The sequence below is a fragment of the Cryobacterium sp. TMT2-10 genome (assembly GCF_004403075.1).
GTDB classification, from domain to species: Bacteria; Actinomycetota; Actinomycetes; order Actinomycetales; family Microbacteriaceae; genus Cryobacterium; species Cryobacterium shii.
On sequence record NZ_SOGW01000126.1, the window covers coordinates 1 to 53491 of the forward strand.

Below are 53491 nucleotides of genomic sequence, written 5' to 3' on the forward strand. Positions count from 1 at the left end.
CCGCAGACCCAACGAAGTCCACTATGGTTATCAACAGCCAGCCCTGGCAGCGTAGAAGAAAACACTAATTCCGCTGTCCGAAATCTCCGCGGCAGCTCAGATCGTTGAGAATGGGAACCACTCGGATCTGCGCGACTGTCCTCTCCGTGTTGGGAGCGTTGAACGTGCACCCCAGCACGACGGCCAAGCCGAGACCGAACACGAGCCTGGCTTCGCGAAACGACGCATGTTCTGACCTCTGTTCGAGTGAGGATTCATGGTGTGATCCCAGTTCCCGATGCTCTTTCGCAGGGCAACGATGCCGCCGAGAAAAAGCAGACCGGCGGATGCCCGAGCTGCGCGTTCGTTGACGACGGGAATGTCGATTCCATCGACCAGTTCGCCGATGACCGGCCGTTCCTCGCTGGTCATGAGGCTGTTCCCTGATGTTCGGTAAGCTCCTTCTGAGAACTGAGCTCCGTCAGGGCCTGGATTCCGCCCGCGCGGTAGGCTTCCCAGTCACGGTCCGGTCGGGTGACGGGTATCGGCTGGTTTGACCAGCGGATTTTCACGGCAGTGGCTGAGGCAACGATCCCGCCGGGATCGGTGTCGTCGGCAACCCGTCGCAACAGTTCGCCCAGAGCTGCCGCCTTTCCCTCAGCGAATTTTGCTGCGGGGTGCGAGCGGCCGTCCTTCGCAAGGGCACACGAAGACGTGTCGCCGAGCAGCGCCGACCACTCGTAGGCCGCCCGGATCCGGACGCGCACGATGGCCGCCCGGGACAGGGTTGTGGAACGGCCTGATGAATCAGGTCCGTCAGGAGCCATCTGCGCACGTGCAGCGATCGGACTGCGCAACTCCGTAGAGCGCGTCCTCGATGTGCTGGCCGCAGCCGTCCCACGTCGCCTTTTTGCAGTTTGAACACGTGATCTGGTAGCACATGGCAATTTCCTTTTCGTTTGATCTTGCTCGACGGAATCGAGAATAACATACCCCCTGGGGTATTTTGTTCGTCAGTTGCAGGGTATAACCGCGAGTCCGCGCCACGTGTTCCGCCTTCCCCTCCCGATCGAAGGCTCGATACGCCCGCCCCTAACGGACAAGGCGACTCTGGGCACGTTCTTCGATGCCCTCGGCTAGGAACGATCCGCCCTGATCGCGCATGTTTCCGCGGATGGGGCGGCCTGGACCGAGGCCCGCAAACAGCCCGTCAGAACGCAACCGCTCCGTCGATCGCCGACTGGATTCTGGCGAGGACCCGGCCCGGGCCGATGTCGCGATCGAAGACAGCGACAACGACACGCGACGACGCGGCGCGCTCATTCGGATCCGGGAAGAGCACAGGGCTGAACAGGCCGCACAGGCTGCGCAGCTGCGTGTCGAGTATTTCGGTCGCGGGGATCTCGGCGCGTTTGAGCCACGCCCGCAGCATGTCGTTGTGCACGGAAACGATTCCCGCCGCGAGCGCCGTGATCGCCCAGCCGCGTTCGGATGCGCCCGGGACGACCTCGCGGAGGTAGCTCGCGAAAGCCCGCTCATACCGATGGGAACTCACAAGCTCCCGGTCACGTAGAGTGGGATTGCGCTGCAGGAGCTCATGTCTGGTGAGCGACGCCTCCCGGCGGGAGAGGTGATGGTCCAGGACGATTCGTGCACCATGCCTCAGCGCCTCGAGTGGGTCGCCCGAGGCGGCGTCCAGATAGGCGGAGAGGCGCTCGAGCAGGTAGTCGTGATCGGCGAAGACCACGTCTTCCTTCGAACCGAAACGGCGGAAGAACGTGCTCCGGCTGATCTGGGCGGCGTCGGCGAGCTCTTCGACGGTCGTCGCCTCGTATCCCCTCGTCGAGAGAAGGGCGATCGCGACTGTGGTCGCATCGGACGGCCTCTGTCGTCTCATCGGGTCATCGACCATGACGTTGAAGCTATCACGCGTCCAGGCGGAGCCTGTCCGCGTACCGCGCGACGAGTTCTCCCTTCAGGACCTTGCCGCTGGAGTTCAGGGGGAACGCGTCGACGAACTCGACGAACCTCGGGAACTTGAAGGGCGCGATTCGTTCCTTGGCGTACTCGATGATTCCTTCGGGGGTCACGGTGCCACCGTGGACGCGGACGACGACCGCCGCGATCTCTTGGCCGCGAACCTCGTCGGGGACTCCGAAGACGGCGACTGCCGCGACCTCATGGTGCCGGGACAGCATCTCTTCGACCTCCCGCGGGTAGACGTTGTATCCGTTGCGGATGATCAGGTCCTTCTTTCGATCGAGGATCCGGATGTAGTCGTCCTGGTCCTTGACCCCGAGATCGCCGGTCCGGAACCAACCGTCGACGATTGCCGCTTCCGTCGCCTCCGGACGGTTGAGGTATCCCTTCATGAGGTTGTGGCCGCGGATGACGAGTTCCCCGAATTCGCCGCGCGGAAGCAGCTCGATCGTGTCTTCCACATCCGCGCGGGCGATCTCGACGTCGACGCCCCAGATCGGCGTTCCGATCGAGCCGGGCCGCGGCGCGACGCCAACGTGGTTGAAGGTCGCGACGGGGGACGTCTCGGTGAGTCCGTATCCTTCGTGGATCTCGACGCCGTAGACGTCGTTGAAGCGCTCCATGACGGCCAGCGGGATAGAGGCACCCCCTGAGACCGCATAGCGCAGCCGTCGTGGGCGCTCGTGGTTGCGAGTCGCCGCGTCGAGAAGGGCGATGTACATGGTCGGGACGCCGAAGAAGACGTCGACCTCGTGCTGATTGAGGAGGGTGAGTGCCGTGTCTCCGTCGAATTTCGGGACGAGGACGATGGTTGCGCCGATTCTCAGACCCGCATTCAGGACGCAGGTCTGCCCGAAAGTGTGGAAGAGGGGGAGGGTGCCGAGAATGGTGTCGCTGGATCGCAAATCGAAGGTTGAGATCAGAAGAGCGTTGACCTGTTCGATCAGCGAGAAGTGGCTGCCCTCCGCTCCCTTGGGGGTGCCGGTCGTCCCGCTCGTGTAGAGGATCGTCGCGGTGTCACCGGGGTCGGTCGGGGTGATGTCGTCGATGGGCGTCGCCTTCGCCGCGAGGTCTTCGAGCCGCGTCTGCGTCCCGTTGCCCTGAGCCTCTCCGACGGACAGCACGTGGACACCCGCCTGGACCGCGCCGCGAGAGCCCGCAGCGAGGAGCCCGGCATGGACGACGACGGTGTGAGTACCACTGTCCCTCAGCACATATTCGATCTCGTCGGCGCCGAGGAGCGCGTGGATCGGGATGACCGTCGCCCCGAGGGCGAGAATGGCGTAATAGGCGCGGGGGAAGTCGGCGACGTTAGGAATCAGGATGGCGACCCGGTCGCCCCTGCCGACACCGTGATCCCGGAGTCCTCCCGCATAGGCGCGAACCTGATCCCACAGTTGGGCGTAGCTCACCGTCTCGTCGCCGACGATCAGCGCCGTCTTGCCGCCCTGGCGGCGTGCGGACTCCGAGACGATCGTGGCGACGGACATTGTCGTGGGACGTGATGCGGTCGAGGACATGGCTGCAACTCCTTTGTTGTGTGTCATGGGGTTGAACTGGGCGCTGTGTGACACGGAGTGTCAACTCCGAGCACTAAGTTTCGGAGTCTTTGTGCCCCGTGTCAAGCCGGTCACTGGACCATTGCTCACGTCGGCGCGTCCGTTTGGGACGGAGTGTCTTGACATGGCACGCCATTTCATAGCAGGCTTGCACAATTCCTCGTGACTCTGCGCGGGGCGTGCCGATCGAGCACTGGAGCACGTAGCGCGGCACTTCTCCGACATCGAGGCACTGCACACCTACGAAGGCACCGAGACGGTCCAGGCTCTCATCATCGGTCGCGACATCACCGGGTTTTCCGCCTTCGCCTAGCCAGCGTCTCCCGCCACCTTCTCACCCCTTCTTCGCAAAGGAACAACCATGAGCGACCCCGCAACCACGCCCGTCCTGATCGGAGGCGCCCGAACCCCGTTCGCGCGTTTCAATGGCGCCTTCGCTTCCCTTCAATCCGCCGAGCTCGGCGCACATGCCATCCGGGCCGCGCTCGATCGAACGGGCGTCCCCGCTGCGGCGATCGACGCCGTCATCGTGGGCCAGGTGATCCAGGCCGGGGCGGGCCAGGGGCCCGCACGCCAGGCGAGTATCGGGGCGGGCCTCGGCTGGGACGTCCCGACCGTGACAGTCAACAAGCTGTGTCTGTCGGGCCTAACCGCGATCATCGACGCGGCCAGACTCATCCGCACCGGTGAGGCCCAGGTCGTCGTCGCCGGTGGCCAGGAATCCATGAGCAACGCGCCGCACCTGCTTCTCGGCTCCCGCCGGGCGGCTCCGCTCGGCGACCGCGCCCTCGTCGACTCCCTCAATCACGACGGCCTGGTCGACCCGTTCGATCGGTTGCTCATGGGGACGGCGACGGACCGGGGCAACGTGACGCGGGGGATCCCGAGGGAGCGCCAGGATGCTTTCGCGGCGCTTTCGCACTCGCGCGCTGCCGCGGCGCAGGACGCGGAGATCCTCGCCGAGGAGATAGTTCCCCTCTCGGTCCCGCAGCGTCGTGGTGGCCCTGTCCTCGTCGCGGCGGATGATGGGATCCGCCGCGACACGACGATCGAGACGCTCGCACGCCTGCGGCCCGCGTTCGCGGAGGGCGGCAACGTCACAGCGGGCAGTTCGTCGCAGCTCACCGACGGCGCCGCGATGGTCGTGGTCGCGAGCAAGGCGTGGGCCCTGGCCGCGGGGATTCCCTGGCTCGCCGAGATCGGCGCCGCCGGTCAGGTGGCGGGGCCGGACGGCTCGCTGCATTCCCAGCCCTCCCGAGCCATCGCCCAGGCCCTTCGGCGCCAATCCCTGGCCGTCGGTGACCTCGACGTCATCGAGATCAACGAGGCGTTCGCCTCCGTTGTGCTTCAATCGGCCGACGACCTCGGGGTGTCCCCGGAGGCGATCAACACGGAGGGCGGGGCGATCGCTCTCGGCCACCCCGTCGGCGCATCAGGCGCGCGCCTCGCGCTGCACACCGCACTCGCGCTGCGGCGCCGCGGCGGAGGACGCAGCGTTGCCGCGCTCTGCGGTGGCGGCGGGCAGGGCGAGGCGCTGATCCTGTTCTGCTGAGCCGCCAGAGCCGTCCGTGTGAACACCTTCTTTTGCGTGTCACGAACACCCCGAACAACATCTGGAGAAGCGCACGCCAGAGCTCTGGAAGGCCGTACACGCGATTCTCGCCGTAATGGGGGAGACTGTGGCCATGACGAGTGGAGAGTGACATGGGGACCGTGCAGCGGGGAATGCCGGAGGTCGACGCGATCGTGGTCGGCTCCGGTCCCAACGGCCTCGCCGCCGCGGTTACCCTTGCCCGGGCCGGACTCTCGGTGCGCGTCTACGAGAAGTCCGACAGCGTCGGTGGGGGCGCCGCCACCGCGGAGCTGACCCTGCCGGGCTTCCACCATGACGTCTGTTCGGCCGTGCACCCGCTTGCGCTGGCTTCGGAGTTCTTTCAGCGGTTCGGGCTCGCGGACCGGATCGAACTGGCCGTCCCGGAGGTCTCCTACGGGCATCCTCTGCCGGGCGGCAGCGCCGGCCTCGCCTACCGCAGCCTGTCCCGTACCGTCGCCGAGCTGGGCCGGGACGGCGCGGCCTGGAACCGGCTCTTCGCGCCTCTCGTAGCGCATTCCGGGCAGGTGGCGGAGTTCACCGGGGGGCAGCTTCTGCGTCTGCCGAAGCATCCGGCCACCGCACTGCGCTTCGGCGTGCGCTCCCTCGAGCAGGGCAGCCCGCTCTGGGACCTGCGCTTCTCGGGCGAAACCGCGCCCGCCCTCCTGACCGGCGTCAGTGCACACACGATGAGGGCACTGCCCAGTATCGCCACCGCCGGTGCCGGCCTCACTCTCGCCACGTATGCGCACGCCGGCGGCTGGCCGATCCCGGTCGGCGGCAGTGGGGCGATCGTGACCGCGCTGGTCGACGACCTGCTCGCTCACGGTGGCGAGATCGTCACGTCCACCGAGGTGCGTCGGCTGAGCGACCTGCCGCCAGCCCGCTTGGTGATGCTCGACCTCACACCTCGGGCGCTACTGCGGCTCGCCGAGGGCGAGCTGCCGGACGCTTACGCGCGACGGCTGCGCGCCTTCCGGTACGGCAACGGCGTCGCCAAGGTCGACTTCGCCCTGTCGGATCCGGTGCCCTGGCAGGCGGCCGGATTGCGGGCGGCGGCCACCGTACACGTGGGCGGCACTCGGGCGCAGATCCGGCGAGCCGAGAACACCGTCGCCCGCGGTCGGCACGCCGAGGATCCGTATGTGCTCGTGTCCCAGCCCAGCGTCATCGACCCCAGCCGCGCACCGGCCGGTCGGCACACCCTGTGGGCGTACACCCATGTTCCGCGCGGCTCCACCATCGACCAAACCGAAGCGACCGTGCGCCAGATCGAGCGATACGCCCCGGGTTTCCGGGACACCATCCTGGCCAGCGCCGGCCGCACCGCCACGCAGATGGAACAGCACAATCCCAACTACATCGGCGGTGATATCTCGGCCGGCGAGGTGAGTCTGACCCAACTCGTGCGCCGCCCGGTCCTCTCCCCGGACCCGTGGCGCACGCCCCTGAACGGCGTGTACCTCTGCTCGTCGTCCACGCCGCCTGGCCCCGGCGTGCACGGCCTGGCCGGCTGGCACGCGGCCCTGAGCGCCCTGCGACATGACCTCGGGGTGCGCACCGCCCCCGATCTCTCCCCATCCAACCGAAAAAGGTGACACCGTGGCCGTGAACTACCGCACCATGAGCTGCCCGCCCGAGAACGTCTTCGCCGTTCTGGCAGACGGATGGCTGTACCCGAGCTGGGTCGTCGGAGCCTCCCGCATGCGGGACGTCGACGCCACGTGGCCCAAAGAGGGAAGCGCCATCCATCACTCCGTCGGAGTCTGGCCCGCCCTGATTGACGACACCACATCTGCTCTGGAGTGGGACCCGCCCCGGCACGCGCTCTTCAAGGCCCGGGGCTGGCCGATCGGCGAGGCCCACGTGGCTCTGGACGTGAAGGCCCGAGGCGACGGATGCGTCGTGCGCCTCACCGAGGATGCCACCGCCGGCCCCGGCCGGTTTGTGCCCCTGTTCCTGCGCGACTCGGTCATCGGGGTGCGAAACGTGGAGACGCTGCGCCGACTCTCGTTCCTCGCAGAGGGCGGCGCCGGGCTCTCCTAGCCCGACGAATTCGACGTGCTCGCCGCGCTTTGTGGGCAACCTCTCAGCGCGGAACCGGCCGGATCGGTAGCGCAGCGGCGTAGCATCGAGGCATGATTCGTCTCGGAACAGGTCGTTGATCATGTCGCACAAATCCATCAAGTGGCTTCCCGCCGTCGTCGTTCCGGCCGTGATCGCCGTGGGCGTGATCGCTGTGCCGCTCCAGGCCGGCGCCGCCGTAGACCTGCCCGACAAGACGGCCCAGCAGGTGCTCCTGATGGTCAGCGACAGCACCGTTACGGCGTTCTCCGGAACCGTGGAGAAGACGGCGAACCTCAGTCTGCCCGCGATCGACCTCGGGGCCGAGATGTCCGGACAGGCGGGAAAGCAGGGCGCGTCCGGTTCCGGAGACGCGGCGAGCGGCGCCCTCTCCTCCGTGCTGGAGCTGCTCAGCGGCTCGCACACGGCCCGGGTCTACGTGGACGGAAGCGCCGCTGACGGAAGCGTTACTGACGGAAGCACTGACGGGCCCGCCAAGGTTCGCGTCCAGATCCAGGACCGCATGGCGGAGCGCAATATCGTCAGCAACGGCAGCGACGCCTGGCTCTACGACTCCGAGACCGACACCGCCGCTCACCTGGCCATTCCCGCCGGCGCCGCAGCGAGCATGAAAGACAAAATGGCCGCCCTCGACGCAGAGGCCCCGGCCGACGTGTCGACGCCGTCGCAGCTGGCGGACCGCTTTTTGAGTGAGATCGACCCGAGCACCGTGGTCACGGTCGGAACCGACGGCCGGGTCGCCGGTCGCACCGTCTACGAACTCGTACTCACGCCCAAGGCCACGGACACCCTGGTGGAGTCCGTCTCGATCTCGGTCGACTCCGAGACCGGAATGCCGCTTCAGGTCAGCGTGCGGGCCGCCGGCCAGAAGGACCCGGCCTTCCAGGTCGGTTTCAGCAGCGTGGACTACGGCGCTCCCTCCGCGGACCTGTTCGACTTCACCCCGCCGGCTGGCGCCACCGTCAAGGAACTGGCGCTGCCGCAGACGCCCGCCAACCACGCCGCGCCCGATGTTGCCGCGCCCGACACGGCCAGGCCCGAGGTCCCGACCGAGGGACTGCCCGTCGTGACCGGCACCGGCTGGGACGCCATCGTCGAGATTCCCGCGGCATCCGTTCCCCCCGAACTCGGCGACAACCCGCTGATGTCCGAAGTCGCCACCAAGGTTGACGGCGGGCGGCTGTTGTCCACCTCGCTGGTCAACGTGTTCCTGGCCGACGACGGCCGGTTCTTCGCCGGATCGGTCCCCGTGGACCAGCTCCAGGCCGCCGCAAGCGCCCAGTGAACAGCGCCCAGTGAACAGCGCACAGTGACCAGCGCACAGTGACGCCCGTCACCCCGGCCCTCGACCTTGCCATCGAGAGCCGGGGCCTCACCAAGCGCTTCGGCGAGCAGATCGCCGTCAACGCCATCGACCTGGCGGTGCCGCGGGGGTCCGTCTTCGGATTCCTCGGTCCCAATGGGTCAGGGAAGACCACCAGCATCCGGATGCTGCTGGGCCTGACCCAGGCCACCAGCGGGCAGATCAGCGTGCTGGGCCAGGACATGCCGTCCCGGCTGCACGAGGTGCTGCCCCGGGTGGGCGCGCTCGTCGAGGGCCCCGCGTTCTACCCGTTCCTGTCCGGGGCGGCCAACCTGCGCCGGTTCGACACCGCGGACCGCCACGCCCCCTCGCGCACCCGGCGAGTCCGGGTGGACGAGGCCCTGCACCGGGTGGGGCTGACCCACGCGGCGGGCAAAAAGGTGCACGCCTATTCGCTGGGCATGAAGCAGCGCCTCGGCATCGCCAACGCCCTGCTGCAGCCGCGGGAGCTGCTCATGCTCGACGAGCCGACCAACGGACTCGACCCGCAGGGCACCCGTGAGGTGCGCAGTCTCGTGCGGTCGCTCGCGGCCGAGGGCACCACGGTGTTCGTGTCCAGCCACCTGCTGGCGGAGGTCGAGCAGATGTGCACCCACGCCGCCGTGATGAGCGCCGGCACCCTCGTCGCCCAGGGCACGCTGGCCGACCTCCGCCACGTCGGCGAGACCCTGGTGCGGCTGCGCACCCCGGATGCCGCGGCGGCGCAGGGCGTGCTGTCGCGCCTCGGACTCGTACCCCGGCGCACGGACGTGCCGGACGAGGACCCCTGGGTTATGGCCCCGCTCGAGCGTGACACGGTGGAGAACCTGATCAACGAGCCGGAATCCCTGGTCTCGGCCCTCGTGGCCGCGGGGGTGCGCATCCGTGCCTTCTCGATCGAGGAACCGAGCCTGGAAGAACGATTCGTCGCACTGACCGGGGAGGGTTTCGATGTCGTCCAGTAGTGCGCCGCGTTCCGCCGGCTGGGACCTGCTCGGCTCCGAGCTGACGGTGCTGTTCCGGCGCCGCCGAACCTGGGCCATGCTGGTCGCCATCGCCCTCATCCCGATCCTGCTCGCCGTGGCAGTCCGGCTGTCGTCGGAGACGCTGGCGCCGGGGGAGGGGCCGCCGTTCCTGGACCGGGTCACCCAGAACGGCCTGTTCGTCGCGTTCACCGCCATGATCGTGGCGATCCCGCTGTTCCTGCCGCTGACCATCGGGGTCGTCGCCGGGGACACCATCGCGGGCGAAGCCGGGTTGGGCACCCTGCGGTACCTGCTCGTCGCCCCGGCCGGCCGGGTGCGGCTGCTGCTCGTTAAATACGCCGGTGTCGCGATGTTCTGCCTGGTCGCGACCCTGACCCTGGCGGTGGCCGGCACGCTCATCGGTGCCGCCCTGTTCCCCGTGGGCCCCGTGACCCTCCTGTCGGGAGACACCATCGGTGTGGCCGATTCGCTGCTGCGCTCGGCGCTGATCGCCCTGTACGTGACCGTGTCGCTGCTCGGGTTCGCCGCGATCGGGCTGTTCATCTCGACCCTGACCGACGTGCCCGTGGGCGCCATGGCCGCCACCGTCGTGGTGTCGGTTCTCGCCCAGATCTTGGACGTGCTGCCGCAGCTGGCGTGGCTGCATCCGTGGCTTTTCAGTCACTACTGGCTGGGCTTCGCCGACCTGTTGCGGCAGCCGATGGACCTGTCATCGTTCGGCGACAACGCGCTGCTCCAGGCCGGGTACATCGCCGTGTTCGGGGCGCTCGCCTACAGCCGATTCGCCACCAAGGACATCCTCTCGTAGGGACTCGTCCGGCACACGAAGTGCACCGGAGGTGCCCCGAAAGGCCCTAGTGTTGCTCCACATGACCGAACGCACCGCCGCGCCAGGCGCAACCACACGTACCGACAACGAAGCCCCTGACTCCCACGGCGTTCCCCACCTCGCCCGCTCCCTGAGCCGGCGGCACATCCAGATGCTCGCCATCGGCGGCACGATCGGCACGGGCCTGTTCATGGGGGCGGGCAAGACGATCTCCCTCGCCGGGCCATCCGTGATCTTCGTCTACATGACCATCGGTTTCATGCTGTTCTTCGTGATGCGGGCGATGGGCGAGATCCTGTTGTCCAACCTCGACTACAAGTCCTTCAGCGACTTCGCCGGCGACCTGCTCGGGCCGTGGGCGAGCTTCTTCACCGGCTGGTCGTACTGGGCGTTCTGGGTCGTCACCGGCGTCGCCGACATCGTGGCCATCTCCGGGTACGTCGACGTGCTCGCGCCGGGCACTCCGCTGTGGATCCCGGCGCTGCTCACACCGGTCGTGCTGATCCTGCTCAACCTCCCGAGCGTCAAGGCCTTCGGCGAGGCCGAGTTCTGGTTCGCCCTGGTCAAGGTGCTCGCCATCCTGGCCCTGATCGGCACCGGGGTGGTCATGATCGCGACCCACTTCACCTCGCCCTCCGGCGCGGTCGCCGGCCTCGACAACATCTGGAACGACGGCGGCATGTTCCCGCACGGCGTGGCCGGCTTCGTGCTCGGCTTCCAGATCGCCATCTTCGCGTTCGCCGGCATCGAGCTCGTGGGCACGGCGGCGGCGGAGACGAAGGACCCGGAGCAGAACCTGCCCCGGGCCATCAATACCATCCCCGTGCGCCTGCTGCTGTTCTACGTGGGCGCCCTGGTCATCATCATGGCGGTCAACCCGTGGCGCACGATCGACCCCGGCAGCAGTCCCTTCATCGGGATGTTCGCCCTGGCCGGGCTGGGAGTCGCGGCCATCGTCGTCAACCTGGTCGTGCTCACCTCTGCCGCCTCCAGCGCCAACTCGGGCATCTACTCGACCTCCCGGATGGTCTACGGCCTCGCGCAGGACGGCAACGCCCCGAAGGCGTTCGGCACGCTGAGCAGCCGCCAGGTTCCCCGGAACGCGCTGCTGTTCTCGTGCATCTTCCTGCTCGCCGGGCTGGTGCTGCTCTACACCGGTGATTCGTTCATGGGCGCCTTCACTCTCGTCACCTCGGTGGCCTCGGTGCTGACCATGTTCGTCTGGTCCATCATCATGGTCAGCTACCTCGCCTTCCTCCGCCGCCGTCCCCAGTTGCACGCCGCCTCGACGTACCGGATGCCCGGCGCCCGGTTCATGCCCTGGGTCGTGCTGGCGTTCTTCGCCTTCATGCTCTGGGCGCTCGGTCAGGCGGATGACACGCGCCTCGCCCTGGTCGTGGCCCCGCTCTGGTTCCTCGGGCTCGGCGGCGCCTGGTACGTGAACCGCAAGGCTCCGCTGCAGCAGGCCCGGATCGAGGAGTGGCGGGCGGAGGCCCGCGCCGAGAAGGCGGCGCTCGTCGGCTAGATCCGGGGCCGGCGCGACCAGCGGGCGGCCTTCATGGCCAGGTGCAGTTCGAGCCGCACCTGGCCGCCCAGCGGGTCGACCCCGATCAGGGTGCGGATCTTCGCAAGCCGGTTGTAGATGCTGCTGCGGTGCAGGTGCAGCGTTGCCGCGACATCCTGCACGGAACCGTCGGTGTCGTAGAGCAGCTCAAGCATCGGCAGGAGCTCATGGTTGGCGTCGAAGTCCCGCAGCTCCGCGAAGTAGACCGATTCCACCGGGGAGAGGTTGCGGCTGCTGGCCGCGAGGAACTGGTACACGCCGATCTGCCGGAAGTCGGCGATCGTGCCCAGTCGGGCGTCAACGGCGGCGGCCTGCACCGCCTTGCGGGACTGGACGTAGGCATCCGGAAAGCGTCGGAGGTCGTGGAACGCTTCGCTGAACCCCAGCAGGTCGGGGCGCTGGGCCCGGCCGCCGCGCCGGGCCAGTTCGGCCCGGTACCGGTGCAGGATCTCGGTGTGCACCACCCTTCCCGGGGAATCCCGCAGCAGCACCACGGTATGCGTCTCGGTGCCGGCGCTGAACCGGGCCGCGTCGATGCCCACGGTGGCCTGGAGGGCCGAGATGCGCTGCAGCAGGACCGCGGCGGCGGGGTCGACCGCCGTGCCGTCCCGTGCTGTCGCCGGCTCGTCGGGTCGCGGCAACAGGGTGGCGAGGTGCCAGGGCCCGGCGGCATGCACCTGCGGCCAGCCGGCGAGCTCCTCGATGGCGGCCGTGTCGGCGTCGCAGGCCGCCAGGAACAGCGCCTCGCGCTGCCGGCGGTGCTCGGATTCGGCGGTCTTCGTGTCCAGCAGCGTCTCGGCCAGCCGGTCGAGCTGGCCGCGCACGGCAGGCAACGCCCCGAGGATCTCGGCCGGGGACTCGTCGTGCGAGCCCTGCATCGCCCACAGGTAGCCGACGCGGAACCCGCGCACCATCAGGGGCACGCAGACCCGCCCCAGCATGCCCAATGAGACGTTGGCCGGGACCACGACCGGGCGCACCGCGGTCGCGATGCCGTGGTGCAGCTGCCAGGCGCTGACGTCCGCCGGGACCTTCTTGCTGAGCAGGAAGTTGACGCGCACACTGTCGGCGAGCGGCTGGTCCCGGCTGTAGGCCAGCAGGCCGCCGTCGAGGTCTTCCAGCGAGAGGGCGCGGTCGAGCGCGGCCGCGAGGGCCTCCACCAGGTCTTCGATCTCCGCGCTGTTCATGTGGGTCAATGCTAGATGCCCGACGGGGCGTGGAACGGACATCAGGCGACGTTTGCCGTCCCGACGTTCGACATTTGTCGAGTGACAATCCGGGCGGTCGTTCGGTTTGCGCCGGAACGGCCGTTCCCTTCCAGCGGAGATGACAGAAAAACCCCTGAACAAAAAGGCAAATTCGCTGTTTTCCGCGCGGATCGGGCCGGTTGGGACGGGCTCCGCACTCGGTCCGGGCCGGACGCCGGCCGGCCGGGGGAGTGAACGTGGTTCTAGTCTTGACCCCGCCGCTGGTCCGACGTCGAAACCGGGCCCGGCGGCCTCAGCCACAGCGTTCCCCGAGCAACGGAGTCGATCATGATCATCGGTGTACCCAAGGAAATCAAGAACAACGAATTCCGCGTAGCCATCACCGCCTCCGGCGTGCAGGAGTTCCTGGCAAACGGCCACACCGTGCTGATCGAGATGGGTGCCGGTCTCGGCTCGCGTATCAACGACGACGAGTACCACGTCGCCGGCGCCGAGCTGGTCGCGTCCGCCGACGAGGTCTGGGCCCGCGCCGACATGGTGATGAAGGTCAAGGAGCCCGTCGAGGCCGAGTACCACCGCTTCCGCGAGGGCCTGATCCTCTTCACGTACCTGCACCTGGCCGCTGAGCCGGAACTGACCCGCGCCCTGACCGAGGCCGGCGTCACCGCCATCGCCTACGAAACCGTACAGACCGCCAACCGGGCCCTGCCGCTGCTCGCACCGATGAGCGAGGTCGCCGGCCGGCTGGCCGTGCAGGTCGGCGCGCAGTCCCTGATGGCACCCGCCGGCGGTAAGGGGGTGCTGCTGGGCGGCGTTCCCGGGGTGCGTCCCGCCAAGGTCGTCGTGCTCGGCGCCGGCGTGGCCGGCACGAACGCCGCAGCGATGGCCATGGGCCTCGGCGCCGACGTCACCATCCTCGACATCAACATCGACCGCCTGCGCCAGCTCGACGCGCAGTACCAGGGCCGGCTGAAGACCGTCGCGTCCAACAGCTACGAGATCGAGATCGCGGTGACGGATGCCGATCTGGTCATCGGTTCCGTGCTGATCCCCGGCGCCAAGGCCCCGAAACTGGTCACCAACGCGCTCGTGGCGCGGATGAAGTCCGGCTCCGTGCTGGTGGACATCGCCGTCGATCAGGGTGGCTGTTTCGAGGACACCCACGCGACCACCCACGAGGACCCGACCTACCGCGTGCACAACTCGATCTTCTACTGCGTGGCCAACATGCCCGGCGCGGTGCCGAACACCTCGACCTACGCGCTGACCAACGTCACCCTGCGCTACGCGCTGGCGCTGGCCAACCTGGGCGTCAAGGCGGCCCTCGAGCGCGATCCGGCCCTGGCCCTCGGCCTCAACATCGCCGCCGGGCGGGTCACGAACCGTTCCGTCTCCGAAGCGCACGGCCTGCCCCTGGCCGACTGGCGCGAGCTGGTCACCGCGTAGCCTCGCCACCCCGGGGCTCGGCCGTGGTGCCGGCATCCGTCGCGGCGCACCCTGGTGACGCGGGCGCAGGTTCTACCCTGCGCCCGCGTCCACAGGGTGCGCCACGAACCTTCCACGCCGGGAGTCCGGTGGGGAGGTGGCGTCAACGGGCGGCGGGAGCGATCGATCCGGCGACGCGCCGCACCAGGGCGAGGGAGTGGTGCAGCAGCTCGACGGGGGTGCCGGTGAAACCGCCGGAGAACCACTTCTGCATCGAGTAGCGCATCACGCTGCCGGCGAGGGAGACGACCATCCGCGCCTCGTCGGCCAGGTCGGGGGTGCGGGCCTCGGTGCGCCCCTGCACCGCGAAGCGTTCCAACACCAGCTTCACCAGGTGCTCCTCCAGCTCCGCGATGCGGGACGTCTCGCCGGTGAGGAGTTCCGGGGTGCGCTCGATCAGCATCCTCCGCCGGCGGAGCAGGTCCGTGTCGGGGGAGTGGTCGGCCATCGCGTCGGCGATCATTCCGACGAGGTCTCCCAGCACATCACGGCTGGTGCCGTGCACGAACGCCTGGTGTTCGGCATCCGTCGGCGCGGGCGGAGTGCCGCCGAGGAACGCGCCTTCCTTGGTGCCGAAATAGTTGAAGAACGTGCGCGGCGAGACCATGGCGGCCTCGCAGATCATGTCGACGGTGACGTTGTCGTAGCCGTGCTCCAGAGCGAGCGAGACCGCCGCCCGTTCCAGGGCCGACTGGGTGGCTGCGCGCTTGCGGGCGCGCAGCCCCTCGTCGGCCCCGGCCGGGCCATCGGGCACGGGACTACTCATACCGCAGAGCGTCGATCGGGTTCTGCCGGGCCGCGGCCCTGGCCGGCAGCGTGCCGGCGAGGAAGGCGATCAGCATGACCACGCCGATGATGATCGCGATCGAACTGGGCGCGAACTGCACGACCTGTAGGCCCGGGAGATTCGAGAAGACGGTGTCCGCGAGGATGTTGCTGACCAGCGAACCGACGCCCACCGCCACGAGTGCGCCCAGTGCGCTGCCGAGGAACCCGATGAACACCGCTTCGGTGCTGAAGAGGGTGTAGACGCGGCCGCCGTTCATGCCCATGGCTTTCATCAGGCCGATCTCGCGGGTGCGCTCCTGAACGCTCATCAGCAGCGTGTTGATGATGCCGAAGCCGGCCGCGATCAGGGCGATCACGGCGAAGGCGTTGAGCACGCCGATGATGACGTTGATCACGGTCTCGAATGACCCGATCTGGTCGGCCACGGTCTGCGACGCATAGCCTTGGTCGGCGAGGTCCGCCTTGATCGCGGTGATCTTCGCCTCGGACGCCTTCGGGTCGAACCGGGCGGTCGCGGTCGCGTAGCTCTGGGAGGAAGCCTCCGGTGCGCCGTCGACCTCGATGGCGTGCAGCCGGTCGGTCAGCGGCTGGTTGAGGCCGGCGCCGGCGCCGAGAAGGGTTTCGTTCTGCACGCCGACGACGGTCGCCGGGACTTCCTGCACGGTCCCCGCGAAGTCCCGGATGCCGATGGTCACGGTCTGGCCGATGGCGGCCTTCGCGGAAGAGAAGTCGAGCGTGTCGAGGTAGGTCGTGGGCACCAGGATCTGGTCAGTGCTGCTGTCGTTGTCCAGCTGCGCGCCGGCGGCGAGATCGGCCGTGGTGAGCGTGGCGGTCGGATTGACGGTCAACTCGAACTTGCCGCCGCCGTCGTGCTGGATGTAGTCGGGCGTCACCTGCACGGACGGGTCGACGCCGAGGATTCCCTTGGTGTCTTTGATGGCCTCGAGGTCCTTGGTGGTGAGGGCCTGGATGGTGCTGCCCGGGCGTGATCCGTTGCCCAGGCTGACCGTGGTGGCCTTCTCCGGGTCGTAGGGGGCGGGACCCGTGCCCGACGCCGCGGCGTCGTTGGTCTTCGAGACGGTCAGCACGTCCGCGGCCCCGATCGAGGAGACCTGGGTGTTGATGTAGCTCGTGACCCCGGTTCCGATCCCGCTGGTGATGGTGAGGGTGAACGCGCCGATGAAGATCGCGATCACGGTCAGGCCGGTGCGGAGCTTGCTGCGGAAGCTGTTGGCGATCGCGGTCTTGACGATGTCGATGAACTTCATGCGTGTGCTCCTGCTGATCTGCGGCCGGTCGGTCGGGCGGCGGTGTCTTCGAGTCCGTCGCGGATGAAGATTCGGCGGTCGCAGCGCGCCGCGAGTTCGATGTCGTGGGTGACGATGACGAGGGTGATGCCCTTGTCCTGGTTCAGCGAGAAGAGGATGTCCTCGACGACCGCTCCGGTGGCCGTGTCCAGGTTGCCGGTCGGTTCGTCTGCGAAGATCACTTTCGGGTTGTTGACCAGGGCGCGGGCGATGACGGCACGCTGCTTCTGTCCGCCGGACAGGTTCATCGCCTTGTTCTTCGCCTTGTCGGCCAGCTCCAGCTGCTCGAGCGCGGCCATTCCGCGAGCCTTGCGTTCCCGGGGGCTGACGCCGGCGATCTTGAGCGGCAGCACCACGTTCTCGAGCACGGTGGCATTGGCGGTGAGGAAGAACTGCTGGAACACGAAGCCGAAGTCCTGATTGCGCAGCCGGTTCACCTCCTTGCCCTTGAGCTTTCTGGCGTCGGTGCCCTCGACCAGGAGTGCGCCGCTGTCGGGGTTGTCCAGCAGTGCGAGGAGGTGCATCAACGTGGACTTGCCCGACCCGCTCTTACCCACGATGGCGATCGATTCGCCCGCGTGGATGTCCAGGGAGACGCCCTTGAGCGCGTCGAACCGGTTGGACCCGCTCCCATAGGACTTGCCTATGTTCTGGGCGGAGAGAACGGGAACTGTCATGGGAGTCGGGATCCTTTTGGGGGAGAGGTGGGCATTCCGTGGGTACACAGACAAAAATACAGTAACTGCATCGAAATCGTGGCGGAACGAACAGAGCGGGGCCCGGATCGACTGATCCGGGCCCCGCCGCCTGCCTGTCGTCGGTCAGCGCGCCATTCCGAGGCGAGCCATTCTCAGGCGGCGGAGCAGCCAGACGGCTGCTCCCGCCAGGGCCAGTCCGACCACGATGATGATCCAGGGTGCCGCACGATTGAAGCTCACCGTCTCGGCACCATCGGCCAGCCGGCCGGAACCCGCGGCCACCTTCTCATTGCCGTCACTCAGCTCGGCGGTGCCCGCAGCGAGCGTGTTCGCGCCCTCGAGGAGCGTCCCGGATCCGGCCGATACCTTCTCGGTGCCCGTGGCCAGGGCGGTGGACCCGGTTTCGAGTGCGGTGGTTCCGAGGACCAGCGTGGATGCCCCCGCCGCGAGGGTCTGCGTGCCCTCGGCCAGTGATCCGGCGCCGACCGAGATGCGGGTTGCGCCGTCGGCGAGGCTCACGGCGCCCGTTGCCAGGGTCGTCGCTCCCTCGGACAACGATGAGGCGCCGGCGGCCACTCGGCCGACGCCGCCCTGAAGGGAACTCGCACCGGTGGAAACCGCGCTGGTGCCTGCCGCGACCCGTTCGGATCCGACGGTGAGCGCCTGCGTGCCGACCTGGAGTTCGGAGGCTCCCGTGGCGAGGGCGCCGGCGCCCGTGGCCAGTCGGGCGGCTCCGCCGGACACCTGGGCCATGCCGCTGGCGAGGGCGGTGAGTCCGTCCCGCAGTTCCGCGGATTTCGTCTGCAGAACCGCTGTGCCCGCGCTCAGCGGCGTCAATCCGTCGCGGAGGGCGGCGGAACCGTCCCGAAGGGCCACGGCCCCGGACTCGAGTCCCGTGGTGCCCGTGCGCAGGGTGGAGGCAGCAGAGCTCAGTCCCTTGAGGGTGGCCAGCAGGGCGTCCCGGCTGATCGTGTCCGCCTCAACCTGGCCGGCGAGGGTGGCGAGGGCGGCATCCAGCTTCGTGGCGCCCGCGGCCACGCTGCCGGCCCCGGTAGAGAGCCCGGTTGCTCCCTGTGCGAGTGCCTCGGCCCCGCGCCGGGCCTGGTCCGCGCCCTGGGCAGCGGATGCCGTGCCGGCGGCGAGCAGGATCGAACCGTCACGAGCCGTCGTTGCGCCGGCGGCAGCCTGGCCGGCGCCGCCGGCCAGGCTTGCCGCACCCGCGGAGACTGTCGTCGCGCCGGCGGAGACCTTCGTGGCGCCGGTACCGGCCGCGGTGACGCCGGCGGCGAGAGTCGCCGCACCGGTCGCAGCCGCCCCGGCACCGGTGGCGAGAGTGCTCGCTCCGGTGGCGACGCTGGCGGCGCCGGTGGACAGGCTCTCCGCGCCCCGTGCGGCGGACTCGGCGCCGAGCATGAGCCTGGTGCTGCCGCTGACGCTCGTGAGCGCTCCCTCCAGGAGCGTGCCTGCCCCGGCCGAGGCGCTCTCCGCGCCCGTCGCCAGGCTGCCGGCACCCGTGTTGGCCCGGCTCACCCCGGCCTGGAGGTCGGTCGCTCCGGATGCCGCGGAGGCCGCGCCCACCGACAGGGCCTCGGCGCCCTCGGCGAGCTTCGCCGCGCCACCGGCGACCTTCACGGAGCCGTTCTGCACCTGGACAGCACCGGCGGAGAGCTCTCCGGCGCCGCTGGCGAGCCGCCCCGTGGTGAGGAAGAAGAAGGTCAGCAGCAAGACCAGCAGCAGGGTGAGCCCGGTCAGGGTGGAACGGATGCCCAGAGTGCTTCGGCGGGACAGGGCACGGTCAGATCTCATCATTGAGGCTCCTCGAAAGACGTGAGCGGGCATGCGGGCATACCGGAACTCGCGTGGTGTGTGTGCGGTGCGCGGACTGACTCCGGCGTGGCGGCCGCTGGTCGAAGGCCGCACGGCACGGTGGCGCGCCGGAGTGTCACGAACGTAGCAGTGGGCCGGACGCAGAATCGAAGGCGCGAAAAAGTTCAGGACTGAGGCCAACACATTCCGGGCTGGCCCCGTGAACATTGTGGGATTCCTACAGAGCTACCCCCGAAAGGAGTGCGATGTATTACAGGTCGAGGGACTCGTTGGGCTCGAGCGGGAAGTACTCGCCGCCGTTCTGCTCGGTGGCCCAGCGGATGCGCGCGTTCGACAGCTCCTTGCCGGCTCGGGAGAGCAGCATCTCGTGCGTCGGGAAGGCGCGTCGCGGCTTGACCTCGAGCACGTAGTCCATCACCTCGCTGATCTTCAGCCAGGGGGCCCCGGCCGGAACGGCGAGGGTGTCCACGGCCACTCCGTCGGGGACCGTGAACGAGTCTCCGGCGTAGTAGAGCTCATCGTCGACGAGCACCCCGATGTTGTCGACCACCGGGATCGATTCGTGGATGACCGCGTGCTTCTCGCCGAAGAACCTCAGGGTGAACGGCCCGACCTCGACCGTGTCACCGGCCGACACGACGGTCACCTGATACCCGGCTGCAGCGTGGGCCACCCCGGCCGGAGCGAAGATCGGAACCTCCGGGTTCAGCGCCAGGATGCGGTCGAGCTGCTCGGGAGTCCAGTGATCCGGGTGCTCGTGGGTGATCACGACGGCCACGGCGCCCGCCGTCTCGGTCAGCGGGCTCGTGTACGAGCCGGGATCGATGAACAACTTGTGACCGGCTTTGTCCACGATGAGTGCCGCATGCTCCAGCTTCGTCAGTTTCATGGGTCGAGCTAATACCCAATTACGGCGCGCTGCAACTTGGCGAGGCGCGATACTGGAGCGGTGAATTCTGTTCCTCCCCGGGCCGCACCCCCCAGCCCGACTCTCCGCCTCGTCGTCGCGATCAACGCCTACGCCTCTTTCGGCCGCCGGAGCGACGTCGGTCCGCGGGTCGTCGTCGCCCTTCGAGCGGCAGGCCACGACGTGACCGTCCGGAGCGAGGTCAGCTTCGAGCTGCTGCGCCTCGAGGTCCTGGCGCTGCTGGTCCCCGGGGTCGACGTGCTCGTCGTCGTGGGCGGAGACGGGATGGTGAGCCTGGGCACGAACCTCCTGGCCGGACGGACGATACCGCTGGCCATCGTGCCCTGCGGCACGGGAAACGACCTCGCCCGCGGGCTGGGCATCCCCGTCGACGACACGGATGCCGCCATCCGTCACCTCCTCGCCGCCCTCGCCCGGGCGCCGCGCGCCATCGACTGCGGCCGGGCAACGTGCGGGGACGTCACGACCTGGTTCGCCGGAGTGCTCTCGGCCGGGTTCGACGCCGTCGTCAACGAACGGGCCAACCGGATGCGCCGCCCCCGCGGCAAGAGCCGGTACACCCTGGCCATGCTGCTGGTGCTCGCCACGTTCAAGCCCCTCACCTACCGCCTCACGGTCGACGGCGTGGAGCGCACCCAACGCGCGATGCTGATCTCCGTCGCCAACAACGTCTCGATCGGCGGCGGCATGCGGATCGCCCCGGACGCGGTCATCGACGACGGTCTGCTCGACCTGTTCGTCGTCACCCCGCTGTCCCGGATCGGTTTCCTGCGCGTGTTCCCGAAGGTATTCTCCGGAACGCATACAGGCCTGCCGCAGGTCGAGATCACCCGCTGCCGCAGCGTGCGCATGGACGCCGAGGGCGTGTTCGCGTATGCCGACGGGGAGCGGATCGGGGCCCTTCCCGTGCAGGTCGACGTGGTGCCCGGAGCCCTCTTCGTCTGCGCCTGAGGCGCTCAGTTTGGTTTCCCGCTCATCCGTGTGGCATACTCGACGAGTTGCAAACGGCCCCATCGTTTAGCGGCCTAGGACATCGCCCTCTCACGGCGGTAACGCGGGTTCGAATCCCGCTGGGGTCACAACCTGAAACTCTCCCGGCAACCCCGGGGGAGTTTTTGCTTTAACGGCCCCGGCACCCGGCACCCGGCACCCGTCGGCCGGTGACCGGTGGCAGACGGCGTGCAACGGGACGAGAAAGCCGCCGCGGCCCGGTAGACTCCTCCAAGTGAAGGGGAGTATCCCTGTGGGCCCGATTCGGGTCCTGTGCCGTGAACGTCAACACGGGCCGCGGTGCCGGGGCCCCGGCGCGGCAGCATCGAGTGATCGATGCGGGAGAGACTTTCGGGTTTCGTGCTGCACTCCGTCAGCATCCCGCTAGTGAAAGGCCCCCCGCCCCCATGGAACTTGCTCTCCCGCTCTGGTTCGAAGTCGGATCCCTCGTCATCCTGACGGTGATCCTGCTCGCCGACCTCTTGATCGTCTTCAAACGCCCTCACGTGCCATCCATGAAGGAAGCCACCCTGTGGGTGGTGTTCTACGTCGCCCTGGCCCTGGTCTTTGCCCTGCTCATGCTCCTCCTGGCCGACGCCGAGCACGCGGGCCAGTTCCTGGCCGGCTGGCTGACCGAATACAGCCTGAGCATCGACAACCTGTTCGTCTTCGTCATCATCATGGCGAGGTTCTCGGTGCCCCGTAAATACCAGCAGGAAGTACTGATCGTCGGCATCATCATCGCGCTCGTGCTGCGCGGCATCTTCATCCTGCTGGGCGCCCAGCTGATCGAGAACTTCAGCTGGATCTTCTACATCTTCGGTGCGTTCCTGCTCTACACCGCCGTGCATCAGGCGCTGGCCAAGGAACCGGAAGAGGACGAGGCGGACAACGCCTTCATCCGTTTCCTGCGCACCCACCTGAACGTCTCCTCGACCTTCGACGGCTCGAAGCTGCGCACCCTGATCGATGGCAAGAAGGTCTTCACCCCGATGCTGATCGTGCTCCTCGCGATCGGCACGACCGACCTGGTCTTCGCCCTCGACTCGATTCCGGCGATCTTCGGCATCACCCAGAGCCCGTTCATCGTCTTCACCGCCAACGTCTTCGCCCTGATGGGGCTGCGCCAGCTCTACTTCCTGCTCGGCGGCCTGCTCGAACGCCTCGAATACCTCAAGTACGGGATCGCGTTCATCCTCTTCTTCATCGGCGTGAAGCTCGTCCTGCACGCCCTGCACACCAACGAGGTGCCGTTCATCAACGGCGGCCAGGGCGTGGAGTGGGCGCCGGAAATCGACACCTGGACCTCCCTCGGCGTGATCGTGGTCTCCATGGCTGTCGCTACTATTGCCAGCGTGATCAAGGCGTCACGGGACGCCCGCCGGCGCGGACACACCCTCGCCGAAGAGATCCCCCACCTCGCCGAGGAGTGACCCCGTCGACGTGCGGCAATCGGAACTGAACACTGGAGCAGACGTGGCCATGCAGAGTGAGATCGAGATCGTGCTCCCGGCAAGTCGCGCGCGCTTCGTGTTCAGCGCCCGAACCGACGTCGGCCGTGAGCGCAAGATCAACGAGGACAGCTTTCTGGCGCAGTCGCCGATTTTCCTGGTGGCCGACGGCATGGGCGGCCACGCCCACGGTGACGTGGCCAGCCAAACGGTCGTCCGGGTATTCGACGAACACATCGCCCGTGACACGCCGTCGACGCCGGAACGCATCCTGGACGCCATCCATTCCTCGAACGACGCGGTGCGGGATCTCAGCGCCGTGGACGACTACGGCACAGCCGTCTCCGGGACCACCCTCGCGGGCGTCGCGTTCGTGGACGCGGGCGACGATGTGGGCTTCCACTGGATGGCATTCAACATCGGCGACTCCCGCGTCTACACCTGGGACGGGCGCACGCTCACCCAGCTGAGCGTCGACCACTCGGCGGTGCAGGAAATGGTGGATGCCGGACTCATTTCCGCAGTGGAAGCCGAACACCACCCGGAACGCAACGTGATCACCCGGGCGATCGGCGCCGACGAGTCAGTCGACGCGGACGTCTGGCTGCTGCCGGCCCGGGGCCGGCACTCCTTCCTGATCTGCTCCGACGGGCTGACCAAGGAACTGGGCACCTCCGAGATCGCCCGGTTGCTGGCCGCCTACGACGGGACCGCCGAGACCGAGAGGTCCCTGGCGGACGTGCTCGTCGACGCGGCGCTGGCACGGGGCGGACACGATAACGTTACGGTCGTATACATCGAGTCGGTCCTGGATGATCCGGGGCAGGATGCGGACGACGACAGCACACGGGACCGTGCGACGGGGATGCACGAGCACCTCGAGGACACGAGGCCGAGAAGCCAGGGGTAGATGACACATGCTCTCGTATCAACACGATGAGTCGGGGGACTGGCTGGCGGCGACGCAGGCCGGGCGGCTGGTTGTGGTGCGCACGGAGGATTCCGAGCGGACGGTGGACCGGCTGTGGTCCGGCCTCGACGGCGGCGTGCAGGGCGTTCTCGATGCCCTGACGTCCGAAGGGGTGTTCACGGCGCCTCCGTTCGTGCTGCTGACGTGGGAGGGTGACCTCGGCGACGGGGCGACCGTGCACGCCATCGTGCGCGGCGACGTGGCACTGCGGCTGTCGACCGGTGCCGGCGAGGTGCTGCTGTCGGGCGCCGGCGTGGCCACCTGGCGGGAACAGTCCGTCGCCTCGGTGACGGCCTTCCTGCTCGAGTGCGGACCCGCCACAGACGAGTTCAACGGGCGTCTCGAGCGCGCCGCGCTTCCCCTTTCCTGCGGGATGGTGAGGTCCCGCTGGATCGTCCTGAACCCGCGCGGAGCCGCATCGCGGCCCGGCGCACCGGTCGTGGCGGTTGTCCCGGTTGCGCCGGTAGCGCCCATCGCGCCCACCGCTCCGGTCGTCCCGGTCGCACCGGTCGCACCGGTCGTGCCGGTCGCACCGGTCGTGCCGGTCGTGCCCGTGGCGGCAACGGTCGCGGCCCCGCCGGTCAGCGTTCCGCAGGTCAGCGTTCCGCAGATCAGCGATCCGCAGATCATCGTCCCGCCGGTCAGTGCTCCGGTGATCCCCGTCCCGGACGAGGCCATCAGCGATGAGACGGTCGTGAATCTCCGTCGATCCGTGGGTCGGCCGCCGGGCGGGGCGCCCGAATCCTCCGTGGACACCGACCACCATGACGGGCTGACGGTGATGAGCGGCGACCTCCACAAGCTGAGGAGCGCCTCGGGCGTGGCCCGGCCCGAGCCGGGGCCGCCCGCGCCGGTCCTGTCAGCGCCGGTCGTGCCCGCGCCGGCCCTTCCCGCACTGTTCCTGCTTCTGCCCGGCGGAGGCCGCGAACCGCTCGGACCGCAGCCGGTCCTGATCGGACGCGCCCCCAGCGTGAGCCAGGTGCCCGGCGGCCGGCTGCCGCGCCTGGTCAGCCTCGGCGGACGCGACCAGGACATCTCCCGCAACCACGTGCGGGTCACGGTGGAGGGTGACACCGTCGTCGTCACCGACCTCCAGTCCCGCAACGGCACCGTGATCGTGCTTCCCGGCCGGCCGCCGCAGAAACTGCGCAGGGGCGAATCGGCGTCGGTCCTGGTGGGGACCGTCATCGATCTGGGCAGTGGCCTGACCCTCACCGTGAGCGAGGAATGATGGGCCGCGCCGTATCCCTCCCACCCGAACTGCCCGGCTACGACTACGTGCAGACCCTGGGCTCCGGCGGCTTCTCTGACGTCTTCCTCTACGACCAGCAGCTGCCGCGCCGCCGCGTGGCCGTCAAGGTGCTGCTGACCGAGCAGTTGAACGAGTCCACCCGGGCCCGGTTCGTCGACGAGGCGAACCTGATGGCCCGGCTGTCCACGCATCCGTCGATCGTCACGATCTACCACGCCGGCGTCGCGGGGGACGGGCGCCCCTACTTCGTGATGGAGTACTGCTCGGGCCCGAGCCTGTCGGAGCGGTACAAGCGCGACCCGTTCACGGTCGAGGACTCCCTGCACATCGGAGTGCGCCTGGCCGGCGCGGTCGCCACGGCACACGCCGCCGGCATCCTGCACCGCGACATCAAACCGGGCAACGTCCTGACGAACGACTTCGGCGGGCCCGCGCTGACCGACTTCGGCATCTCCTCCACGCTCGAGAGCGACCTCCCCGTGCAGGCGCAGGCCGGCGGCCCGGCAGCCGTGCTCGCTGCCGGCGCCGCCGCCGAAACCCAGTCGGTGGGGATGAGCGTGCCGTGGTCGCCGCCCGAGATGTTCGAAGACGACCCGGTGCCGGATGTCCGCAGCGACGTGTTCTCACTGGCCGCCACCATCCACACGCTTCTCGCCGGCCGCACGCCCTTCGAAATCCGCGGCCGGTCCAACGGCACGCTCGACCTGATCGGCCGGATCGAACGCGGCGCGATCACGCCGATCGGGCGGGGGGACGTGCCCCGGTCGCTGGAAGCCGTGCTGGCGAAGGGGATGGCGCAGAACCCGGCGGCCCGCTACGCGAGCGCCGTGGACTTCGCCAGGGCCCTGCAGCGAATCGAGCTCGAGCTGGGCTACTCGGCGACCGCGATCGAGGTCCCGCGCCTGGCCCCGTCCGGGACGGACCCCTCCGGCCGTCCGGCGCGCGCGTCGGCGGATTCACCGGCCGGTGCCGATGAGACCCGGGCGCGCTCCGTCGTCAGCATCGCCGCCCAGCCGGCCGGCGTAGCACCCGTCCCCTCTGCTCCCTCCCCGGACGGCGGGGAAACGCGGGTCAGGGGGGCCGTCGTCATCCGCCCCCAGTCCCCGCGCAACCCGGCAACGCCCGAGTCCGGCGACGCCACCGTGATGCGCGGGCGGGCGTCCGACACCGTCCTGCGGCCGCGGAAACCGGTCGTGCCGACGGGGGAGAGCCTGCCGCACCAGACGGACCCGCTGAACGCGGACGCGTCGAACGCGGACCCGGCCGAGCCCGCCGCTCGCTGCCGGCGCGGCCTGGTCCTGCTGATTTCGGCAGCAGCCGGCGTGGCACTGATCGGCGCTGTCGTTGCCGCGGTCGTCGTCACGGGAAGCCAGACCACCCCCGGAGTGGCCCCGGTCAAGACGCCGTCCAGCGACAGCGGAGACGCCGCGATGGAGTCGGGCGTGCCCGTTCTCACGCTCACCGGCACGGCCACCTCCGTCGACGGCACCGTCGTGACGTTCACCGTGGCCAGCCCCGACCCCGAGGAAGGCGACGTGTACCGGTGGGCGCGAGCAGAAACGCCGAACCAGCCGAAACTGAGCTCCACCGCGGACATCGCCGTCGACGAGGTGACCCCGGGCGAACGGGTGTGCGTCGACCTGTATCTGCAACGCGGCGACGGCAAACTTTCCGAGGCCAACCGGGTCTGCAACCGCTGACCCGTGTGGGGTGAGAATGCGCCTCCGGCGTGTTAGCGTATTCCCCGGGGAGAGGTCCGTCGAGGACTTCTGCGAGGCGAAACGAACTGGGCGAGGGGCAACAGGGTGGGGTCCTTCAGCCGGTGGCTTCGTGCCCGCAAGGCCGCGGCATCCGTCGTCGCCATCGCCGTCATGGCGGGCATCCCGCTGACGTTCGCGGTGCTGCACCAGGGTTTCCCGGTCACCGACGTCGACCTCACCGCCCGGGACGTCTGGGTGACCAACGGCAAACAGCTGCTCGCGGGTCGGCTCAACCGGCAGATCGAAGAGCTGAACGGCTCCGTGAACGCGGCATCCAACGCCTTCACCGTGCTGCAGGACGGCGACGACGTCTTCCTCTACGACGAGAGCGTGGGTTCCCTCGAGCGGGTGGACCCCTCCTTCACCACCCTCGGCCAGCGCGTCGACGTGCCGGTCGGCTCGGAGATCGCCTACGGCGGCGACACGATCGCGGTCCTGGCGCCCGGGACCGGCCAGGTCTGGGTGATCAACGCAGCGCAGGAACTGAGCTTCGACCCCAAGAAAACCGATCCGGTTCTCAAACTCGGCAAGGGCGCTCACATCGCCGTCTCCCGGGCGGGCGCCGTGTTCGGCACCTCGCCGGCGAAGAAGAAGCTGGTCACCATCGCCGAGCCCGGCAGTGAGCCACAGCGCAGCGACCTGCCCCGCCTCGGCGCGCACCAACTGGCCGCGGTGGGGGAGACGCCGGTCGTGCTCGACACCGAGAAGGACCGGCTGATCGTCGACGGCGGAGCCCCGATCGACCTCCCGGGGCAGGCGCTGAAGCTGCAGCAGAGCGGAGCCGAGAACGCCTTCGCCGTGGTCGCAACCGGCGATTCCCTGCTCGAGGTCCCCCTCGGCGGCGGTGACATCACCACGGTGCCGGCCGGGATCAAGACCCCCCTGACCGACCCGAAGGACGTGTCGACACCGGTCTGGCTGAACGGATGCGCGCACGGCGCCTGGGCCGGAGCCCAGCAGTACCTGGCCGCCTGCACCGACAAGAAACCGAATCGGCAGACCATCGCCCAGGCGACGCAGGGCTCGACGCTGGAATTCCGGGTGAACCGGAACGTCATCGCACTCAACAACCTGTCCAACGGGAACGTGTGGCTCGTCGACGCCAACATGCGACTGGTGGAGAACTGGGATGAGGTGACACCGCCCCAGGAGGAGGACTCGGAGGAGGGCGACGAGAAGGCGTCCCAGCAGTCCTTCGAAGACACCCTGGCCGAGCGCACCCCGCAGAACCGGGCCCCGCTCGCCCACGACGACAACTACGGGATCCGACCCGGCAAGACCACCGTGCTGCCCGTGCTCGAGAACGACACCGACCCCGACGGCGACGTGCTCACCGTGGTCAACACGAACGGGTTCAACGAGGCGCAGGGGCGGCTCGACTACATCGACGGTGGCCGGGCGCTGCAGTTCTCCCCGGCCGCCGACCTGGCCGGAACCGTCAGCTTCCGCTACACGGTCGCCGACGGCCGCGGGGCCGTCGCCGAGGCGAGCGTGAACCTGACCGTGCGCCCGTTCGAACTCAACGAGGCCCCGGTGTCGAACCGGGCCGGCGCGATCTCCGTCGAGCAGGGGCAGATCGTCAGCTACAACGTGCTCAGCGACTGGATCGACCCCGACGGCGACGACATCTACCTCGTATCCGCCTCGCCGACCACCGGAGACGGGGTGCGGTTCGGACCGGAGGGCTTCATCACCTTCGAGAGCAAGACCTCAGAGCTGGGGGTCAAGGAGGTGCAGTTCGTCGTGTCGGACGGCACGCTCACCTCGACCGGCGTGCTCACCGTCGAGGTCAAGGCCCCCGGCAGCCTGAACCCGGTCGGCACCCCCGACTTCGCCACCACCTTCGTGGGCGAGACCGTGCTGGTCGAACCGCTCGCCAACGACGTGTCCCCGTCCGGCGAGCCCCTGGCCCTGATCGGGGTCAACGATGTGCCCGAAAACGTGACCGCCGTGCCGAACCTGGACCGCGGCACCGTCGCCGTCTCCGCTCCCGAGGCGGGCAGCTACGTCTTCACCTACAGCCTCGGCGCCGGGGCCGCGTCGAGCGTCGGCCTGATCCGGGTGGACGTGACCGAGAATCCAACCGAGGTGTTACCGCCGATCGCGGTCAAGGACACCGCCTACCTGCGCGCCGGCGAACCGCTCACGGTGCCGGTGCTGGGCAACGACGTGTCCCCGAGCGGCCGGGTGCTGGCGGTGCAATCCGTGGACACCTCGGGCGCCCAGGACCTGGTCTCGGTCGAAATCCTCACCAACACCGTGCTCCGGGTGACCGCCTCGGCGGCGCTGACCCAGCAGGTGCAGTTCACCTACACGATCAGCGACGGACAGGGCACCTCGACGGCCGGCATCACCATCGTCCCGGTGCCGCCGCTTGTGAAGCACCAGCCCCCGGTGGCCGTCGACGACTCGGTCAGCGTGCGCGCGGGCGACATCGTGAGCGTGCCCGTGCTGGACAACGACTACCACCCGGACTCGGGAACGATGACGCTCTCGCCCGACCTCGTGGACACCGCCAACGCCGGGGGGCTCGCGTTCGTCACCGGTAAGCAGGTGCGCTACCAGGCCCCGAAGGAACCCGGCGCGTACAGCATCGCCTACGCCATCACCGACCCGTACCTGGAGACCGCGACCGCGGTCGTGCGCTTCACCGTGATCGGGCCGGACAAGGCGAATAACCGGGCGCCGACGCCGCTGCCGCTGACCATGCGCACGTTCGCAGACTCGATCATCAAGGTGCAGGTGCCCCTGGACGGCATCGACCCCGACGGCGACTCCGTCTACCTGACCGACGTGACGACGCCGCCGGCCCTCGGGCGCATCACCAAGCGGGGCAGTGATTTCTTCGTCTACGAGGCCTACCCCGGCACGGCCGGCACCGACTCCTTCACCTACGAGGTGGCGGACACCTACGGCGCCACGGCGACCGGGACCGTTCGGATCGGCGTGATCCCCCGGCCGGTGGCCCTCCTCCCGCCTAACGCCGTCGACGACGCGATCGAGATCAAACCGGGCCGCGCGGGATCGATCCCGGTCGTGCTCAACGACTCCGACCCGAACGGGTACAAGCTGACCCTCTCGAAGAAGCTGCCGGAGGTCCAGGAGGGCATCACTGCGAAGGTGAACGGCAGCCGGATCATCATCGATGCCCCCGCGGTCGAGGGCAGCTACACCCTGCGCTACGAGATCACCAATGGCCACGGCGGCGCGGCGACCGCGTTCGTGCAGGTCAAGGTGACCGCCGACGCCAAGGCCCAGTACCCGAGCGCCATCGACCACGTCATCGAGCCCAAGGACGTGCTCACCGAGAAGAGCGTCGACGTCAAGGTGCTCGACAAGGCCGAGAACCCCAGCGGCCTGATCGAAGACCTCGTGATCAGCCTCGAGGGCCCGAACGCGGCATCCGGCACGATCCTGCCCAATGGCACCGTCACCGTCACCCCGAAGAACGTGCGGCAGGCCATCGCCTACCGCCTCACCAACGACGTCGACAAGCTCAGCGCCACGGCCTTCATCATCGTTCCCGCCAAACCGGATCCGGACGAGAAAGAGAAGCCGGCCGCCGAGCAGGCCTTCCCGCCGCCCTTCCTGAAGGCGCTGCCGGAGCAGCTCGTGCGGATGAACGGTTCGAAGACCTGGAACCTGGCCGACATCGTGGAGGTCCCCTCCGGGCGGCCCGCCCTGATCCTCTCCGCGACGGCGACCAACGCGTCCGGGTCCTCGCCCCTGGTCGACCCGAGCACCCTGACCTTCGCCGCGGCTCAGGACTACCGCGGACCGGCCTCCGTCACCTTCGTGGTGACCGACGGCACCTCCGCCGGCGACCCGAAGGGAAACCAGGCGACCCTGACCATCCCGGTCACCGTGGGCGACCCGAACTCCGAAGATGTGCCGCCCACCTTCACACCCCCGAACGTGACGATCCAGGCCGGGGAGCCGGCGCTCGTCGTCAACCTGCGCACCTCCAGCGGGCACCCCAACCCCCAGATCGTGCAGCAGCTCAGCTACGGTCCGCCCGGGGGCACCTCGGCGGATGTCGCGGCGACCCTGAGCGGCGCCGACCTCTCGATCTCGGCGCCGCTCGGCGTGCAGCCGGGCAAGAAGGTCACCCTCTCGTTCACGGTCACCTACAAGGAGTTCACGATTCCGGGGTCGGTGAACGTGACGGTCGTGTCCTCCACGCGGGCCAAGCCGCAGGCCGTCGACGATTCCGGGCCGAACGGCACCGGCATCGAGACCCGGCCGAGCCAGTCCGTCGCCATCCCCGTGCTGGACAACGACTACAACCCCTACGCGCAGGACGGGAAGCCCCTCACGGTGATCTCGGCCGCCATCGAGCAGCAGGTCGGCACTGCGACGGTCAGCCACACCGCCTCCGGGGTCACGGTGAAGACCGGCTCGGGCGCCACCGGAACCCTGACCGTGGTCTACCGGATCCAGGACGCCACGCGGGACCCGGGCCGCGAAACGCAGGGACGCGTCACGCTCGTCATCCGTAACGTTCCGGATGCCCCCAACACCCCGACCGCGGTCGAGGGCGACGGCAGCGCCACCGTGAAGTTCGCCGCTCCGCCGTCGAACAACTCGCCGATCACCAGGTACACCATCAGCTGGACCGCCGGCGGCGGCGGGAGCCTCGACGTGATGTCGGCAGGCACCCATGCCATCGGCGGCCTCCGGAACGGGACGAACTACTTATTCACCGTCTCCGCCTGGAACGCGATCGGCCAGGGCAGCGCCTCAGGGGCGAGCAACACGGTCACGCCCTTCGGGGTGCCGGGCGCACCGGCGAGCGCGAACCTGGACGCGCCGGGACAGGGCACCGGGGCCCTGAGCCTGGCCTGGTCCGCCCCGTCCAGCGATGGCGGCCGCGGTGTCACGAGCTACAACTACCAGTGGATCCAGGGCAGCAACGGCACCGGGTCCACCGGCGGGGCTCGCACGGCCTCGGCCACCGGCACGGTGAACACCCCCTACCAGTACCAGGTGCAGGCCTGCAACGCGCGCGGGTGCAGCGGGTGGACCCAGTCGAACGTGGCCACGCCCCAGCCCGCGCCGCCGCCCCCGCCGCCGGCGCCGCCGACGCTCGCCATTCGTGACGGCGGCGGCGGAGCGCCGGTCGGGAACTGGATCGCGTTCGACTACGCCCGGATTCCGAACGGCACGTACACGGTGCAGATCGTCACGGGAAGCGGTTACCGCTTCACGGCCCAGAATTTCACCCTCTCCGGAGCGGGCACCCAACGCACCGGCAGCTACATGGACCGGTCGACGGCCGTCGCCGGACAGTACGGCAACCAGGACGTCCGAGTCGAGATATCCGGTCCGATCAGTCTGAACAGCCCCTGGCAACGGTGGGCCACGGCTCCCTAGGCGCCTCGCCGACACGAGCTCATCACGTACGCACTTAGGAGACACAATGGCAGTAACACAGGAGCAGGCCGACTGGTTCGCCGAGGCCTTCGGACGCCTCGTCGGCAACGTCAACGAGGCGATCCTCGGCAAGGACCAGGTGGTGCGCCTCGTCGTGGCGGCGATGCTCACCAGCGGGCACGTGCTGCTGGAGGACTTCCCCGGAACCGGCAAGACCGTGCTGGCCAAGGCCCTGGCCAAGACGCTGGACGGCACCAACTCGCGCATCCAGTTCACGCCGGACCTGCTGCCCTCCGACGTGACCGGAGTGACCATCTACGACCAGGGCAAGGGACTCTTCGAGTTCCACAAGGGCCCGATCTTCGCATCGATCGTGCTGGCGGACGAGATCAACCGGGCCAGCCCGAAGACCCAGTCCGCCCTGCTCGAGGTGATGGAGGAGGGACGAGTCACGGTCGACGGCGTGAGCCACGAGGTCGGCAGCCCCTTCATGGTCATCGCCACCCAGAACCCGGTCGAACAGGCCGGCACCTACACGCTGCCGGAAGCCCAGCTCGACCGGTTCCTGATCAAGACCTCGCTCGGCTATCCCGACCACGACACGGCCGTCGCCCTGCTCCTCGACTCGTCCAACCGGGCCAGGGACTCGAAGATCTCGGCCATCATCGCCTCCAGCTCGGTGAACTCGATGGTGCAGCTGGCCTCGGAGGTCTTCGTCGACGAATCGGTGCTCGGATACCTGAACGAGATCGTCACGGCCACCCGCACCGATCCGTCCTCGACGCTCGGGGTCAGCATGCGCGGCGCGCTCTCGCTGGCCCGCGCCGCGAAGACGTGGGCGCTGTCCCAGGCCCGCACCTACGTCACCCCCGACGACATCCGCGACCTGGCCGTGCCCGTGCTCGCGCACCGCATCATGGTCGACCCGGAGGCCGACTTCGCCGGCGTCACCGCGGAGGACATCGTCAGCCGGATCCTGGTCGAGGTCGCACCACCCGCCTACCGCGCCGCATGACCCGCGTCGCCGAGAAGGTTCCCCGCCCCGTGTCCCCGGCGGAACACGCCGTGGTGTCGCTCCGGCGAGCCCTCGGCGACTCCCGGCGCACGGTCTTCCGGCTGCTCGGCCAGCTGGCCCGGCGCGCCTGGCAGGCCGCGAAACCGGTCACGGATCTCGTCGGCCCGGTCGGCTGGCTGACGCTCGCCGCATCCGTGGCCGCCTTCCTGATCAGCGGCCTGTCCGGGTGGGCCGAGTTCACCTACCTCGCCACCACCCTGCTGGCGGCCCTCCTGGTCGCGGTCGTCTTCATCTTCGGACGCGCGACCTACGCCGTCGACGTGGCGCTGAACCCGCACCGGGTCGTCGCGGGGGAGCGTGCCCTCGGCCAGATGACCGTGGCCAACTCGGGGGAGAAGAGTCTGCTCCCGGTGCGGATGGAGCTGTCGGTCGGCACCGGGGTCGCCGAATTCGTGATCCCCGGGCTGGCACCCGCGGTCCGGCACGAGGAACTGTTCGCCGTGCCGACCCACCATCGCGCCGTCATCGTGGCCGGCCCCGCCGTGTCGGTACGCGGCGACCAGCTGGGGCTGCTGCGCCGCACGGTGCGGTGGACCGACCCGGTGGAACTGTTCGTGCACCCGGTCACCACCCGGCTGCAGTCCTCCGCGGCGGGCCTGGTGCGCGACCTTGAGGGGGAGATCACCCGCAAGATCACCAACAACGACATCTCCTTCCACGCGCTGCGCGCCTACGTGCCCGGCGACGCGCTCCGGAACGTGCACTGGCGCACCTCGGCGCGCACCGGCCAGCTGATGGTGCGGCAGTTCGAGGAGACCCGCCGGTCCCAGCTGACCATCGTGCACACCTCAGAAACCGCCCACTACGCCTCGGACGAGGAATTCGAGCTCGGTGTGTCGGCGACGGCCTCGCTGGCGCTGCAGGTGATCCGTGACGGCACCCGGGTCAGCGTGGTGACCGAGGACCGGCTGCTCACCACCAAGACCGCGGTGGCCCTCCTCGACGATTCCTGCCGGATCGCCCCGGTGACGGACCTGTACCCGACGCTGCGCGACTTCGCCCGCGACGCCACCCGCCGGCTGCCGGCCCCCAGCGTCGTGATGATCGTGGCCGGGTCGCTGCTCGAACTGCGCGAGTTCCGCGCGGTGCAGACGCTCTTCGGGCCCGAAACCAAGACGCTCGCCTTCCGGATGGAACTCGGCTCGACCCCCCGGCTCACCAGCGTGTCCGGGCTCACCGTGATCACCCTCGGCCAGCTCACCGACCTGCCCGCACTGCTCCGGCGGGTGAACGGATGAGCCGCCTCCGCTCGGTGCCCGCCCAGAGACTGCCCGCCCGCGCCTGGTCCGACATCGCTGTGCTCAGCGCCCTGTCCCTGCTCGGTGTGCTCGGCTTCGAAACCTCGTTCGGGGACTACAACTTCCTCCTCGCCGGCCTGGGCGGACTCCTCGTCGGAACCGGGATCGCTGTCCTGGCCTACCTGCTCCGCCTCGGCACCCTGGTCAGCGTCCTCGCCGCGGTCCTCGCCTACTTCCTGCTCGGCACGCCCTTCACCATGCCGCAGCAGGGGCTGCTCCTCCTGTTCCCGAGCCTGGCCTCCTCGGCCGGCCTCGCCCTCGGCGCGGTGTTCGGCTGGGCCGACATCGTCACCCTCGGCACCCCGGTCGAAGCGCCGTACTACATGCCGGTGCTGCCCTATTTCGCGGCCTGGCTGATCGCCCTCGTCGGCACAATGCTCGCCTCCCGCTGGCTGCCGCTGCGCCCCCGCACGGTCTGGCGCTCGAGCGCGCTCCTGGCCGGGCCGGTGCTCCTCTACCTGGCCGGCATCCTGATGGGAACGGATGAGGCCTACTACGCCGGCATCCGGGGGGTCGCCTTCGCCGTGATCGCCCTGATCTGGCTCGGCTGGCGTCGGTCGCAGCTGGCGACCGCCGACCGGGTGGGCTCCTCCCGGCTGCTCCGGCGCAAGCTGGTCGGCACCGGCACGCTCATCCTCGGCACCGTGCTGATCGGCGCCCTCGCCGGCGCTGCGCTCGCCCCCGTGCAGGCGCAGCGCTTCGTGCTGCGCGAGGAGATCCAGCCCCCGTTCGACCCGCTGCAGTTCCCGAGCCCGCTGGCCGGGTTCCGCCAGTACACGAAGACCCTCGCCGACACCCCGCTGTTCACGGTCGAGGGCCTGCAGACCGGGCAGCTCCTGCGCCTGGCCAGCATGGACTCCTACGACGGCAAACTGTGGAACGTGGCCGGCGTCGCCGGCGTCGCCGGCTCCGAGGGCGGGCAGGCCGGCTTCCGCCTGGTCGGCCGCACCATCCCCGACCCGCCGCTGGTCACCAGCGTCGCGTTCAGCACGGTCACCGTCACCGGTTCCGGCTACGCGGATGTCTGGCTCCCCGGCGTCGGCTATCCCACCACGGTCGACTTCGACGACTCGAAGAGCAGCGCAGAGGCCGAGAACCTGCGCTACAACGCGGGAACCGGCACCGCCGTGCTCACCAGCGGCGTGAAGAACGGCTACACGTACACCACCCGCGCCGCCGTGCAGCAGTCCTACAAGGACGAAGACCTGGAGAAGGTCCCGGTCGCCACCGTGTCCCTGCCGGCGGCGGAGAACATCCCGGACGTCGTGGTGGCCAAGGCCACCGAGTACACCGGCGGTGCCGACACCCCGATCGACAAGCTGCGCGCCATCCAGAAGGCCCTGAAAACGCAGGGATTCCTCAGCCACGGCCTCGCCTCCGACGGCATCCCGTCCCGGGCCGGGCACGGCGCGGACCGCATCGACGAGCTGTTCACCCGCAGCCAGATGGTCGGCGACCAGGAGCAGTACGCCGCCGCCATGGCGCTGATGGCCCGCAGCCTGAACTACCCGGCGCGCGTGGTGATGGGGTTCGCCCCGGCCGTGCCCGACGGGGCCACGAGCGTCGAGGTGACCGGTTCCGACGTCACGGCCTGGGTGGAGGTCGCGTTCGAGGGCGTGGGCTGGGTCCCGTTCTTCCCGACCCCCGACCAGACGGATGTGCCGCAGGACCAGACTCCGAAACCGAAGTCCGTGCCGCAGCCCCAGGTGCGCCAGCCCCCGCGGTCCGACAACCAGTCGGACGACCTGCTGACCGCCGTCGAGATCGACGACACGAAGAAGGACGACAAGGACAAGGCCTTCACCCTGCCCGGCTGGGCCTGGGCGCTCGGCGGGATCGTCGGGATCCCGATGCTGCTGATCCTGGGTCCGGTGCTCGTCATCGGCGCACTCAAGGGCCGTCGGCGTCGCCGGCGCCGCACCCGCGGCAGCGGGGACACCCGGGTCGCCGGGGCCTGGGACGAGGTCACCGACGGCTACGCCGAACTGGGCTTCCAAGTGCCGCGGGGCACCACCCGGCGGCTGATCGCCACCGAGGTCGAGTCCCAGCTGGTCGGCCAGGCCGGACCGGCCACGGGGGACATCCGTCTGATGCCGCTCGCTGAGCTCTGCGACCACGCCGTCTTCAACGGGGAGCAGATCGACGACGAGCTGGTGGAGCGCAGCTGGAACGAGGCGCTGGACTCGCTGCACCGCGCGGAAACGTCCGTCGGCCGGCTGCGCCGCCTGTTCAGCCGGTTCCGGATCCGCTCCCGACGGGACTGGAGCCGGGTCGACCTGTCGAAGTAGCCCACCGCAGGAAGCAGCGCACCGCAGATAGAGTGGCGAGGTGGACAAACCCGGATTCATCCTCCCGCCGCCGTGGCTGAGCCCGGCACCGGCCGCCGACGAGTCGGACCCGGACGACGAGGTCGCGACCGACAGCACCACGATGCGCGCCTCCTTCCCGGCGTTCCGGCCGATCCAGGCGGAACCGAGGCGGCCACGTCGCTGGCTGCTGACCTTCGAAGACGGCCAGGCGGTCGACGTGGCCGGGGCCGTCGTGCTGGGGCGCAGCCCGGCCCCGGTCCCCGGGCACCCGGATGCCCGGCTCGTCTCCGTGCAGGACCCGGCCCGGTCGGTGTCGAAGACCCACGCCGTCGTCTTCATCGCGGACCACGGCCTCTCGGTGACCGACCTGGACTCGACCAACGGCGTGTCGGCGACGGTTCCCGACGGCGCCTGGACCGATCTCGAGCCGGGGGCGACGCAGAATCTTCTGCCGGGTTCTGTGCTGATGCTGGGCCAATTCACGGTCCAGGTCGCCCTCGAATGAGCGCCGCACTGCAACCGTGCAGACGCGAAGTGTTAGCCTGTTCGGGTGCTGCCCGGTCGAATCCTCCTTCTCTGCCGCGACGAGTGCCAGTTCTGAGGCCTCTCTCGTCGTGGGGTTTGTTGTCGGCTGATTACCCACTGTTGAGGAAGACGCACACCCATGACTGAAGCAACACTGCCCGCGGCCGCATCGAACACCGTCGCACCATTCACGGCCGGCCCGGGCGCCGTTCGACCGCGCACCCTGGCCGAGAAGGTCTGGGACAAGCACCTCGTCGCCAAAGGCGAAGACGGCACCCCCGACCTGATCTACATCGACCTGCACCTCGTGCACGAGGTCACCAGCCCGCAGGCCTTCGACGGGCTGCGCCTGGCCGGGCGCCGACTGCGCCGACCCGACCTCACCATCGCCACGGAAGACCACAACACTCCGACGCTCGCGATCGACAAGCCCATCGCCGACCTCACCAGCCGCACCCAGATCGAGACCCTCCGCCGCAACTGCGAGGAATTCGGCGTGCGGCTGCACTCCCTCGGCGACATCGAACAGGGCATCGTGCACGTCGTCGGACCGCAGCTGGGCCTGACCCAGCCGGGCATCACCGTCGTCTGCGGCGACTCGCACACCTCCACCCACGGCGCCTTCGGGGCCATGGCGCTGGGCATCGGCACCAGCGAGGTGGAGCACGTCATGGCCACCCAGACCCTGCCGCTGAAGCCGTTCAAGACCATGGCCATCACCGTGGACGGCACCCTGCGCCCCGGCGTCACGGCCAAGGACATCATCCTCGCCGTGATCGCGAAGATCGGCACCGGCGGCGGCCAGGGCTACGTACTCGAATACCGCGGCAGCGCCATCCGTGCCCTCTCAATGGAGGGGCGCATGACGATCTGCAACATGTCGATCGAGGCCGGTGCCCGCGCCGGCATGGTGGCCCCGGATGCGACCACCTACGACTACCTGCACGGCCGCGCCCACGCGCCGGCCGGTGCGGACTGGGACGACGCGGTCGCCTACTGGGAGACCCTCGCCACCGACGAGGGAGCCACCTTCGACGCCGAGGTGATCCTGGACGCCTACGCACTGGAGCCCTTCGTCACCTGGGGCACCAACCCCGGCCAGGGCGTCTCGCTGAGCGAGACCGTGCCGGACCCGTCCGTCATCCCCGACGCCAACGAACGGTCCGCGGCCGAACGGGCCCTCGAGTACATGGATCTGGCAGCCGGCACCCCGATGAAGGAGATCCGGGTGGACACCGTCTTCCTCGGCTCCTGCACCAACAGCCGGGTCGAGGACCTGCGCGCCGCGGCAGAGATCGTCAAGGGCCGCACCCTGGCCGCCGGGTTGCGCATGCTCGTCGTGCCCGGCTCCGCCCGCGTCAGGATCGAGGCCGAGGCCGAGGGCCTCGACAAGATCTTCACCGATTTCGGCGCCGAGTGGCGCTTCGCGGGCTGCTCGATGTGCCTGGGCATGAACCCCGACCAGCTGGCCCCGGGCGAGCGGTGCGCCTCGACCAGCAACCGAAACTTCGAGGGCAGGCAGGGCAAGGGCGGTCGCACGCACCTCGTTTCGCCGCTCGTCGCCGCGGCGACCGCAATTCGCGGCACGCTGTCCAGCCCGTGGGACCTGGTCCAGGACGGAGACAACCAGTAATGGAAAAATTCACCAAAGTCACCGGCATCGCGCTGCCGCTGCGCCGCTCCAACGTCGACACCGACCAGATCATCCCCGCCGTGTACCTCAAGCGCGTGACACGGACCGGCTTCGAGGACGCCCTGTTCGCCGGCTGGCGCACCGATCCGGACTTCGTGCTGAACCGGCCGGAATACCAGGGCGCCCGCGTGCTCGTGGCCGGCGCGGACTTCGGCACCGGTTCCTCGCGCGAGCACGCCGTGTGGGCGCTGCGCGACTACGGCTTCGACGTGGTGCTCAGCCCCCGGTTCGGTGACATCTTCCGCGGCAACGCCGGCAAACAGGGTCTCCTGGCCGGCCAGATCTCCGAGGCCGACGCGCAGCGTCTGTGGGACATCATCGAGGCAGCCCCGGGCATCGAGCTGACGGTCGACCTGGTCTCCCGCACGGCCCGCGTCGGCGACCTCAGCGTTGCGTTCGAGATCGACGACTACACCCGTTGGCGCCTGCTCGAAGGCCTCGACGACATCGGCCTGACCCTGCGCGACGAGGCGCGGATCGAAGAATTCGAATCCTATCGGGAGCCCTGGCGGCCCCGCACTCTCCCCGCAAAGCAGGTAACACAGTGAACACCATCAGCGAAATCGCCAAGAACCGCGACGACGACCAGAGCAGGGACGACGCCCAGAACCGGGAGAACGCCCAGAACTGGGGCGCCGCCGTCGGCCTGCAGGGCGACCGGATCACCATCCGCGGCGGCATCCCGCTGGTCGGCCGGATCGAGCTGAAGGGTGCCAAGAACCTGGTCACCAAGGCCATGGTCGCGGCGCTCCTCGGCGAGACGCCCAGCGTGCTCAAGAACGTGCCCAACATCAGCGACGTGCGCATCGTGCGCCAGCTCCTCGAGGTGCACGGCGTCAAGGTCACCGACGGCGCCGAACCGGGCGAGCTGCAGCTCGACCCGGTGGACGTCGAGAGCGCGCACTTCGCCGCGATCGACGCTCACGCCGGCTCCTCGCGCATCCCGATCCTGTTCTGCGGCCCGCTGCTGCACCGCCTCGGCGAGGCATTCATCCCCGACCTCGGCGGCTGCCGCATCGGCGACCGCCCGATCGACTACCACCTGGACGTGCTGCGCAAGTTCGGCGCCGTCGTCGAGAAGCAGCCCAACGGCATCCGGATGTCCGCGCCCAACGGGCTCAAGGGCACCAAGGTGTCCCTGCCCTACCCGAGCGTCGGCGCCACGGAACAGGTGCTCCTCACCGCCGTGCGCGCGGAGGGCATCACCGAGCTCAAGGGCGCGGCGATCGAGCCCGAGATCATGGACCTGATCAACATCCTGCAGAAGATGGGCGCTGTCATCACGGTCGACACCGATCGGGTGATTCGGATCGAGGGCGTCGAACGGCTCGAAGGCTACAACCACCGCGCCCTGTTCGACCGCAACGAGGCCGCCAGCTGGGCGGCCGCGGCCCTGGCCACCGACGGCGACATCTTCGTCGGCGGCGCCCGCCAGCCCGAGATGCTCACCTTCCTGAACGTGTTCCGCAAGGTCGGCGGGGCGTTCGACATCGAAGACGACGGCATCCGTTTCTACCACCCGGGCGGCGACCTCAAGCCCGTCATCATCGAGACGGATGTCCACCCGGGCTTCATGACGGACTGGCAGCAGCCGCTCGTGATCGCCCTCACCCACGCGCACGGCGTTTCGATCGTGCACGAGACCGTCTACGAGCAGCGGTTCGGCTTCGTCGACGCGCTGGTCGAGATGGGCGCGACCATCCAGATCCACCGCGAATGCCTGGGCGGGCACCCCTGCCGCTTCGGCCAGCGCAACTTCAACCACTCGGCCGTCATCACCGGGCCGACGAAGCTGCACGGCGCCGACATCGAGGTTCCTGACCTGCGCGGCGGCTTCAGCCACCTGATCGCGGCCCTCACCGCGTCCGGAACGTCCACCGTGAGCAACGTCGGCATCATCAGCCGCGGCTACGAGAACTTCATCACCAAGCTTCAACTGTTGGGAGCTGACTTCGATCTCGAAGGATAATGGGGCCGTGCCAGCATCAGATCCAGCGCCAGTGTCAGGTCCAGGGCGCGTGTCAGATCCAGCGCCCCGGAACAACAGCTCCACCCCAGCCGTGAACCCGGGCCGGGAGCGTTCGGAGACCCGGCGCCCATCCGTGTTCTGGGCGCTGGCGCTGATCATCCTCCCGGTGATCAACCTGGCCGTGCGGTTCAAGGTCACCGATGTCGGCAAGTTCCCGCGCACCGGAGCATTCGTGATGGCGCCCAACCACTTCAGTGAGATCGACCCGGTCCTGATGGGCGTGCTCAGCTGGAAGCTGGGGCGGGCGCCGCGGTTCCTGGCGAAGGCATCCGTCTTCACGCTCCCGGGGCTCGGCTGGCTGCTGCGCAAATCCGGGCAGATCCCGGTGCAGCGCGGCGGCAGCGTGCGCGGCAGTGAGCCGGTCAAGGCCGCCGAGCGTCTCGTCGAACGCGGGCAGATGGTCGTGGTCTACCCGGAGGGGTCGCTGACCCGCGACCCTGACCTGTGGCCGATGCGCGGCAAGTCCGGCGCCGTGCGGATAGCCCTGGAACGGGGCATCCCGGTCGTCCCCGTCGCCCACTGGGGTGCCCAGCAGATCATGCCGCGCTACTCGAAGAAGCTGAGCCTGTTCCCGCGCAGGACCGTGCTCGTCAAGATCGGCGATCCGCTCGACCTCGCCGAGTTCCGCGGCCGCAACCTCGATTCGGCCACCCTGAACGAGGCGACCAAGGTCGTCATGGACGCCATCACCCAGCTGCTCGAAGACCTTCGGGGTGAAACGGCGCCGACCAAGCGCTGGAACCCGGCCGAGCACGACCAGAAAGAGACCGGCCGTTTTGAAGCCTAAGATCCTGCCAGGCAAACGCGTCGCCGTTCTCGGAGCCGGAAGCTGGGGAACGACGTTCGCGAAGATCCTCACCGACGGCGGGGCGGATGTCGTGCTCTGGGCCCGGCGCCCCGAACTCGCCCGGGAGATCACCGAGGCCCGGCGCAACAGTGACTACCTCCCCGGCATCAACCTGCCGGTCGGCCTCCGCGCCACGTCCAGGCTCGACCTGGCCCTGGCCGGCGCCGAGCAGGTGTTCGTGTCCGTGCCGAGCCAGTCGCTGCGCGAGAACCTGATCCTGGCCGAACCGTTCCTGGCCCCCGGCGCGATCGTGGTGTCGCTGATGAAGGGCGTCGAGCGCGGCTCCGGGCTTCGGATGAGCCAGATCATCGCCGAGCTCCTCCCGATCGACCCTGACCTGATCGCGGCCATCTCCGGCCCCAACCTGGCCCTCGAGATCGCGAAGGAGCAGCCGACGGCCGCCGTCGTCTCCTCCAACAGCCTCGAGACCGCCCAGGCCGTCGCCATGCTGGCCCGCAACCGCTACTTCCGGTCGTATGTGAACACGGATGTCATCGGCACTGAATTCGGCGGCGTGCTCAAGAACCTCATCGCCGTGGCCATCGGCATCGTCGACGGCGTCGGCTACGGCGAGAACACCAAGGCGTCGATCATCACCCGGGGCCTGGTCGAGATGACCGACTTCGCGGTGGCGTACGGCGCGCATCCGGAGACGCTGGCCGGCCTCGCCGGCCTGGGCGACCTGATCGCCACCTGCCAGTCGCCGCTCTCGCGGAACAACACCGCCGGACGCCTCCTCGGCCAGGGTTACGGCATCGCCGACGTCGTCAAGCAGATGCAGCAGACCACCGAAGGCCTCGCATCCGTCGGCCCTATTCTCGATCTCGCCCGTGCCAAGGGGGTGGACATGCCCATCGTCGAGCAGGTCCGCCAGGTGCTGGCCGGTACTCTAAAACCGCGGGACCTCGCCCCGCACCTCACCACGGACTCGGCTGAGCCGCAGGGCGAAAGGACGAATGATGGACAAGCTCACGGTAGCGCTGCTCTTTGGGGGTCGTTCAAGCGAACATTCGATCAGCTGCGCCACAGCGGGGGGCGTCCTCGCGGCGATTGACCGCGACCGCTACAACGTCATCCCGATCGGGATCACCCGCGACGGAGCCTTCGTGCTCGAAGCGGATGACCCGGTCCGGTTCGCCCTGGACGCCGCGGAACTGCCGGAGGTGTTCGACAACGGCACCCGGGTGCGGTGGCCGGAGAGCAGCCTCAGCCGCCAGCTGACCGTCAGCGACGGCGCCGGGTACCGTTCGCTCGGCAACGTGGACGTGGTCTTCCCGATCCTGCACGGTCCGTTCGGCGAGGACGGGACCGTGCAGGGGCTGCTCGAACTGGTCGGCCTGCCGTACGTCGGCTCGGGCGTGCTGGCGTCGGCGCTGGGCATGGACAAGCACTTCACCAAAACCGTCTTCCAGCAGGCCGCCCTGCCGGTGGCCCCGTGGCGCACCATCACGGCGGCCGAGTGGGCCGAGGCGCCCGGCATGGCGTTCGCCGCCGCCGAGCAGCTCGGGCTGCCCGTGTTCGTGAAGCCCGCCCGGGCCGGGTCGAGCGTCGGCGTCAGCCGCGTGGCGCACCTGGACCAGCTGGCCGAGGCGATGCGGGTGGGCCTCGCCGAAGACAGCAAGGTACTGATCGAGGCCGGCCTGTCGGGACGCGAACTCGAGATCGGCGTGCTGCAGGGCCGTCCGGGGGAGCCGACCCGGGCATCCGTGCCGGGAGAGGTGCGCGTCACCGGACGTGACTTCTACGACTTCGCCGCCAAGTACCTCGGCGCGGACGGGATCGAACTCGTCTGCCCCGCGGCTCTCGGCGCCGGGGAAGTGGCCGAGATGCAGGACCTCGCCATCCGCGCGTTCGACGCGATCGACGGCGCCGGCCTGGCCCGGGTGGACTTCTTCCTGACCGGGGACGGTTGGGTCATCAACGAGATCAACACCATGCCCGGGTTCACCCCGATCTCGATGTTCCCGACCTGCTGGCTCGCCACCGGGTACACCTACCCGCAGCTGATCGACGAGCTGATCGCGGTGGCGCTGGCCCGCCGCGCCCTTCCCGCCGCACTGCGCCTGTCGGTCTAACCAGCCGCACCCCGCCCGTCCCGCTGTCCCCGCCCGTCCCGCTGTCCCCACCCGTCCCGCCACCCCCACCCCCAAAAGGCCCGGGCTCGGTCCCGCCGAGCCGTGAGTTTCGCCCCCGTTTTTTGATTTTTCAGGGGCGCTTCTCACGGCTCGGCGGGGTCTTGGGGCTCTTGCCGGGGCTACGCCTTCTGCACCGTGATGGTCCAGTGGGCGTCCCCGACGCGATCGAAATGGGTGACCGGGTAGCCGTTCTCGGCGGCCCAGCGCGGTAGGGCATCCGTCGCCTGGGTGCAGTCGAAGTTGATGGTGAGTTCGTCGCCGAGGTCGAGCTTCAGGATGGCGTCACCGGCCTCCACGAGCGGGAATGGGCAGACCTGACCGTCGGTTTCGAGTACGTACTGTGCCATGTCGGGCTTCCTTTTCTTGGGTGATGCGGGGTGATGCTGGTTGATGCGGGTAGCTACCGGGGGACCGGGATGCGGACGGGGGAGACCCCGACCCGCGCGGACCCGGTGATGAAGAGGCGCGTCGCGGCGCCGGTGCCGATGATCATGAAGACCAGCGATACCCAGCCCTGGAGGCCGAAGGTGGCGGTGTCGACCATGCCGTTGCCGATGGTGCAGCCGCCGGCCAGGCTAGCTCCGACGCCCATCAGCGCCCCGCCGATGATGCTGCGGATGGTCGTGGTGGCATCGGGCAGCCGCACGCGGAACTCGCCGCTGCCTCTGGCGGCGATGAAGGAGCCGAGCAGGATGCCGATCACCAGGTAGACGCCCCAGTCGATCGCCTGGGGATCGCCGCGCACGAGGTAGTTGACGATGTTCGAGGACGGCCCGGTGACGCCGAGCCCGGACTCGCGGCCGGTTGCCCAGCTGAGCGGCCAGGCGAGGATGGCGAGCGGTGCGATGATCAGTGCCGTGGTGAACGCGCCCCACTTCTTCTCGAAAAGGAGGTGACGGATGCCGCTGGTGCGGGCCGGGAGGGACGCGAGCGTCAGGGGCGACCGCCGACGCAGGTGATACCGGGCCAGCAGTCCGACGCCGGTGACGAGCAGCGCGACCAGCACCCACGGTGAGATGCCGAGGACACCGTGGATGGTGGAACCCTCCACGGTGATGCCGCGGAGCGCCGCGACCGGGGCGGACAGCGCGCCGGTTTTCGAGATGGCGGCGAAGAGGGCGTAGAAGATCAGGGCGAACCAGCTGCCCACCAGACCCTCGCCGGCGCGGTAGTAGGTGCCCGTGGCGCATCCGCCGGCCAGCACGATGGCGAAACCGAAGATGAACGCGCCGAGGATCGTGGCCAGCCAGGCGAACGGCTGGGGGTCGAGGGTGATGACACCTGCCGCGTCGAGGGCGAATACGCCCACACTCTGCACGGCGATGACGATCAGGAAGGCGGTCAGCCAGCGGGTGCTGCCCGTGATCCAGAGGTCCCGGAATGCTCCGGTCACGCAGAACCTGCCCCGCTGCATGGTGAAGCCCAGGGCGACGCCCAGGCCGAGTCCGGTCAGAAGCATGTCGTGTCCCCGTCCATCAGTGGCCGCAGCCAACCGGCGGCGACTCCCCGGAGACGTTACGTGCCCACCGGTGGCCGCGCTCCCGGACGTCGCGGCGTGACGGCATGAGACGTAACACTTGACAATGCCCCCGTTGCCGAGGCAGGAGGCAGGCGCGGCGGCCAAGGTGCCGTCGCCGCTCCGCGAAACCTCGTCGCGAAACCTCGTCGAGCCGTGAGTTCCGCCCCTCCGACGGCACGAAAGTGGGGCCGAACTCACGGTTCGGCGGGCTTGGCGAGCCGGCGAGCCGGCGGGGCTGCCGGGGCTCTGCGGGCCGGGCGTGCGGTTACTGGGCCGGGGCCGCGGTCTCGCCGTCGGTCGGCAGCAGCAGGTCTTCGGCGCCGAGGCACTTGCCGGTCGCGGGGATGTTCTCCACCGCGTTGGCCAGGTCCACCAGCACCGTCGAACCGCTGACCTTGTCCGAGTCGATCACCAGCTCCGTGGCCGGGTCGCGGCCGTAGGTGGTGTACCGATACAGGGGGGCGTCGGTGTCGTCTTCGATCCAGTCGATGCCGTTGACGGTGAGGCAGGGCAGGGTGGTCGGGGCGGGCACGTCCACGCCGCAGTGCAGTAGCACGGCCGACGGGGTGCCCCAGGCGCCGGTTGACTGGGCGTTGGTCTCCCGCTCCGGCAGGGATGCGACCGTGGTCGGCAGGCGCACGATCAGGTCGGCGCAGGTGGGGTTGACGGCATCCGTCGCCGGTTCCATCGGCACGATGGCGGTGCAGCCGGTGAGCAGCACGCTGCCCGTCACGAGGGTGATCGTGAGGCCGGCACGGATGAGGCGGATGCGGGAGGTCATTGCATTCAGGCTACCGTTTGATGCATGACGAATGCTGCGGGCGCGATGCTCCCCACGAGTGAGACGCCGGCGAGAGAAACCCTGGCCGATCTGAGCGAAGGGGAGGTGCTCGCCCGCATCTTCCCCCGGCTGCCGGGCGCGGCCGCCCAGCTCCTGGGCCCGGGGGACGACGCCGCCGTGCTGTCGGCCCCGGACGGCCGCTACGTCGTCACCACGGACATGATGATCCAGGGGCCGGACTTCCGTCTCGCCTGGTCGAGCCCGCACGACCTCGGCTGGAAGGCCGCGGCCACGAACCTGTCCGATGTCGCTGCGATGGGCGCACGCCCCACCGCGCTGGTGGTGGCGATCGCCGCACCCCCGTCGACGCCGATCGGCGTGATCGAGGGCATCGCGGACGGCCTGCGGGACTGCTGCGAGGCGTTGGCGCCCGGCTGCGGGGTCGTCGGCGGCGACCTGTCCGCCTCGGACGCCCTGACGCTCGCCGTGACGGCCTTCGGCGACCTGGAGGGGCGCGGGCCCGTCCTCCGCTCCGGGGCGCGGCCAGGCGACGTCGTTGCGCTGGCGGGGCGTCTCGGTGAGGCTGCACAGGGCCTCGAGCTGCTGTTCCGGCTCGCCGTGAACGCCGACGGGGTCCCGGATGCCGAGCTCGCGGCGGCGCTGCGGGCGCAGCATCCCGAGGAAGTCGCCGCCCAGCTCGCCCCGGTGCCGCCCATCGACCGGGGCCCGGCTGCCGCCCTCGCCGGCGCGACGGCCATGCTGGACGTGTCGGACGGTCTCGCGATCGACGCCGGCCGCCTTGCCCGGGCCAGCGGCGTGGGCATCGACTTCGACCGCGCCGCCCTCGGCGAGAACGTCGAGCGTGCCCTCGGCGGAGGCGAGGACCACGGCCTCCTCGCGACATTCCCGGCCGGCACCGACCTTCCGGACGGTTTCCGGGCGCTGGGCACGGTCACGGATGCCGCCGGCACGATCCTGCTCGATGGTCGCCCGCACGGCCAGGGCGGCTGGGACCCCTACCGAGGCTGGGACGGCTCCGTCCGCTGAGCCGGCGACCCCGGGCATCCGCGACCCCGAGCGCGACCCGGGCATCCGCGACCCCGAGCGCGTCGCGGCGCACCCTGTGCCCGCGGGCGCACGCTGGAACCTGCGCCGCCGGCCACAACCTGCGCCGCGAGGCCCGTGACGGACGCCGGCGACCCGCTCAGTCGGTCGCGGGCCGCGCCAGTGACGCGTACCAGACGGTGGTGTCGCCGTAGTCCTTGCGCCGGTCGGCCTCGAGGCCGGGGCCCCACTCCGGCTCGGGCGAGCGCGAGCTCCGCTCCACGACCACGAGGGCATCCGGGTCCAGCAGGGGCGTCAGCGCAGCGAGGTTGTGGCCGAGTTCGGCCTCGGGGAGGTCGTACGGCGGGTCGAGGAAGACGAGGTCGAAGCCGTCGCCGGTGCTGGCCAGAAACGACTGCACGGCCTGCGCCGTCACCTTGATCTTCGGGGCGTCCTTCTTCGGGGCGGCCCGCAGCACGGCCTCCGCGTTCTTGCGGCACAGCGCGGCGGCGCCGAAGCCGTTCTCGACCAGCGTCACGATCCGCGCTCCCCGGCTGGCCGCCTCCAGGCCCAGCGCGCCCGACCCCGCGTAGAGGTCGAGAACCCGGGTGCCACGGATGATGTCGCGCGCGTCGAGCGCGGAGAAGATCGCCTCGCGCACGCGGTCGCTGGTGGGTCGGGTGCCGGTCCGGGGGACCGCCAGGGGCAGGGAACCGGCAAAACCGGCAACGATTCGCGTCATAACGGGATCGAGTTTATCGTCCCCGTCCCCCGGCCGGCCCGGTGACCGGTGACCGGTGTCGGCAGTGTTGTCTACGATCGAAGCATGACCGATTCGGAGGCCGCGGAGAACGCCCTGCCCCCGGTGACCCTCGACACGAAGCTGCAGAACGTGGTCGGCGGCAAGACGGCCGTCGCCCTGGTCAAGGCCTTCGGCGTCGAAACCGTCGGCGACCTGCTCAGCCACTACCCGCGCCGCTACGCCCGCCGCGGCGAGCTGTCCTCGATCAGCCTGTTGCCACTCGATGAGAACGTGACGATCGTCGCCGAGATCCGCACGGTCGAGGAGCGCCCGATGAAGGCCCGCAAGGGGTCGATCGTCGAGGTGAAGATCTCCGACGGTCGCGGAATCCTCAGCCTCACCTGGTTCAACCAGTCCTGGCGGGCTAAACAGCTCCGGCCCGGCATGCGCGGCATGTTCGCCGGCAAGGTCACCGACTACCGGGGGCACCTGCAGCTCACCCACCCGACCTACCGGCTGTTCGGCCCAGGTGCCGAAGACGAGCCCGAGATGCCCACGGATGCCGCGGCCGCCAAACTCTGGATCGAGCAGCCCATCGCCATCTACCCGGCCACGAACACGGTGGCCAGCTGGCAGATCGCCCAGACGATCGAGCTTGTGCTCGACAGCCTCGGCCCCGTTCCGGACCCGATCCCGACCGAGGTGCGCTCCGAGCGTGGGCTGCTCCCGCACGGCCGGGCGCTCGAGCTCATCCACCAGCCGGAGACCGACTCGGACTGGCGCCGCGCCCGGGACACCCTGCGGTTCACGGAGGCCTTCGTGCTGCAGAGCGCCCTGGTGCAGCAGCGAAACGAGGCGCGGGCGCAGAAGACCGTCGCGCGCGTTCCCGCGCCCGGCGGGTTCCTCGACCGGTTCGACGCCGCGCTGCCGTTCACCCTCACCGACGACCAGCAGAACGTAGCGGCGGAGATCGCCGACGATATCGCCCAGACGTCCCCGATGAACCGGCTCGTGCAGGGGGAGGTCGGTTCCGGCAAGACGGTCGTGGCCTTGCGGGCCATGCTCGCAGTGGCGGACTCCGGCGGCCAGGCCGCGTTGCTCGCCCCCACCGAGGTCCTGGCGGCCCAGCACCTGCGCTCGATCGCGCGCGCGCTCGGCCCCGAACTGTCGGTCGAGCTGATGCCCACCCTGATCACGGGGCAGCTGCCCGTCGCGGAGCGCCGCAAGGCGTTGCTGCGCACGGTGTCCGGGCAAGCTCAGATCGTGATCGGCACTCACGCGCTACTGGGCGAGAAGGTCACCTTCTTCGACCTCGGCCTGGTCGTCGTCGATGAGCAACACCGATTCGGCGTCGATCAGCGTGAGGCGCTTCGGCAGAAGGGCGCCCTCCCGCCCCATGTGCTGGTGCTCACGGCCACGCCCATTCCGCGCACCGTGGCCATGACCGTGTTCGGCGACCTCGACGTGAGCACGATCGCGGAGCTGCCCGAGGGCCGGCAGGGCATCGAGACGTTCGTGGTGCCGCTCTTCGAGAAACCCGCCTGGGTCACCCGGGTGTGGAGCCGGCTGGCGGAAGAGCTCGCCCAGAAACGCCAGGCGTTCGTGGTCTGCGCGGCGATCTCCCCGAAGCAGCTCGAGGAGGGCGAGATCGCCGACCCCGAGGCGTCGGCATCGGCATCGGCGTCAGTGTCGGCACCGGCCGACGTCGAGACCGTGCTCGCCGAACTCCGCCGCAACCCGGTGCTCGCGTCCGCCCGCATCGAGCCCCTGCATGGCCGCATGACCAGCGAACAGAAAGACCAGACCATGCGGTCCTTCGCCGCCGGGGAGATCGACGTGCTCGTCGCCACGACGGTGATCGAGGTCGGCGTCGACGTGCCCAACGCCTCCGCGATGGTGGTGATGGATGCCGACCGGTTCGGCGTGTCCCAGCTGCACCAGTTGCGCGGCCGGGTGGGCCGCGGGGGCGTGCCCGGGCTCTGCCTGCTCGTCACGTCCGCGGAGGCCGAGTCGCTGGCCCGGGAGCGGGTCGAGGCGGTCGCGGCCACCCTGGACGGCTTCGAACTGGCGCAGGTCGACCTCGAGCTGCGCCGGGAAGGCGACGTGCTCGGCCTGAACCAGTCCGGCGGCCGCTCCTCACTGCGCCTGCTCCGGGTGGCCACCGACGGGGTCCTGATCGGCGAGGCCCGCGGCTACGCCCAGCGACTGAGCGACCAGGACCCGCTCCTCGAGAGCGTCCCGGCGCTGCGGGAGGCGGTGCGTCGGCGCCTCGACGATTCCGAACGGGCATCACTCACCAAGAGCTGACCTGTGTGCACCGAGCCGTGTGCACCGAGCCGTGCCTGACGAGCCGTGTCGGCCGGCGCTCCCTGTGCACGGGCTGAGTATCTGCGGGGGCCTGCCGCCGACTTGGTGCGTGGCGGGGCGAGGTTCCCGGTCTCGGGCTAGGGTGAATCCATGCGCAGGATCGCCGTCGTCCCCGGATCATTCGACCCCGTCACACTGGGTCACCTCGACGTGATCGAGCGGGCGGCCGGTCTCTTCGACGAGTTGCATGTCCTCGTCGTGCACAACCCGGGCAAGACGGCGTTATTGCCGATCAGCCGCCGGGTCGAGCTCCTGCAGAAGTCGATCCGCGACGCCGGGATCGCCGGCAACATCGTGGTCGCCTCCTGGAGCATGGGACTCCTGGTCGACTACTGCCTCGAGGTGGGAGCGAGCGTGCTGATCAAGGGCATCCGTTCCCAGGTGGACGTGGCGTACGAGACCCCGATGGCGATCGTCAACCGCAACCTGGCCGCTGTCGAAACCGTTTTCCTGCTGCCGGACCCGGCCCACGCCCACGTGTCCAGTTCACTGGTGCGCCAGGTCGCCGCCCTCGGTGGCGACATCGCCCCGTACGTCCCCGAAGCGGTTGCGGAGTTCCTGCAAAAGGCACCCGTGTGAACTTATATCCCGTTCGGATAGGGACGGTCCCGGCGGTCGCGGGGATCGCGGTCGGCGCCGCCGCCGTTCCGGACGAGGAGACCCCGATGGACCTTCCGATGGTCGAGGTCGCGGCTCGCGCCATCATCCGTAATGTCGAGACGGTCATCGACGGCAAGCACGAGGCCGTGACCACGGCGCTGACGGTTCTCCTGGCCCAGGGCCATCTCCTGATCGAGGATGTCCCCGGCGTGGGGAAGACCATGCTGGCCAAGGCCCTCGCCAAATCGCTGGACTGCACCGTGAGCCGGATCCAGTTCACCCCCGACCTGCTGCCGTCCGACGTGACCGGCGTGTCGGTGTTCAACCAGGTGGACCGCCGGTTCGAGTTCAAGCCCGGCGCCATCTTCGCGAACATCGTGATCGGTGACGAGATCAACCGGGCGAGTCCGAAGACCCAGTCGGCGCTGCTGGAGTGCATGGAGGAACGCCAGGTCACCGTGGACGGCTTCACCTATCTGCTGCCGGTGCCGTTCACGGTCGTCGCGACGCAGAACCCGATCGAGATGGAAGGCACCTACGCCCTGCCGGAGGCCCAGCGGGACCGGTTCATGGCCCGCATCTCGATGGGGTATCCCGACACGGAGTCGGAGCTGATGATGCTCGATTCCCGGGACGCCACGAGCCCGCTGGACGGCATCGAGGCCGTCGTGTCCGGCGCGCAGCTGCGGGGAATGATGACGGCGGCCCGCGCCGTGTTCGCGTCCGCCGCGGTCAAGGAATACGCGGTCAGCCTGGTTCGGGCCACCCGCGACGACCGCGACCTGCGTCTGGGGGCGAGCCCCCGGGCCACCCTGCAGCTCATTCGCGCGGCCAAGGCCCAGGCGGCCCTGCAGGGACGTGAGTACGTGCTTCCGGACGACATCGACTCGCTGGCTCTGGCCGTGCTCAGCCACCGGCTGATGGCCAGCGGTCGCGTGCTCGGTCACCACCAGGACAGTGGGCCTCTGATCGAGGAGATCGTGCGGCGGATCATCGCCGAGACCCCCGTGCCGCTCGGTCCCGCCGGACTCCACTGATTCCGATGCCAGCCCAGCAGCGGCGCGGCCGACCGGTCTGGTTCCCCCGGCTCACCGTCCGCGGGGGGATGTTCCTCGTCACCGGGGCCCCGCTGCTCCTCTACTCGCTGGTCAGCAATCAACGCGATCTCCTGTTCGTCGCCTGTCTGCTTCTGGTGGTCCCGGTCGTCGCCGTCGCTTACGTTTCCGTGCGACCCGTGCGGCTCCAGGTCACCCGCACGTTCCACCCGCCCGTCGTGGCCGCCGGGGGGGAAACCACCGTGGCGCTCACCCTCTGCAATCTCTCGTCCCGGGCCGTGACCGGCCTGCGGTGGCGGGATGCGGCCCCGGAAGCCCTGGCCGTGCCGCCCGGAGCGACGCTGCCGGGGCTCGACCGATTCGAGGGCGGCGCGGCCGACGGGGCCGACACCGTGCACCTCGATTACCGCGTGACGCCCCGGCGCCGGGGCGTCTACCCCTGTGGGCCGGCCCTGATCGGGCAGCCCGATCCCTTCGGCCTGACCGTCGGCGAGTGGACGGTGGGGGAGCCGCAGGACCTGGTCGTCACGCCCCGCGTCACCGACCTGGCCGGTCGGGGCCTGGAGAGCGTCCGTGGCGACGGCGAGGTGCCGGAGCGGCTGCGCCACGTGCACCACAACTCGGATCAGCTGATCGCCCGCGAGTACCGGCCGGGCGACCAGCTGCGCCGGGTGAACTGGCCGGCCACCGCGCGCCACGGCGAGATCATGGTGCGGCAGGAGGAGGAACAGAGCAAGCCGCGGGCCCGTCTCGTGTTCGATACGGCCCTGCACGGACGACGGAAACGGATGCCCGGCCCGGGCGGGCACCAGGTCCTCCGCCACGACCCGGCCTTCGATGTGGCCGTCGAGCTCGTCGCATCCGTCGGCGCCCACCTGCTCGAGGCCGGCTACCAGCTGGACCTGATCGAGCTGGGCCCCGGCCGGCTTGCCCCGGCCAGCGCCCGCGCGGGTGGCGGCCTGCGCGGCGACCCCGGCGACGTGCGGGAACTGGTGTTCCGCGAACCGGGGGAGGTTCGGTCCCTGCTCGTCCTGCTGGCCGGCATCGAACCGCCGGACCCGGATGAGTCGGCGGACCCGGATGAGCCGCCGGACCCGGATGAGCCGGCGGACACCCACGAGCCGGCGGCCACCCCCGGACCGGCGAGTGCGGCCGGGGCGACGCGCCCGGCGGATGCGGCCGGGGCGACGGGGAGGCCACGGATGCCCCTGTCCCCGCTCGGCCGTATGCTGCCGACCTTCGCGGTGCTGGTCGACATCGACGCGCAGGACACGGACGAACTCGCTCACCTGGCCTCCCGGAGCCGGTCCTCCGTCGCCTTCGTGCTGGACCCCATGAACCCGGAGTCCGTGGCGCGGCTGCGGGACGCCGGCTGGCGCTGCGTGCGCCTGCAAACGGCGCGGGACATCCCGGGCGCCTGGGTGGCCGCCGTCGGGGAAAGGCAGGCCGCTGATGACGGCGCCTGAGGCCCGGCTGCCGGCCCGCGCGCCTGGCCCCGCTCCTGCCCCCCTGCCGGCGC

The 53491-nt window shown here is 69.4% G+C and carries 43 protein-coding genes and 1 tRNA gene; 31 read left to right on the forward strand and 13 right to left on the reverse strand.

Features of this window, described 5'->3' with window-relative positions; genetic code table 11:
* Positions 1-261 precede the first annotated feature (261 nt).
* A complete protein-coding gene (locus tag E3T37_RS16955; RefSeq protein WP_160141138.1) occupies positions 262-426 on the forward strand; it encodes a hypothetical protein in 165 nt (54 codons plus the stop codon).
* Here E3T37_RS16955 and E3T37_RS15605 read toward each other — a convergent pair.
* The 3 genes from E3T37_RS15605 to E3T37_RS15615 all read right to left on the reverse strand — a co-directional run bounded on the left by E3T37_RS15605 (position 408) and on the right by E3T37_RS15615 (position 3479).
* On the reverse strand, positions 408-746 hold the full coding sequence (locus E3T37_RS15605; RefSeq protein WP_134368194.1) for a hypothetical protein: 339 nt from the start codon (positions 744-746) through the stop codon (positions 408-410). The genes E3T37_RS16955 and E3T37_RS15605 overlap by 19 nt on opposite strands.
* Before the next feature lie 443 nt (positions 747-1189).
* Positions 1190-1876, reverse strand: a complete 687-nt coding sequence (locus E3T37_RS15610) for a TetR/AcrR family transcriptional regulator (RefSeq protein WP_160141139.1) — start codon at positions 1874-1876, stop codon at positions 1190-1192.
* A 28-nt stretch (positions 1877-1904) separates the two neighbouring features.
* Complete coding sequence (locus E3T37_RS15615) at positions 1905-3479, reverse strand: long-chain fatty acid--CoA ligase (protein ID WP_134368196.1); 1575 nt, start codon at positions 3477-3479, stop codon at positions 1905-1907.
* A 400-nt stretch (positions 3480-3879) separates the two neighbouring features.
* On the opposite strand from E3T37_RS15615, the gene E3T37_RS15620 reads away from it, so the two are divergent.
* From E3T37_RS15620 to E3T37_RS15650, 7 genes are all read left to right on the forward strand, one after another.
* Positions 3880-5070 (forward strand): acetyl-CoA C-acyltransferase, encoded by a 1191-nt coding sequence (locus E3T37_RS15620; protein ID WP_134368197.1) that lies wholly within the window; start codon positions 3880-3882, stop codon positions 5068-5070.
* Between the two features lie 173 nt (positions 5071-5243).
* Complete coding sequence (locus E3T37_RS15625) at positions 5244-6707, forward strand: NAD(P)/FAD-dependent oxidoreductase (RefSeq protein WP_134368230.1); 1464 nt, start codon at positions 5244-5246, stop codon at positions 6705-6707.
* Positions 6708-6711: 4 nt separating this feature from the next.
* Entirely contained in the window at positions 6712-7155 is a 444-nt protein-coding gene (locus E3T37_RS15630; RefSeq protein ID WP_134368198.1) for an SRPBCC family protein, read from the forward strand.
* A 121-nt stretch (positions 7156-7276) separates the two neighbouring features.
* Positions 7277-8479, forward strand: a complete 1203-nt coding sequence (locus tag E3T37_RS15635) for a DUF2092 domain-containing protein (protein ID WP_134368199.1) — start codon at positions 7277-7279, stop codon at positions 8477-8479.
* A 38-nt stretch (positions 8480-8517) separates the two neighbouring features.
* Entirely contained in the window at positions 8518-9501 is a 984-nt protein-coding gene (locus tag E3T37_RS15640; protein WP_134368200.1) for an ATP-binding cassette domain-containing protein, read from the forward strand.
* On the forward strand, positions 9488-10330 hold the full coding sequence (locus E3T37_RS15645) for an ABC transporter permease (protein WP_134368201.1): 843 nt from the start codon (positions 9488-9490) through the stop codon (positions 10328-10330). Before E3T37_RS15640 ends, E3T37_RS15645 begins: the two co-directional genes overlap by 14 nt.
* Before the next feature lie 61 nt (positions 10331-10391).
* On the forward strand, positions 10392-11876 hold the full coding sequence (locus E3T37_RS15650) for an amino acid permease (protein ID WP_134368202.1): 1485 nt from the start codon (positions 10392-10394) through the stop codon (positions 11874-11876).
* Here the strand turns inward: E3T37_RS15650 and E3T37_RS15655 are convergent.
* Positions 11873-13102 (reverse strand): CdaR family transcriptional regulator, encoded by a 1230-nt coding sequence (locus E3T37_RS15655; protein ID WP_134368203.1) that lies wholly within the window; start codon positions 13100-13102, stop codon positions 11873-11875. The genes E3T37_RS15650 and E3T37_RS15655 overlap by 4 nt on opposite strands.
* Positions 13103-13450: 348 nt before the next feature.
* Between E3T37_RS15655 and ald the strand changes: the two genes are divergently transcribed.
* A complete protein-coding gene (ald, locus tag E3T37_RS15660) occupies positions 13451-14569 on the forward strand; it encodes an alanine dehydrogenase (RefSeq protein ID WP_134368204.1) in 1119 nt (372 codons plus the stop codon).
* A gap of 142 nt (positions 14570-14711) precedes the next feature.
* On the opposite strand, the gene E3T37_RS15665 is transcribed toward ald, so the two are convergent.
* The 5 genes from E3T37_RS15665 to E3T37_RS15685 all read right to left on the reverse strand — a co-directional run bounded on the left by E3T37_RS15665 (position 14712) and on the right by E3T37_RS15685 (position 20118).
* The gene (locus E3T37_RS15665) at positions 14712-15374 is read right to left on the reverse strand and encodes a TetR/AcrR family transcriptional regulator (protein WP_134368205.1); all 663 of its coding nucleotides are present in this window, start codon (positions 15372-15374) and stop codon (positions 14712-14714) included.
* Positions 15367-16665 (reverse strand): ABC transporter permease, encoded by a 1299-nt coding sequence (locus tag E3T37_RS15670; protein WP_134368206.1) that lies wholly within the window; start codon positions 16663-16665, stop codon positions 15367-15369. Before E3T37_RS15670 ends, E3T37_RS15665 begins: the two co-directional genes overlap by 8 nt.
* A complete protein-coding gene (locus E3T37_RS15675) occupies positions 16662-17381 on the reverse strand; it encodes an ABC transporter ATP-binding protein (protein WP_134368207.1) in 720 nt (239 codons plus the stop codon). The genes E3T37_RS15670 and E3T37_RS15675 overlap by 4 nt, the downstream gene beginning before the upstream one ends.
* Before the next feature lie 144 nt (positions 17382-17525).
* Positions 17526-19211 (reverse strand): hypothetical protein, encoded by a 1686-nt coding sequence (locus E3T37_RS15680; protein WP_134368208.1) that lies wholly within the window; start codon positions 19209-19211, stop codon positions 17526-17528.
* Positions 19212-19479: 268 nt separating this feature from the next.
* Positions 19480-20118, reverse strand: a complete 639-nt coding sequence (locus E3T37_RS15685) for an MBL fold metallo-hydrolase (RefSeq protein WP_134368209.1) — start codon at positions 20116-20118, stop codon at positions 19480-19482.
* Between the two features lie 60 nt (positions 20119-20178).
* Here E3T37_RS15685 and E3T37_RS15690 point away from each other — a divergent pair, with 60 nt between their 5' ends.
* The 17 genes from E3T37_RS15690 to E3T37_RS15775 all read left to right on the forward strand — a co-directional run bounded on the left by E3T37_RS15690 (position 20179) and on the right by E3T37_RS15775 (position 43804).
* Positions 20179-21108 (forward strand): diacylglycerol kinase family protein, encoded by a 930-nt coding sequence (locus tag E3T37_RS15690; RefSeq protein WP_134368210.1) that lies wholly within the window; start codon positions 20179-20181, stop codon positions 21106-21108.
* 55 nt (positions 21109-21163) lie between these two features.
* Positions 21164-21236, forward strand: a tRNA-Glu gene (locus E3T37_RS15695).
* A 318-nt stretch (positions 21237-21554) separates the two neighbouring features.
* Entirely contained in the window at positions 21555-22580 is a 1026-nt protein-coding gene (locus E3T37_RS15700) for a TerC/Alx family metal homeostasis membrane protein (protein WP_134368211.1), read from the forward strand.
* Positions 22581-22629: 49 nt separating this feature from the next.
* Positions 22630-23508 carry a PP2C family serine/threonine-protein phosphatase gene (locus tag E3T37_RS15705; protein ID WP_134368231.1) on the forward strand — a complete coding sequence of 293 codons (879 nt, stop codon included), beginning with the start codon at positions 22630-22632 and terminating at the stop codon, positions 23506-23508.
* Between the two features lie 7 nt (positions 23509-23515).
* Positions 23516-24799: an FHA domain-containing protein gene (locus E3T37_RS16960; RefSeq protein ID WP_166787158.1), complete on the forward strand. Its 1284-nt coding sequence runs from the start codon at positions 23516-23518 to the stop codon at positions 24797-24799.
* A complete protein-coding gene (locus E3T37_RS15720) occupies positions 24799-26520 on the forward strand; it encodes a serine/threonine-protein kinase (RefSeq protein WP_134368214.1) in 1722 nt (573 codons plus the stop codon). Before E3T37_RS16960 ends, E3T37_RS15720 begins: the two co-directional genes overlap by 1 nt.
* Positions 26521-26625: 105 nt before the next feature.
* A complete protein-coding gene (locus E3T37_RS15725) occupies positions 26626-31953 on the forward strand; it encodes an Ig-like domain-containing protein (RefSeq protein WP_134368215.1) in 5328 nt (1775 codons plus the stop codon).
* Positions 31954-31999: 46 nt separating this feature from the next.
* Entirely contained in the window at positions 32000-32968 is a 969-nt protein-coding gene (locus E3T37_RS15730) for a MoxR family ATPase (protein WP_134368216.1), read from the forward strand.
* Positions 32965-34266, forward strand: a complete 1302-nt coding sequence (locus tag E3T37_RS15735) for a DUF58 domain-containing protein (RefSeq protein ID WP_134368217.1) — start codon at positions 32965-32967, stop codon at positions 34264-34266. The genes E3T37_RS15730 and E3T37_RS15735 overlap by 4 nt, the downstream gene beginning before the upstream one ends.
* Entirely contained in the window at positions 34263-36614 is a 2352-nt protein-coding gene (locus E3T37_RS15740; RefSeq protein ID WP_134368218.1) for a transglutaminase domain-containing protein, read from the forward strand. Before E3T37_RS15735 ends, E3T37_RS15740 begins: the two co-directional genes overlap by 4 nt.
* A 40-nt stretch (positions 36615-36654) precedes the next feature.
* Positions 36655-37140, forward strand: a complete 486-nt coding sequence (locus E3T37_RS15745; RefSeq protein ID WP_134368219.1) for an FHA domain-containing protein — start codon at positions 36655-36657, stop codon at positions 37138-37140.
* A gap of 159 nt (positions 37141-37299) precedes the next feature.
* On the forward strand, positions 37300-38793 hold the full coding sequence (leuC, locus tag E3T37_RS15750) for a 3-isopropylmalate dehydratase large subunit (RefSeq protein WP_134368220.1): 1494 nt from the start codon (positions 37300-37302) through the stop codon (positions 38791-38793).
* Positions 38793-39401, forward strand: coding sequence for a 3-isopropylmalate dehydratase small subunit (gene leuD, locus E3T37_RS15755; protein ID WP_134368221.1), 609 nt, complete (start codon positions 38793-38795; stop codon positions 39399-39401). Before leuC ends, leuD begins: the two co-directional genes overlap by 1 nt.
* Positions 39402-39499: 98 nt before the next feature.
* On the forward strand, positions 39500-40822 hold the full coding sequence (gene murA, locus E3T37_RS15760) for a UDP-N-acetylglucosamine 1-carboxyvinyltransferase (RefSeq protein WP_241975804.1): 1323 nt from the start codon (positions 39500-39502) through the stop codon (positions 40820-40822).
* Between the two features lie 49 nt (positions 40823-40871).
* Positions 40872-41669: a lysophospholipid acyltransferase family protein gene (locus E3T37_RS15765; protein ID WP_370263882.1), complete on the forward strand. Its 798-nt coding sequence runs from the start codon at positions 40872-40874 to the stop codon at positions 41667-41669.
* Entirely contained in the window at positions 41659-42783 is a 1125-nt protein-coding gene (locus E3T37_RS15770) for an NAD(P)H-dependent glycerol-3-phosphate dehydrogenase (protein WP_241975801.1), read from the forward strand. The genes E3T37_RS15765 and E3T37_RS15770 overlap by 11 nt, the downstream gene beginning before the upstream one ends.
* Entirely contained in the window at positions 42686-43804 is a 1119-nt protein-coding gene (locus tag E3T37_RS15775; RefSeq protein ID WP_134368222.1) for a D-alanine--D-alanine ligase family protein, read from the forward strand. The genes E3T37_RS15770 and E3T37_RS15775 overlap by 98 nt, the downstream gene beginning before the upstream one ends.
* Positions 43805-43983: 179 nt before the next feature.
* On the opposite strand, the gene E3T37_RS15780 is transcribed toward E3T37_RS15775, so the two are convergent.
* The 3 genes from E3T37_RS15780 to E3T37_RS15790 form a co-directional block, all read right to left on the reverse strand.
* Complete coding sequence (locus E3T37_RS15780; RefSeq protein WP_134368223.1) at positions 43984-44211, reverse strand: sulfurtransferase TusA family protein; 228 nt, start codon at positions 44209-44211, stop codon at positions 43984-43986.
* Positions 44212-44264: 53 nt separating this feature from the next.
* Positions 44265-45323 carry a YeeE/YedE family protein gene (locus E3T37_RS15785; RefSeq protein ID WP_134368224.1) on the reverse strand — a complete coding sequence of 353 codons (1059 nt, stop codon included), beginning with the start codon at positions 45321-45323 and terminating at the stop codon, positions 44265-44267.
* A gap of 325 nt (positions 45324-45648) precedes the next feature.
* Complete coding sequence (locus E3T37_RS15790; protein ID WP_134368225.1) at positions 45649-46164, reverse strand: DUF3515 domain-containing protein; 516 nt, start codon at positions 46162-46164, stop codon at positions 45649-45651.
* A 24-nt stretch (positions 46165-46188) separates the two neighbouring features.
* Here E3T37_RS15790 and thiL point away from each other — a divergent pair, with 24 nt between their 5' ends.
* Entirely contained in the window at positions 46189-47211 is a 1023-nt protein-coding gene (gene thiL, locus E3T37_RS15795; protein WP_241978614.1) for a thiamine-phosphate kinase, read from the forward strand.
* 157 nt (positions 47212-47368) lie between these two features.
* On the opposite strand, the gene rsmD is transcribed toward thiL, so the two are convergent.
* The gene (gene rsmD, locus E3T37_RS15800) at positions 47369-47950 is read right to left on the reverse strand and encodes a 16S rRNA (guanine(966)-N(2))-methyltransferase RsmD (protein WP_134368226.1); all 582 of its coding nucleotides are present in this window, start codon (positions 47948-47950) and stop codon (positions 47369-47371) included.
* An 84-nt stretch (positions 47951-48034) separates the two neighbouring features.
* Between rsmD and E3T37_RS15805 the strand changes: the two genes are divergently transcribed.
* The 4 genes from E3T37_RS15805 (at position 48035) to E3T37_RS15820 (ending at position 53438) form a co-directional block, all read left to right on the forward strand.
* Positions 48035-50257 carry an ATP-dependent DNA helicase RecG gene (locus tag E3T37_RS15805; protein ID WP_134368227.1) on the forward strand — a complete coding sequence of 741 codons (2223 nt, stop codon included), beginning with the start codon at positions 48035-48037 and terminating at the stop codon, positions 50255-50257.
* Between the two features lie 150 nt (positions 50258-50407).
* A complete protein-coding gene (gene coaD / locus E3T37_RS15810; protein WP_134368228.1) occupies positions 50408-50896 on the forward strand; it encodes a pantetheine-phosphate adenylyltransferase in 489 nt (162 codons plus the stop codon).
* On the forward strand, positions 50893-51954 hold the full coding sequence (locus E3T37_RS15815; protein ID WP_370263885.1) for an AAA family ATPase: 1062 nt from the start codon (positions 50893-50895) through the stop codon (positions 51952-51954). Before coaD ends, E3T37_RS15815 begins: the two co-directional genes overlap by 4 nt.
* A 5-nt stretch (positions 51955-51959) precedes the next feature.
* Positions 51960-53438, forward strand: coding sequence for a DUF58 domain-containing protein (locus tag E3T37_RS15820; RefSeq protein WP_134368229.1), 1479 nt, complete (start codon positions 51960-51962; stop codon positions 53436-53438).
* Positions 53439-53491 lie beyond the last annotated feature (53 nt).

Bases quoted from the DNA above. Each gene is read 5' to 3' on its own strand.
- coaD (WP_134368228.1), top strand. From the start codon at position 50,408: ATGCGCAGGATCGCCGTCGTCCCCGGATCATTCGACCCCGTCACACTG.
- E3T37_RS16960 (WP_166787158.1), top strand. From the start codon at position 23,516: ATGCTCTCGTATCAACACGATGAGTCGGGGGACTGGCTGGCGGCGACG.
- E3T37_RS15775 (WP_134368222.1), top strand. From the start codon at position 42,686: ATGATGGACAAGCTCACGGTAGCGCTGCTCTTTGGGGGTCGTTCAAGC.
- leuD (WP_134368221.1), top strand. From the start codon at position 38,793: ATGGAAAAATTCACCAAAGTCACCGGCATCGCGCTGCCGCTGCGCCGC.
- E3T37_RS15685 (WP_134368209.1), bottom strand. From the start codon at position 20,118: ATGAAACTGACGAAGCTGGAGCATGCGGCACTCATCGTGGACAAAGCC.
- E3T37_RS15665 (WP_134368205.1), bottom strand. From the start codon at position 15,374: ATGAGTAGTCCCGTGCCCGATGGCCCGGCCGGGGCCGACGAGGGGCTG.
- E3T37_RS15625 (WP_134368230.1), top strand. From the start codon at position 5,244: ATGCCGGAGGTCGACGCGATCGTGGTCGGCTCCGGTCCCAACGGCCTC.
- E3T37_RS15785 (WP_134368224.1), bottom strand. From the start codon at position 45,323: ATGCTTCTGACCGGACTCGGCCTGGGCGTCGCCCTGGGCTTCACCATG.
- E3T37_RS15675 (WP_134368207.1), bottom strand. From the start codon at position 17,381: ATGACAGTTCCCGTTCTCTCCGCCCAGAACATAGGCAAGTCCTATGGG.
- E3T37_RS15615 (WP_134368196.1), bottom strand. From the start codon at position 3,479: ATGTCCTCGACCGCATCACGTCCCACGACAATGTCCGTCGCCACGATC.
- rsmD (WP_134368226.1), bottom strand. From the start codon at position 47,950: ATGACGCGAATCGTTGCCGGTTTTGCCGGTTCCCTGCCCCTGGCGGTC.
- E3T37_RS15805 (WP_134368227.1), top strand. From the start codon at position 48,035: ATGACCGATTCGGAGGCCGCGGAGAACGCCCTGCCCCCGGTGACCCTC.
- E3T37_RS15645 (WP_134368201.1), top strand. From the start codon at position 9,488: ATGTCGTCCAGTAGTGCGCCGCGTTCCGCCGGCTGGGACCTGCTCGGC.
- E3T37_RS15635 (WP_134368199.1), top strand. From the start codon at position 7,277: ATGTCGCACAAATCCATCAAGTGGCTTCCCGCCGTCGTCGTTCCGGCC.
- E3T37_RS15620 (WP_134368197.1), top strand. From the start codon at position 3,880: ATGAGCGACCCCGCAACCACGCCCGTCCTGATCGGAGGCGCCCGAACC.
- E3T37_RS15720 (WP_134368214.1), top strand. From the start codon at position 24,799: ATGGGCCGCGCCGTATCCCTCCCACCCGAACTGCCCGGCTACGACTAC.
- E3T37_RS15780 (WP_134368223.1), bottom strand. From the start codon at position 44,211: ATGGCACAGTACGTACTCGAAACCGACGGTCAGGTCTGCCCATTCCCG.
- thiL (WP_241978614.1), top strand. From the start codon at position 46,189: ATGACGAATGCTGCGGGCGCGATGCTCCCCACGAGTGAGACGCCGGCG.
- leuC (WP_134368220.1), top strand. From the start codon at position 37,300: ATGACTGAAGCAACACTGCCCGCGGCCGCATCGAACACCGTCGCACCA.
- E3T37_RS15700 (WP_134368211.1), top strand. From the start codon at position 21,555: ATGGAACTTGCTCTCCCGCTCTGGTTCGAAGTCGGATCCCTCGTCATC.
- E3T37_RS15735 (WP_134368217.1), top strand. From the start codon at position 32,965: ATGACCCGCGTCGCCGAGAAGGTTCCCCGCCCCGTGTCCCCGGCGGAA.
- E3T37_RS15670 (WP_134368206.1), bottom strand. From the start codon at position 16,665: ATGAAGTTCATCGACATCGTCAAGACCGCGATCGCCAACAGCTTCCGC.
- E3T37_RS15650 (WP_134368202.1), top strand. From the start codon at position 10,392: ATGACCGAACGCACCGCCGCGCCAGGCGCAACCACACGTACCGACAAC.
- E3T37_RS15730 (WP_134368216.1), top strand. From the start codon at position 32,000: ATGGCAGTAACACAGGAGCAGGCCGACTGGTTCGCCGAGGCCTTCGGA.
- E3T37_RS15655 (WP_134368203.1), bottom strand. From the start codon at position 13,102: ATGAACAGCGCGGAGATCGAAGACCTGGTGGAGGCCCTCGCGGCCGCG.
- E3T37_RS15610 (WP_160141139.1), bottom strand. From the start codon at position 1,876: ATGAGACGACAGAGGCCGTCCGATGCGACCACAGTCGCGATCGCCCTT.
- E3T37_RS15705 (WP_134368231.1), top strand. From the start codon at position 22,630: ATGCAGAGTGAGATCGAGATCGTGCTCCCGGCAAGTCGCGCGCGCTTC.
- ald (WP_134368204.1), top strand. From the start codon at position 13,451: ATGATCATCGGTGTACCCAAGGAAATCAAGAACAACGAATTCCGCGTA.
- E3T37_RS15820 (WP_134368229.1), top strand. From the start codon at position 51,960: ATGCCAGCCCAGCAGCGGCGCGGCCGACCGGTCTGGTTCCCCCGGCTC.
- E3T37_RS15790 (WP_134368225.1), bottom strand. From the start codon at position 46,164: ATGACCTCCCGCATCCGCCTCATCCGTGCCGGCCTCACGATCACCCTC.
- E3T37_RS15680 (WP_134368208.1), bottom strand. From the start codon at position 19,211: ATGATGAGATCTGACCGTGCCCTGTCCCGCCGAAGCACTCTGGGCATC.
- E3T37_RS15740 (WP_134368218.1), top strand. From the start codon at position 34,263: ATGAGCCGCCTCCGCTCGGTGCCCGCCCAGAGACTGCCCGCCCGCGCC.